This is a genomic window from Vibrio halioticoli NBRC 102217, from assembly GCF_000496695.1.
GTDB lineage: Bacteria > Pseudomonadota > Gammaproteobacteria > Enterobacterales > Vibrionaceae > Vibrio > Vibrio halioticoli.
The window spans coordinates 57,672-115,342 of sequence record NZ_BAUJ01000008.1; the positions used below are offsets into that span (position 1 = coordinate 57,672).

General features: G+C 41.3%; 49 protein-coding genes and 1 pseudogene (2 of these 50 cut by a window edge). 27 read left to right on the forward strand and 23 right to left on the reverse strand.

What is annotated here, in order from left to right; all coding sequences use genetic code 11:
* Both VHA01S_RS03850 and VHA01S_RS03855 read left to right on the forward strand, forming a co-directional pair.
* On the forward strand, positions 1-221 hold the 3' end of the coding sequence (locus tag VHA01S_RS03850) for an anaerobic sulfatase maturase (protein WP_023403037.1). It extends 1,138 nt beyond the left edge of the window; the window shows 221 of its 1,359 coding nt (coding positions 1,139-1,359); its start codon lies off the left edge, out of view; the stop codon is at positions 219-221.
* Positions 221-1,267 (forward strand): tetratricopeptide repeat protein, encoded by a 1,047-nt coding sequence (locus tag VHA01S_RS03855; RefSeq protein WP_023403038.1) that lies wholly within the window; start codon positions 221-223, stop codon positions 1,265-1,267. The genes VHA01S_RS03850 and VHA01S_RS03855 overlap by 1 nt, the downstream gene beginning before the upstream one ends.
* Here VHA01S_RS03855 and VHA01S_RS03860 read toward each other — a convergent pair.
* Positions 1,223-1,522, reverse strand: coding sequence for a hypothetical protein (locus VHA01S_RS03860; RefSeq protein ID WP_023403039.1), 300 nt, complete (start codon positions 1,520-1,522; stop codon positions 1,223-1,225). The genes VHA01S_RS03855 and VHA01S_RS03860 overlap by 45 nt on opposite strands.
* A 514-nt stretch (positions 1,523-2,036) precedes the next feature.
* Between VHA01S_RS03860 and VHA01S_RS03865 the strand changes: the two genes are divergently transcribed.
* Positions 2,037-2,603 (forward strand): Rv1289 family protein, encoded by a 567-nt coding sequence (locus tag VHA01S_RS03865; protein ID WP_023403040.1) that lies wholly within the window; start codon positions 2,037-2,039, stop codon positions 2,601-2,603.
* Between the two features lie 284 nt (positions 2,604-2,887).
* Here VHA01S_RS03865 and VHA01S_RS03870 read toward each other — a convergent pair whose 3' ends face one another.
* The 4 genes from VHA01S_RS03870 to VHA01S_RS03885 form a co-directional block, all read right to left on the reverse strand.
* Positions 2,888-3,187, reverse strand: a complete 300-nt coding sequence (locus tag VHA01S_RS03870; RefSeq protein WP_023403041.1) for a type II toxin-antitoxin system RelE/ParE family toxin — start codon at positions 3,185-3,187, stop codon at positions 2,888-2,890.
* 7 nt (positions 3,188-3,194) lie between these two features.
* Positions 3,195-3,437: a type II toxin-antitoxin system Phd/YefM family antitoxin gene (locus VHA01S_RS03875; protein WP_023403042.1), complete on the reverse strand. Its 243-nt coding sequence runs from the start codon at positions 3,435-3,437 to the stop codon at positions 3,195-3,197.
* A gap of 638 nt (positions 3,438-4,075) precedes the next feature.
* Positions 4,076-4,426, reverse strand: coding sequence for a DUF805 domain-containing protein (locus VHA01S_RS03880; protein WP_023403044.1), 351 nt, complete (start codon positions 4,424-4,426; stop codon positions 4,076-4,078).
* Positions 4,427-4,584: 158 nt separating this feature from the next.
* Positions 4,585-5,304: an SDR family oxidoreductase gene (locus VHA01S_RS03885; RefSeq protein ID WP_023403045.1), complete on the reverse strand. Its 720-nt coding sequence runs from the start codon at positions 5,302-5,304 to the stop codon at positions 4,585-4,587.
* A 267-nt stretch (positions 5,305-5,571) separates the two neighbouring features.
* Between VHA01S_RS03885 and VHA01S_RS18015 the strand changes: the two genes are divergently transcribed.
* The 4 genes from VHA01S_RS18015 (at position 5,572) to VHA01S_RS03910 (ending at position 10,112) form a co-directional block, all read left to right on the forward strand.
* Positions 5,572-5,904 (forward strand): methyltransferase family protein, encoded by a 333-nt coding sequence (locus VHA01S_RS18015; RefSeq protein WP_240432781.1) that lies wholly within the window; start codon positions 5,572-5,574, stop codon positions 5,902-5,904.
* Positions 5,905-5,907: 3 nt separating this feature from the next.
* Positions 5,908-6,810 carry a LysR substrate-binding domain-containing protein gene (locus VHA01S_RS03895; RefSeq protein ID WP_023403047.1) on the forward strand — a complete coding sequence of 301 codons (903 nt, stop codon included), beginning with the start codon at positions 5,908-5,910 and terminating at the stop codon, positions 6,808-6,810.
* Positions 6,811-6,836: 26 nt separating this feature from the next.
* Positions 6,837-7,391, forward strand: coding sequence for a hypothetical protein (locus tag VHA01S_RS03900; RefSeq protein ID WP_023403048.1), 555 nt, complete (start codon positions 6,837-6,839; stop codon positions 7,389-7,391).
* An 870-nt stretch (positions 7,392-8,261) separates the two neighbouring features.
* Complete coding sequence (locus VHA01S_RS03910; RefSeq protein ID WP_023403050.1) at positions 8,262-10,112, forward strand: M3 family metallopeptidase; 1,851 nt, start codon at positions 8,262-8,264, stop codon at positions 10,110-10,112.
* 149 nt (positions 10,113-10,261) lie between these two features.
* Here VHA01S_RS03910 and fruA read toward each other — a convergent pair whose 3' ends face one another.
* The 3 genes from fruA to fruB are packed head-to-tail and all read right to left on the reverse strand — an operon-like array spanning position 10,262 to position 14,097.
* Positions 10,262-11,992, reverse strand: coding sequence for a PTS fructose transporter subunit IIBC (fruA, locus tag VHA01S_RS03915; protein WP_023403051.1), 1,731 nt, complete (start codon positions 11,990-11,992; stop codon positions 10,262-10,264).
* A 10-nt stretch (positions 11,993-12,002) separates the two neighbouring features.
* Entirely contained in the window at positions 12,003-12,959 is a 957-nt protein-coding gene (pfkB, locus tag VHA01S_RS03920) for a 1-phosphofructokinase (protein WP_023403052.1), read from the reverse strand.
* A gap of 4 nt (positions 12,960-12,963) precedes the next feature.
* The gene (fruB, locus tag VHA01S_RS03925) at positions 12,964-14,097 is read right to left on the reverse strand and encodes a fused PTS fructose transporter subunit IIA/HPr protein (protein WP_023403053.1); all 1,134 of its coding nucleotides are present in this window, start codon (positions 14,095-14,097) and stop codon (positions 12,964-12,966) included.
* A gap of 374 nt (positions 14,098-14,471) precedes the next feature.
* On the opposite strand from fruB, the gene cra reads away from it, so the two are divergent.
* On the forward strand, positions 14,472-15,461 hold the full coding sequence (cra, locus tag VHA01S_RS03930) for a catabolite repressor/activator (protein WP_023403054.1): 990 nt from the start codon (positions 14,472-14,474) through the stop codon (positions 15,459-15,461).
* 4 nt (positions 15,462-15,465) lie between these two features.
* On the opposite strand, the gene VHA01S_RS03935 is transcribed toward cra, so the two are convergent.
* The 6 genes and pseudogenes from VHA01S_RS03935 to VHA01S_RS03960 form a co-directional block, all read right to left on the reverse strand.
* The gene (locus VHA01S_RS03935) at positions 15,466-16,419 is read right to left on the reverse strand and encodes a LysR family transcriptional regulator (protein WP_023403055.1); all 954 of its coding nucleotides are present in this window, start codon (positions 16,417-16,419) and stop codon (positions 15,466-15,468) included.
* 132 nt (positions 16,420-16,551) lie between these two features.
* Positions 16,552-17,454 carry a LysR family transcriptional regulator gene (locus tag VHA01S_RS03940; protein WP_023403056.1) on the reverse strand — a complete coding sequence of 301 codons (903 nt, stop codon included), beginning with the start codon at positions 17,452-17,454 and terminating at the stop codon, positions 16,552-16,554.
* A 217-nt stretch (positions 17,455-17,671) separates the two neighbouring features.
* Entirely contained in the window at positions 17,672-18,661 is a 990-nt protein-coding gene (locus VHA01S_RS03945) for a HEAT repeat domain-containing protein (protein WP_023403057.1), read from the reverse strand.
* Between the two features lie 317 nt (positions 18,662-18,978).
* Positions 18,979-19,922: pseudogene (locus VHA01S_RS03950) on the reverse strand (FAD:protein FMN transferase).
* A 56-nt stretch (positions 19,923-19,978) separates the two neighbouring features.
* Positions 19,979-22,996: a flavocytochrome c gene (gene ard / locus VHA01S_RS03955; protein WP_023403059.1), complete on the reverse strand. Its 3,018-nt coding sequence runs from the start codon at positions 22,994-22,996 to the stop codon at positions 19,979-19,981.
* Between the two features lie 338 nt (positions 22,997-23,334).
* A complete protein-coding gene (locus tag VHA01S_RS03960) occupies positions 23,335-24,489 on the reverse strand; it encodes a winged helix-turn-helix domain-containing protein (protein ID WP_023403060.1) in 1,155 nt (384 codons plus the stop codon).
* A 928-nt stretch (positions 24,490-25,417) separates the two neighbouring features.
* On the opposite strand from VHA01S_RS03960, the gene VHA01S_RS03965 reads away from it, so the two are divergent.
* From VHA01S_RS03965 to VHA01S_RS03980, 4 genes are all read left to right on the forward strand, one after another.
* The gene (locus tag VHA01S_RS03965; RefSeq protein ID WP_023403062.1) at positions 25,418-25,801 is read left to right on the forward strand and encodes a Rid family detoxifying hydrolase; all 384 of its coding nucleotides are present in this window, start codon (positions 25,418-25,420) and stop codon (positions 25,799-25,801) included.
* Between the two features lie 107 nt (positions 25,802-25,908).
* Positions 25,909-27,018 (forward strand): porin, encoded by a 1,110-nt coding sequence (locus tag VHA01S_RS03970; RefSeq protein ID WP_039970114.1) that lies wholly within the window; start codon positions 25,909-25,911, stop codon positions 27,016-27,018.
* Between the two features lie 27 nt (positions 27,019-27,045).
* Positions 27,046-27,903 carry a pyridoxal kinase PdxY gene (gene pdxY, locus VHA01S_RS03975; RefSeq protein ID WP_023403064.1) on the forward strand — a complete coding sequence of 286 codons (858 nt, stop codon included), beginning with the start codon at positions 27,046-27,048 and terminating at the stop codon, positions 27,901-27,903.
* A 316-nt stretch (positions 27,904-28,219) separates the two neighbouring features.
* On the forward strand, positions 28,220-28,777 hold the full coding sequence (locus VHA01S_RS03980; protein WP_023403065.1) for a sugar O-acetyltransferase: 558 nt from the start codon (positions 28,220-28,222) through the stop codon (positions 28,775-28,777).
* 102 nt (positions 28,778-28,879) lie between these two features.
* Here VHA01S_RS03980 and VHA01S_RS03985 read toward each other — a convergent pair whose 3' ends face one another.
* On the reverse strand, positions 28,880-29,626 hold the full coding sequence (locus VHA01S_RS03985; protein ID WP_023403066.1) for a pirin family protein: 747 nt from the start codon (positions 29,624-29,626) through the stop codon (positions 28,880-28,882).
* A gap of 33 nt (positions 29,627-29,659) precedes the next feature.
* Positions 29,660-30,106, reverse strand: coding sequence for a DoxX family protein (locus VHA01S_RS03990; RefSeq protein ID WP_023403067.1), 447 nt, complete (start codon positions 30,104-30,106; stop codon positions 29,660-29,662).
* 232 nt (positions 30,107-30,338) lie between these two features.
* Between VHA01S_RS03990 and VHA01S_RS03995 the strand changes: the two genes are divergently transcribed.
* Entirely contained in the window at positions 30,339-31,244 is a 906-nt protein-coding gene (locus VHA01S_RS03995) for a LysR family transcriptional regulator (RefSeq protein ID WP_023403068.1), read from the forward strand.
* Positions 31,245-31,418: 174 nt separating this feature from the next.
* Here VHA01S_RS03995 and VHA01S_RS04000 read toward each other — a convergent pair whose 3' ends face one another.
* Positions 31,419-32,681: a hypothetical protein gene (locus VHA01S_RS04000; protein ID WP_023403069.1), complete on the reverse strand. Its 1,263-nt coding sequence runs from the start codon at positions 32,679-32,681 to the stop codon at positions 31,419-31,421.
* A 793-nt stretch (positions 32,682-33,474) separates the two neighbouring features.
* Between VHA01S_RS04000 and VHA01S_RS04010 the strand changes: the two genes are divergently transcribed.
* From VHA01S_RS04010 to VHA01S_RS04020, 3 genes are read left to right on the forward strand one after another with little or no spacing between them, the layout of a single operon-like run.
* Positions 33,475-34,446, forward strand: coding sequence for an SDR family NAD(P)-dependent oxidoreductase (locus VHA01S_RS04010; protein ID WP_023403070.1), 972 nt, complete (start codon positions 33,475-33,477; stop codon positions 34,444-34,446).
* Positions 34,447-34,457: 11 nt separating this feature from the next.
* Entirely contained in the window at positions 34,458-35,309 is an 852-nt protein-coding gene (locus VHA01S_RS04015) for an SDR family oxidoreductase (RefSeq protein WP_023403071.1), read from the forward strand.
* 26 nt (positions 35,310-35,335) lie between these two features.
* Entirely contained in the window at positions 35,336-36,253 is a 918-nt protein-coding gene (locus VHA01S_RS04020; RefSeq protein ID WP_023403072.1) for a helix-turn-helix domain-containing protein, read from the forward strand.
* Positions 36,254-36,576: 323 nt separating this feature from the next.
* On the opposite strand, the gene VHA01S_RS04025 is transcribed toward VHA01S_RS04020, so the two are convergent.
* From VHA01S_RS04025 to VHA01S_RS04035, 3 genes are all read right to left on the reverse strand, one after another.
* The gene (locus VHA01S_RS04025) at positions 36,577-37,131 is read right to left on the reverse strand and encodes a hypothetical protein (protein WP_023403073.1); all 555 of its coding nucleotides are present in this window, start codon (positions 37,129-37,131) and stop codon (positions 36,577-36,579) included.
* Between the two features lie 78 nt (positions 37,132-37,209).
* Positions 37,210-37,413, reverse strand: a complete 204-nt coding sequence (locus VHA01S_RS04030; RefSeq protein WP_023403074.1) for a helix-turn-helix domain-containing protein — start codon at positions 37,411-37,413, stop codon at positions 37,210-37,212.
* Positions 37,414-37,424: 11 nt separating this feature from the next.
* Positions 37,425-37,967 carry a DUF2975 domain-containing protein gene (locus VHA01S_RS04035; protein ID WP_023403075.1) on the reverse strand — a complete coding sequence of 181 codons (543 nt, stop codon included), beginning with the start codon at positions 37,965-37,967 and terminating at the stop codon, positions 37,425-37,427.
* Positions 37,968-38,890: 923 nt separating this feature from the next.
* Here VHA01S_RS04035 and VHA01S_RS04040 point away from each other — a divergent pair.
* From VHA01S_RS04040 to VHA01S_RS04065, 6 genes are all read left to right on the forward strand, one after another.
* Positions 38,891-39,391: a hypothetical protein gene (locus VHA01S_RS04040; protein ID WP_023403076.1), complete on the forward strand. Its 501-nt coding sequence runs from the start codon at positions 38,891-38,893 to the stop codon at positions 39,389-39,391.
* 123 nt (positions 39,392-39,514) lie between these two features.
* The gene (locus VHA01S_RS04045) at positions 39,515-40,336 is read left to right on the forward strand and encodes a helix-turn-helix domain-containing protein (RefSeq protein ID WP_205530087.1); all 822 of its coding nucleotides are present in this window, start codon (positions 39,515-39,517) and stop codon (positions 40,334-40,336) included.
* Between the two features lie 139 nt (positions 40,337-40,475).
* Complete coding sequence (locus VHA01S_RS04050; protein WP_023403078.1) at positions 40,476-41,276, forward strand: SDR family NAD(P)-dependent oxidoreductase; 801 nt, start codon at positions 40,476-40,478, stop codon at positions 41,274-41,276.
* A 41-nt stretch (positions 41,277-41,317) separates the two neighbouring features.
* Positions 41,318-41,629: an EthD family reductase gene (locus VHA01S_RS04055; RefSeq protein ID WP_023403079.1), complete on the forward strand. Its 312-nt coding sequence runs from the start codon at positions 41,318-41,320 to the stop codon at positions 41,627-41,629.
* A gap of 122 nt (positions 41,630-41,751) precedes the next feature.
* Positions 41,752-42,396, forward strand: coding sequence for a DsbA family oxidoreductase (locus VHA01S_RS04060; protein WP_023403080.1), 645 nt, complete (start codon positions 41,752-41,754; stop codon positions 42,394-42,396).
* A 64-nt stretch (positions 42,397-42,460) separates the two neighbouring features.
* A complete protein-coding gene (locus VHA01S_RS04065) occupies positions 42,461-42,901 on the forward strand; it encodes a YiiD C-terminal domain-containing protein (protein WP_023403081.1) in 441 nt (146 codons plus the stop codon).
* Between the two features lie 231 nt (positions 42,902-43,132).
* Here VHA01S_RS04065 and VHA01S_RS04070 read toward each other — a convergent pair whose 3' ends face one another.
* Positions 43,133-44,041 (reverse strand): dienelactone hydrolase family protein, encoded by a 909-nt coding sequence (locus tag VHA01S_RS04070; protein WP_023403082.1) that lies wholly within the window; start codon positions 44,039-44,041, stop codon positions 43,133-43,135.
* Between the two features lie 336 nt (positions 44,042-44,377).
* Here VHA01S_RS04070 and VHA01S_RS04075 point away from each other — a divergent pair, with 336 nt between their 5' ends.
* From VHA01S_RS04075 to VHA01S_RS04085, 3 genes are all read left to right on the forward strand, one after another.
* The gene (locus VHA01S_RS04075; RefSeq protein ID WP_023403083.1) at positions 44,378-44,998 is read left to right on the forward strand and encodes a hypothetical protein; all 621 of its coding nucleotides are present in this window, start codon (positions 44,378-44,380) and stop codon (positions 44,996-44,998) included.
* Between the two features lie 256 nt (positions 44,999-45,254).
* Positions 45,255-45,998 carry a sulfite exporter TauE/SafE family protein gene (locus tag VHA01S_RS04080; protein WP_174375513.1) on the forward strand — a complete coding sequence of 248 codons (744 nt, stop codon included), beginning with the start codon at positions 45,255-45,257 and terminating at the stop codon, positions 45,996-45,998.
* 138 nt (positions 45,999-46,136) lie between these two features.
* Positions 46,137-47,432: a cytochrome-c peroxidase gene (locus tag VHA01S_RS04085; RefSeq protein ID WP_039970121.1), complete on the forward strand. Its 1,296-nt coding sequence runs from the start codon at positions 46,137-46,139 to the stop codon at positions 47,430-47,432.
* 107 nt (positions 47,433-47,539) lie between these two features.
* Here VHA01S_RS04085 and VHA01S_RS04090 read toward each other — a convergent pair whose 3' ends face one another.
* Positions 47,540-47,839: an isoamylase early set domain-containing protein gene (locus VHA01S_RS04090; protein WP_021713691.1), complete on the reverse strand. Its 300-nt coding sequence runs from the start codon at positions 47,837-47,839 to the stop codon at positions 47,540-47,542.
* 485 nt (positions 47,840-48,324) lie between these two features.
* Between VHA01S_RS04090 and VHA01S_RS04095 the strand changes: the two genes are divergently transcribed.
* A complete protein-coding gene (locus tag VHA01S_RS04095) occupies positions 48,325-49,746 on the forward strand; it encodes a DASS family sodium-coupled anion symporter (RefSeq protein ID WP_023403086.1) in 1,422 nt (473 codons plus the stop codon).
* Between the two features lie 101 nt (positions 49,747-49,847).
* On the opposite strand, the gene VHA01S_RS04100 is transcribed toward VHA01S_RS04095, so the two are convergent.
* Positions 49,848-50,075, reverse strand: a complete 228-nt coding sequence (locus VHA01S_RS04100) for a hypothetical protein (protein ID WP_023403087.1) — start codon at positions 50,073-50,075, stop codon at positions 49,848-49,850.
* 533 nt (positions 50,076-50,608) lie between these two features.
* Between VHA01S_RS04100 and VHA01S_RS04105 the strand changes: the two genes are divergently transcribed.
* A protein-coding gene (locus VHA01S_RS04105) for a retention module-containing protein (RefSeq protein WP_023403088.1) crosses the window boundary here: on the forward strand, positions 50,609-57,671 show its start. The gene runs 12,671 nt beyond the window's last position; the window shows 7,063 of its 19,734 coding nt (coding positions 1-7,063); the start codon lies at positions 50,609-50,611; its stop codon lies beyond the right edge, outside the window.

Sequence of the window (57,671 nt, forward strand, 5' to 3'; positions counted from 1 at the left end):
CACGTCAAGGTGAGCCCGGCCTTAACTATTTGTGCGCGGGCTGGCATAAGTTTTATAAGCATGCAGATCGCTCTTTAGCACATATATTGCGCGTGATGGGTTACCCAGTCGCGCACGGTAAATACAGTGATTCGGTAATGCGTCAGGCTATGGCACTGCAACAGCCAAGGCCGGTAAAGAACGACATGTTCAATAAAAACGTATTCGGGGCTAAGTTTTGATGAATCGTAATTATCTCAATATGGGTCAAATCGTTTTATTACTGACCCTGGCGCTGAGTTTCTCAGTCAATGCCCGTTTAAGTGCTGGTGGAGAAACAGCGGATACAAGCCATAACCCAAATAGCCATCCGTCAGCTGAGCAGCTTTCGTATATTGCGCAAGACAGAAATAACCCAATTGCAACACGCATTGATGCGCTACAACAACTGGCGCAGCATCCTAGCCAAAGTGCGCTTATTGCTGTGGCAAGAGGGCTCAAAGATCCCTCGTATGAAATAAGAGTGGCATCGGTGAGCGCAACAGAGCCTTATCAGTTTGCGCATCGCTGGAGATTATTAGCGCCACTGATGAACGATTTGGTAGTGGATGTACGAATGACCGTTGCGCACAATTTAGTGGTTGAATATAGCGAAATGAATGCGCTACAAAAACAGCAGTTTGCGAGCGTATTTGACGAATGGATAGCAAGGCTTGAGCAAGCCTCCGATGAAGAGTCGTTAATTAGCATGGCGCTAGCGTATGTGCATGTTGAGCGCTATTCACAGGCGAGGCAGGTTTATTTTCGGTTAAAAGATCAATCACAACACAACGTTGAAGCTTGGATTGGTATCGCAGAAACTTACCGTTTGGAGCACAATGATTTTCAGGCGTTAAATGTGTTGCAAGATGCCTTGAATGCCAATCCGCAACAGCCGCAATTGTATTACTCTAAAGCATTGACTTTAGTGCGTTTAGACAGAAAGCCACAAGCGGCGCAGGCAATGGAAAAGGCGGCAACACTGGCGAAAACCAATGCGAATTACTGGTATGTAAATGGCATTTTGCACGAAGTGTTTAACCCTATGGCTGCGCAACATTCACTGCAAAAGGCGTACAACATTTCGCGTAATCCACAACATTTGTATGCGGTGTGCGATTTAAAAATTAGACATGCTGATGTGGGTGCAAAACAGTGTGTGCTAGAGCTAAAAAGCCTAGCACCCGATGAAGTGACTAGTGCATTAATGCGTCGTATTGACCACGGGGATGACGTTATTACGCACTAAGGCGCGTTTTACGTTTTTACATAGCTTGCCAAAGCGTCGAATATCATCAAAGTTTGGCGGTGTACCATCTGAGATGTAGTGCTCCCAATACGAAAGCTCAGTATCCACTAGCTCCATTAATTTCTTTGGACAACCGACGCAGTTGGTTCCCGTACCGCAGACAAAAGTCTCATCTTCATAAAGAGGCAATTCGATTTTGGCTTGCTCTATAAGGTTATGCATTGCGGTGAGTCTATCGGGTTTACGTTCGGTCATTTCGCTGAGCCTTGAATTTTAGTCGGGGTATAATAATACAAATTAATCGAATGTATATAGTTCGTTTCATTATTAAGAAATGCCCAGATTAAAAGCAAACCGACTAGACAGTCGCTTTGGAAAGTGGCTGCTATGCAGAGGGATTTGTGATGATGAAGTTGATAACTTTTTGGGGTTTTTAGTAGTGTGTCTTTTGGTTTAGCAAGCTGTTGCCCCAAAGTTTGCTATCACAAGCTCACGGATAATTTATCTTTTGTAGTAATAGGAGCGCTGGAAGCATTTTTCTCTTTGCAAAATTCAAGACCTGACCCCATTGACACAAAATTCAAGACCTGACCCCATATGTTTCTGACCCCATTTTTTACGCGTTTTTATATAAAGACAGAATGCAAAATGTGAAGCCTATGCATTATATTTCAGTAACTTATGATAGATTGAGTGAAACTTAGGTAAGCAGGAAAACGAGCTGGCCTGTTATTCAGAATGATATGCAAACCTCATGCTCGGGAAGTATATGAATAAAACTAAAAAGCCTTCCGGTGTAAGTAGGCGACTATTGCAAGCGATTAAGCACTTGTCTTCGAATGATTATGAGGGAGCTTTGGTTAACCTGTTTCCCGCAATTGATCAGACGGCTAAAAGAAGACGACCTAAAGACGGCGTTGGTAAACGAGTAAAATCCTTTTTAGAGGATGAAGAGAAGCTCATTTCTATCGTTGCAACTGGAAACTGTTTTTCTAAGATTGTATGTGATGGAATTAGCGTTACAGACGCTTTGTACAAATTTGGTCGTACGTCAATTGTACATGAGGGAGAGCTAGATCCCCGAATACAGTTTAATTTGAATGGGGCTATCGAAATCGGCTCAAACAAATGGAACTTATCAATTGGTTATATTACAGGTATGTGTGTTGCAGTAATTGTATCGTATGAAAATCATGCAGAATCAATAGAAGAACAACTAGCGATCACGGTTTTTGGTAAACAGTTTCCGATAGAGTCTCTTTGGGGAAACTCTAGAGAACTTAAGAACCATATATGTAGAGAGTTTAGAGACAGCACGCTGTTTTTAGAAAATTAGTCTAACAAGTAAGCATAGATGTCATTAATTATCAGTAGGTTATGTTTTGCGTCTTTGACTTTAGTTAGAGCCAAGCATTCTTCTTTTGTTACGCCTTATGGCTAACTCGGTCGACTTTCTCTACACAGTGCGGCTTCGCTCAACATGTTGCTTAAATGGACAGAAAACAGTTGGCTTTTGCGCGATTCTCGCTGTTTTAGCCAATAATTTTCCCCCGCTTATCAATGTGTTAGTTTGCATGAATAAACCAACACCCCTGCTATAACTCTAGGGTGAACGTCGTGTTATTTCAGGTGATTCTGGGGTAGCTGTGATTGACCTAAGACAGCCACGACTAAGATAAAGTCATCTTCTTTGGTGAAATAAGCTGTGTGTTTTCCAATCGGGAAGTAAAAGCCATTTGGGTATATCTCGTCACAGCTTCTTCCTAAACTGGGGTTATCAGCTAGCATTTGAAACCCAGTTAGCAGAGTGTTTTTGTAGCTGATCCACTGTAATTCAGAAAAGTTTTCAACCGTGTAGTTTTTTACTTTGCGCAAGTGAGATTGCGCTAAGTTACTTAGCTTGTATTTGTTCTTTTGCATAAGTTAGTTACAGCGAATTCAGAAAGCTTTCGCCATCAACTGCGTTTCCATTGTTCAAGTCTTCTTTAGCTGATTTAAAGCAGTGTTTGAGGTACTCAACTTTCATGGCTTCTAGCTCTTCAAAGTCACGAATGGACATGACAACGACAGCATCTTTACTGTTTTTGCTGATTTTTATTGGCTCGCGTTGTGCGTTTAGAAGTAGCTCGCCGAAATTTCGTTTGGCATCATTCGCTGTTAATGTATGCATGGTCAGTTCCCATTTGAGTTTACAGTTAGATTATAATGTACCGCATCAAATGTGCAATTTAATTAAATCGTGCGATTTTTAAGGAGTGCAAGGTAACAAAACTGTACATTAGGGTTGAATGACAATGAGCTTCTTTGCACATAGCAGCAGTGTTAGGTGTTCTTGCCCAAGAATGTGCACTACCACAAGTTTCAATATCCATATACACGAGTGGCGTATTTGCTATTGTAGTCAGCAGTTTAGCTAGGTTGATACAGCAGAAATGAGGCTTTTATCCCTCAATAGACTCTAACTTCTTTGAAAACTGTCGCTACCCAACAAAAATTGCCTTCTGTCTTACTCAACTTATCAGTGGTTTGATAGAGTTATGAATCGATGTGCAAGGAGGGTTTGAGATGGGAACTATAATAGGATTGGTCATTTTAGCTGTGGTAGATTGGTATCTTGTTCGGAAAACAGGACTTCATATACCTCAACTAATTTCCAAAAAGTATGCCGAGTATTCGCGTGGCAAAGAACACCACAAATAAGATGGCATTGAATACGTTTAAAACTCGTCAAAGTATGACGGCCAAACTTCATCTTGTTCAACGACACTTATATAGAAACCTAGAATATAAGTGTCGGAATCTATTCAGTTAAATGACCGCTGAACCAAAACGGTTGTGTCCGTCACTGCCTTTAAAAAAGCCAAGATAAATCAACATCAATAGTGAACCAATTAAAGGCACTAGGTTGACCAGCACCCACCAACCTGTTTTATCAAGGTCGTGCAAGCGTCTTACTTGCGTTGCGATAGACCACCACAGCAATAAGATACTGATTACAAAAGTCACAAACGATGCGATTGGCGAGACACTGTCGGGACTCTGGTGAGATAAATTGCTATCAAGTGCGAGACGCATGCCTGCGCTTATCACAAAACAGATGACGAACATGAACCAATATGTTTTACGACTGGCGCGTCCTTGAAACGAGAGAATGCCCATAAATTGACCCCTTTTAGCGATAGAGTTGTAAATTTGATTCAATATAGCACATACCAAAGTGTGTCTAACTCGATGAAGCTAAAGAATTAGAAACACATTTTGATATGATACGTTGAGTTTAGGGGGATTCACTTCTTTGTCATCAAAAAATGATGAATTTATGGTTGTTGTTTGGTTGGCGCGAGTGCAATTTCTCTAATGCATACATTTTGCGGTTGTTGAAAGGCAAACAACACTGCGCGAGCCACGTCATCAGCGGCCAGTACGCCTCCCATATCTTCTTTCCATGCATCATAACCGTCTTTTATCTCTTGAGAAGAGGTATGAGAAAGCAATTCCGTTTCTACCGCGCCCGGTGCAATTGTGGTTACTCGTACATTGGCGGCAGCGACTTCTTCGCGAACATTTTCGGATATGGCGTGTACCGCAAATTTTGTGCCGCAATAAGCCGCATGGCTAGGAAACGTTTTTCTGCCTGCGATAGAACTTATATTAACGATAGTGCCACTGTTTCTTGAGATCATTGGCGCGAGTACCGCTTGCATGCCGTTGAGTAGCCCTAATACATTGACATCAAACATGCGTTTCCATTCTGCGGCATCTTGCGTATCAATGGATCCTAGTAACATAGTGCCAGCGTTATTGACCAAACCTTCAACTGGGCCAAATTGTTGCTCAGCTTTTTTAATGGCAGCGACAAAAGAATTGGGGTCGGTTACATCAACTTTTTCGCACAGTGTATTAGGAAGCTCTAGAGCTTTTAGTTTTTCAACGCGACGGGCTATCAGTAACAAAGGATGACCTTGTTCACTAAAGCGACGTGCGATGGCTTCACCTATACCTGAACTTGCACCGGTAATCACGATCAATTTTTTCATGCTGTTTCTCCTAAATTCATGTTGGTCGAATCTATTTCGATAGGAGAAGTTTAGCGGTGAACTTATTGTTGATATATATCCCTTTACTTAAAACACTGTTGCTATACTGCAACAATAAGGATTTGAAACGGAGAAAGTCGCTTGGACATTTCATTGCTGAACCATAAAATCCCACCGCCAGTTGTGCTATTGGTATGCGCCTTGTTGGCGGGATACATAGCGGACTTTTCTTTTACTGATAATCCGTGTGCATGGCTGATTGCTGTGATGTTGGTATTGATTAGCTTAAGATTGGCCTGGGTCTCTATCGATTCTTTTAAAAAAGAGAATACAACGGTGAATCCGCTACAACCCTCGAAAACACAGAATTTAGTCACACACGGCGTATATCGATATAGCCGCAATCCAATGTATTTATCCCTGGCAATATTGCTGGTGGCTTGGGCGTCTCTATTAGCATCGTGGACGGGCATATTCGGTTGTTTGATATTTGTTATGTACATTACTCAATTTCAAATTAAGCCGGAAGAGCGTGCGTTAATGCACAAATTTCCGCAATCTTATACTGCATACCTCAAACGTGTCAGAAGGTGGTTATAGTCTATGTTGAATAACATAAATTTATCGCTACTTCGCTCATTTGTGCTGATTGCACAGCTGGGGAATTTTACCCGAGCGGCAGAAGCGTTAAAGGTGTCTCGTTCGCATATTTCTCGTCAAATGACCGAGTTAGAATCGGAATTAGGCGTGACTTTATTGCTAAGAACCACGCGCACATTAAAGCTAACCAGCGCAGGAAAAACGTTATTTGAACAGTGTCAGCATGCGTTAGGACATATTGATCAGGCGTTGCTAGCTGCCATTGATGATGTGCACGAAATGAAAGGACACATAGCAATAAATTGTGTGGGTGGCGTACTTGGAGAAGAGATTCTCGTTCCCATGCTCAATGAGTTTATGCTTTTGTATCCTGAAGTAAGTGTCAGCTTAGACTTTAGCAGTCACCGCATAGATTTGATTGCAGATGAGTTTGATTTAGCGTTTCGTATGGGCTCATTACCAGACGCCAGTTTCGTAGCACGTAAACTGCTTGAAATAGAGATGGCGACTATCGCTAGCCCAAGCTATATCAAAAAATATGGCGCACTTGAAAGCCCCAAAGATCTTACCCAGCATCGCTGTTTAACGGGTTCGGTGAATCGTTGGCACTTGGTTAATAAATCCACGGGTAATAGTGTTGATGTTCAAGTTACTGGACATTTGCAATGTAAAAATGGACGAACTTTAGTGAACGCTGCGCTATGTGGTAACGGCATTATTCGAGTACCAGTGTTGTATTGTAAAAAAGAGCTTGAAGCGAATATGTTGTCACATGTGTTCTCTGATTGGCACATACCTAGCGTTGATTTTTCAATGATTTACCATAAAGACAAATTTAGACCTGAGCGTTTGATTAAGCTGATTGAATTTATTATCGATAAATTTGAACAGATGAGAAAGACATAAGCGAGGTTGATTTTTAAGGAAACGAAGTGAACAGTTATCAGATTTTGTACAAAAAAAAGATTATTTGGGCAGTCAATCTTGGCGGTAACAATGTTGTAGATCAGATAACCAGTTTAACCGAACAAGGGTATGAAATATTCAGTCGAGTAGTGCAGGCAAGTACTGAGAGTGATGCTATTCGTCAATTTAAAAAACTGCATAAACCGGCTAAAGACAGCCATGATGTGACAATAGGTAGTATCTTTTTCTTCAGAACCAACAAGTTACAAAGGCTTCCTTATCTGGCATATTCGATAGCCAGCTATATTGTTGCTTTAGTCAGCGTATTACTGCTGGCGATGGTCGCACACGAGAGTGATATGGATTATTCAATGATTTTGTTGATCCCTATTTTTCTGGGGCTGATATGGTTTATCAGTGCGCTATCTATTGCGAGATGGAAAAACTGCGGGCATAAAGTGTGGCAATATGTGGTCGTAGCGTTAATTGTTACTTTGCTTGATTTTTATTTTTTAGGCGTGATGAATGTATTACTGATGCTGTATTTATTCTTTAGGCCACAGTCAAAAAACATTAATTAAAGCTTAATATAAATGTCATAAAAATAAAGCGTCAGCTACTAAGAGTCTGACGCTTTATTTTTTGTGAGTAGTTCATTTATTTAACTTGGTGTAAAAATAGAAGAAAGGTGCGTATTAATAGCGTATGTGATACCTGTTTGAATAACTATTTAGATCAACTATTCTTTTCAATCGGTCGAGCTAAAACTTACCAATATTAGGCAAGTAAAGTCTTGTTGGACTTGAGAAGTCTAGTGAGTTGATCCGTTAAGTTCAATCGCTTTGATAGCGTGAGTCGTCCTGCATCGTACAGTCTTACTAGCACACTGTTATCTGTAAGCTCACATCGATTTTCATAGCGTATTTCTTCTAGAAAAGCGTCCATTTTATATGGAGATAAACAAAACCTTTCAATTTCACACTCTTGATCGCAGTTGTATATAACCACTTCCATACATGCTCTCCTAAGAGTAATTATTTTCGATGTGTTTATTATCCTTAAATATTATTTAATAAACTTGCTACTAAGTCACATAAAGAGTTTTGGCGTTGGTATGTGCGAGGTTGATCAACAAATCTACTTTCAAATTCTCTTTATCTGAGAAATAGGTCACTATTGTCAGTGTCCTAAATAAGGAGAAAACCTTATATTTATTGCCTTAAATAAAATATGTAACTCGTTAATAAATAGTTCGTTACATAGGTTTGTGATATGCGGTGCATATAGGTGTGGAGTGATTGTAATGTTTAACTTTGGTTATTGTTAAATTTGAAAAATAAGTAGCAGTAAAAGACATTACTCAATCCATTTCATTATTTGAGTCAAATGACTAGAATGATACTGTGAAGCAATATCAATTAGATTCGTTGCTAGAAAGCAAAAGGAAACCTATGAACCCGCAAAATTACCTCAACTCTTTAAATAGAGATTATCTGAATGTACATCGTCAAAAAGAAGACTTGTTTTGGACAACTTATATGGGGACGTCAAACGATCAGGCGGGTTCAGCTGCCGCTGAAACCAAGTGGAACCAGTTTCTAAGTGATCCTGAAAGATTGAGTCAAATTCAGCAACAGCTTGAGCAATTAAACCAATTAGACAGCAATGAAGAAACGCAGTTGGTGAAACAAGGTTTGCAAGGCTGGTTAGCGACTTTTAAGGCGCACGCTTTACCTACTGAAGAATCTCGTCAACTAAAAGCCGATTTAATTAAGTTTGAATCGGATCTGTTTGAGAAAAAACAAAACTACACTCAAGTGTTTATCGATGCTGATGGTAACGAACAACAAGGTTCATTGCCGGTATTGGCGGCAAACATTCGTACCAGTGATCATGAAGCAGTGCGTAAATCGTCTCACCAAGCATTGCTAGATGTGGAGCAATGGCTACTGCACAATGGATTTTTGGATCTAGTTAAGCTGCGCAATAAGTTTGCCCGCTCATTAGGCTTTAATAACTTCTTTGACTATTCCATTGTAAAAACAGAGCAAATGTCGACCGACGAGCTGTTTGCCATTTTAGACGACTTTGAACAGCGAACTCGTGACAGTAATTTACGCAGTTTGCAGGAGTTGGCGGCAGAAAAAGGTGATAGTGCCGTTGAAGCACATAACTTTGTGTTCTCTTTCTCTGGCGATGCAATGCGTGATTTGGATCAGTACGTGCCATTTTCACAATCGCTTCGTCGTTGGATTGAGTCGTTTGGTCGCCTTAACATCACCTATGCAAATGCGGAATTGACCTTAGATCTTTTGGATCGTAAAGGTAAATACCCTAATGGGTTCTGTCATGGTCCAATTCCATCATTTGTCGATGAAAATTCGCAATGGGTTGCGGCAAAAGTGAATTTCACGAGTAACGCTAAACCTGATCAAGTGGGCAGTGGCTATGACGGCATTAATACACTGTTCCACGAAGGTGGACATGCCGCGCATTTCTCGAATGTGAAAATGAACGCACCGTGTTTTGCGCAAGAGTTTGCGCCTACTTCAATGGCGTACGCTGAAACACAATCCATGTTTTGTGACAGCTTACTAGGGGACGGTGATTGGCTAAAACTGTACGCGCTTAACGAGAAGGGCGAAGCCATATCAGATGACGTGATTAAAGCGATGGTGGAAAGCAAACAGCCATTTCGCGCTTATGGTGAACGTAGCATCTTAGTAGTGCCGTATTTTGAGCGTGCTTTATACCAACTTTCTGAGCAAGACCTGACGCCTGAAAACGTGACTCGTCTTGCTCGTGAAACAGAGCAAAAGATCCAAGGTTTGGCCTGTAGCCCACGACCGCTAATGGCAATCCCGCACTTATTGTCGGATGAATCTGCTTGTGCCTACCAAGGGTATTTATTGGCGCACATGGCGGTTTATCAAACTCGCGCGTACTTTACTAAGAAGTTTGGTTTCCTTACCGATAACCCTGAAATTGGTCCGTTGCTAGAGCAGCACTACTGGCGTCAAGGTAATGCGGTCAATCATAATCAGACCATTGTTCAACTGACAGGTGAGGGCTTTAATGCCAAATATCTGGCGGATGAATGTAACTTAACGTCTGAGCAAGCGTGGGACAACGAACTACAAAAAATTGCCGGTTTAGCGGATCGTGAACGTGCAAGCGTACACGCTTTAGACGCTCGTATTAGTATTGTGGATGGTGATAAAGAATTGGCAAACAATGAGCTTAGCGATGAGCAAATGTGCCAAGATTTTGAACGCTATATCGTAGAGACCTACGGACGTTAATGACGTTGATAGGGCGTTATAGCTAACGCCCTCATTTATCCCAATCGTACTAAATAACTGATCACTTACTTAGTGTGATTGGTATTGCACAAAACAAGAAAAAAGGTCGGAATCACTTATGTGACTCCGACCTTTTGCTTTTTAGTGTATTACGCTTGCACTAATACGTTCTGGTCGCTTTTCTTCAAGAAAGCGTAAGTGAAGCCAGTCACCAGTGTACCTGCGGCAATTGCCACTAAGTACATCACCACTGGTGTAATTGCGTTTGGAATTAACAGTACGAATAAGCCGCCGTGTGGTGCCAGTAACTCTGCGCCAAACAACATACTTAGTGCGCCGGTAATTGCTCCGCCAATCATACATGATGGGATAACACGCATTGGATCTTTGGCTGCAAATGGAATCGCACCTTCTGAGATGAAGCACAAACCTAATACAAAAGAGGCTTTACCTGCTTCACGAGCACTGGATTCAAACTTGTTTTTCGCTAAGAACGTCGCCAGACCCATACCCAGTGCAGGTACCATACCTGCCGCCATAATTGCCGCCATTGGTGCGTATTGTTGTGATGCAAGTAGACCCACACCAAATGCATACGCTGCTTTGTTTACTGGACCGCCTAAGTCAAAGCACATCATTGCGCCAAGTAAAATACCTAGCATTACCGCATTACCTGCGCCCATAGTATTTAGGAAGTTCTCAAGGCCGCCCATCGTTGCTGCCACTGGGCTACCGACCACGTAAATCATCACTAAACCAGTAAACAGCGTCGCAACAAAAGGAATGATTAAGATGGGTTTAAGTGCTTCCATCGACTGTGGTAAAGAGAGTTTATCAGCGATAAATTTTGCGCTGTAACCGGCAATGAAACCGGCCGCAATGCCACCAAGGAAGCCTGCGCCTAGTGAGCTGGCTAACATGCCTCCTACTAAACCTGGAGCAAGTCCTGGACGGTCAGCGATGGAAAAGGCGATGTACCCCGCAAGCACTGGAATCATCAAGGCAAATGCTGAAGCGCCACCAATGGTCATTAATGAGGCAGCAAGCGTGCCTTCTTCTTTAAATGCTTCAATACCAAACACAAAGCTAAGCGCAATGATAAGTCCGCCTGCAACCACAACCGGTAGCATGTGCGATACACCAGTCATTAAGTGTTGATAAACGCCTTTGCTAGCAGTGTTGCTCTCATTAGAGGTTGCTGCGCCCGTTGCTTTATAGGTAGTTGCTTGGGCAAACGCATTTTCAATTTCTTGCTTGGTTTTCTTAAGCGCAGGGCCAGTTTTGGTGCGATACAGTAATTTGCCATCAAAACGATCCAGTGGCACATCAATATCAGCGGCAATAATCACTAAATCCGCGTCTTGGATCTCTTGGTCAGTCAATTGGTTTTTAGCACCAACTGAACCACGTGTTTCCACTTTTATTTGGTGGCCCTGACGAACCGCTTCTGATTCCAGAGCTTCAGCGGCCATAAAGGTATGCGCAACGCCAGTAGGGCAGGCGGTGATTGCCACAATCTTTTTACTCGCAGAAGCACTTGGCGCACTTGCCGTTGTTACATCGGCATTGGTTAAGGTAGTTGCATTGTGAATCGCTTTATTTAAGAACTCACTGGCATTGCTGACGGCATTGCCAATACTTCCTTGATAGACACTCTTTCCAACAAAGCGAGAGGTATCAATGAGGGTGTCTGTGGCGATGATAATGGTATCGGCGCCATCAATATCTTGTGGAGTTAACGTATAACCTTCAACCACTTTAGATTGGCATTCAATTTTCGCGCTGATCTGTAGGGATTGAGCGGCTTTTTCTAACAGTCCTGCAGCGATGATGCTGTTCGCAACTCCACTTGGGCAGGCGGTAATAATTGCAATATTCATAGGGAAGACCTTATTTAGTTATAATAGTGTGTCGTACATCAACTTGATTGATGACGCTGTGCAATTGTTCTTTACTGGGTATACCGACTCCAACTTGGGCGACGGCAAGAGCGGATAAACCTGTAGCAAACTGCAACAAGGGTTCTTTTTCCATGTTTTGCATATGGCCCCAACATAGGCCTGCAACTAATGTGTCACCAGCACCAACAGTGCTAACAACTTTCATTTTTGGTGGTTGGGAAAATAACCATTTCCCTTGTTTTAGCCACATTACGCCGTTTGCACCCATCGACACCACAATGTTATCGATGCCTTTATCGGCAAGCTCTAATGCGGCTTGTTGGCACTGCTCGGCGGTGCTTAATGAGCGGCCGACAAACTCAGCCAGTTCTTCATCGTTTGGTTTGATAAGCCAAGGCTTAGCGTCCAGTCCAGCACGCAGGGCATCGCGGCTGCTATCAAACAGGACTTTTTTGCCAAGCTGATGCAGCTTTTCAATCCACGAAGCGCAAAGCTGTGGTGAAATCCCGTTGGGTAGGCTACCTGCTATCACGAAATAGTCGTGGTCTTTGGCTAGCGCAAACAGGGTTTCTTCGAAGGCTTTGATGTCAGCTTCCGTAACTGTCACGCCAGGGAAGTTGATGTCACTGACTCTGCCATCTTCTTCAATCAGTTTGACATTAATGCGTGTTGCGCCATCGACTCGAATAAAGGCGTCTTTGGCTTTGATATCGTCAAATAGTTGGCTAAATAACTCTGGGTTATCCTTGCCTAAAAAACCCGTTACCGTGACTTCTGCGCCAAGCTCACTCAGCACTTTAGCGACGTTGACGCCTTTGCCTGCAGCGTGTAGCGAACCTTGTTTAACAAGGTTTACTAAGCCTAAATGTAGCCCCTTTACACTGCCTGTTAGATCTAACGCAGGGTTTAAGGTAACGGTGACCACTTTGTTGGTTGTCGAAGTCATGTTCTTATCCTTCACCAAGACCAGATTCTATGGCGATACCGATGGCCTTTAGCGCAGCTTCTGCATCAATACCATCAGCAGAAAACTGCAATTTGTGGCCATGTTTGACGCCCATCGCAATCACCTTCATCAGGCTCTTAGCGTTGACTGGTTTCGCTTCGCCGTCCAAGTTGCACACTTTGATGTCGGATTGGAATTTCTTCGCTTCAGCCACCAACATTGCGCCAGGTCTTGCGTGCAAACCGTGTGCATTATTGATAGTAAATTGCGCTTGAGCCGCCGCTTCGCTGGAATCCACTGCGTCACGGTCACTTGAAAACAGAGCAAGTAAGGCTTGTGGAGTGGATTGCAAAAGCTCGTTTTGTCTTTGTAAAGCAACGGTATTAATTAAGGTAGTGAGCATAGGTTGATGCGCCGCATTAGTGGCAGAAAACGCCACTAAACCTTTCACGGGTTGTCCTTGGTACTGGCAATGATTTGCGGTCGTCACAAATGACATCGCAGTGCGCTGGCAGCCTACATCACTGGACAACAACCATAGACCTTGACCTAGGTTGGTCGGCGTCTTAGTGACCAGTTCGGCGATGAACTCGTTGTTTACACAGTGTTGGTTTTTAAGTAGTCCACCAGCAACGGCGGCCAGTTGCAATACATCGTTAGCTGGGAAGTTAAGCTCGATAAGAGACTCATTGAAATCGGCATCAAATTGCACGTCACCATTAAGCAATCCCACAATCATTTGCGCCGTTTCTGCATTTTGCAGGGCACTTTCCACGCCATCAGATGAGAGAACTTTAGTTAACTGCTTTAAAATACCTAAATGTTCATCAGATTTAGCGGCAATGCCAATCGCTAAGTAAACCGTATTACCGTCACCCCATGGCACTCCGTCAGGAAAGTGATGCACTGCAACGCCGGTGCTTTTTACCAGCGAACGTGTCTCTACGGTACCGTGGGGGATAGCAATGCCATTACCCAAAAAGGTCGAGTTTTGCGATTCACGGTTGAGCATTCCTTGAACATAGCCAGACTCAACAAGTTGTTTGTCTGCTAGGCTCTTGGCAATGCTTTGAATCGCTGTTTTTTTATCAACTGCTTTTTGCTGCAATGTGATGTCTTGTGTCGTAATTGTGAGCATGTTCGCCTCTTCCTATTTGGTTTCACTCTCACTTAATTGTTGCTTTAAGTGGTCTGCTTAATCGATTCAGCAAATTGAGAAATAAAATGCCCTTTACTTCTAGGGCGTCTGCGTTTGTCTATTTTAAAAGCAGAGTTTTATCACTCAACGCTGTATGAACAATTCATTTTGTGGTCAATAAAGTCGTTGCTCAATTGCAGGACTAATGATTAATCGGCAATCTGTTTAACAACGAAATAGTGACCTTGGTCATCTATTTTTATCTGCTTAACCGTTTCAGCTTTAATAATTAACCGATTCAGCATATCATTCAAATAAAAGTAGCGATCAATCTAAATAATTATGATCTACTGCACAATTTACTAGGAATCGAGATGACCTTAGAAGAAATTGCCAAGCTGGCTGGCGTATCAAAAACCACAGCAAGCTACGTGATAAACGGTAAAGCGAAAAAATATCGCATTAGTGAGAAGACGCAGCGCAAAGTGATGGCAGTTGTGGACGAGCATCACTTTCAACCGGATCATGCGGCATCTTCTTTACGTGCGGGTAACAGTCGTTCGTTTGGCTTAATCATTCCGGATCTAGAGAACAGCAGTTACGCAAAATTGGCAAAATTGCTGGAACAAAATTCAAGAAAAGCCGGCTATCAGATCTTAATTGGTTGCTCTGATGATAACCCAGTGACTGAGCGTGCATTAGCTGAAGCTTTGTTGAGTCGTCGAATTGACGCGCTGTTTGTGGCAACCTCCATGCCTCAAGCTAATGAGTTTTATCAGGCGCTTTTGAACAAGGGCACGCCAGTAATCGCGATAGACCGTTTGTTAGATGATGAAGTGTTTAGCTGTGTGGTCAGTGAAGATTTTGAAGCTGCGCTACAACTTACTCAATCCATTATGCACGAACAAGTGAAAACCCTCGGCATTGTGGGTGCACTGCCAAATTTACCGGTATCACGACACCGCCAATCAGGCGTTGAAGCGGCCCTTAAAGGCAGTTCGGTATCAATCAGTTTTGCATACGGAGAGCACTTCTCAGCAAATGAAGGAAGATTATTAGCCCAGCAGTGGGTAGACAATGATTGCGTTCCTGACGCGATTATTTGCACCTCTTATACCTTGCTAGAAGGGGTGTTGGATGTGGTATTGCCAAACCCTGAATTGGTCAAGCGATTGAAAATCGCCACCTTTGGTGACAATAGGTTATTGGACTTTATCCCAATCAAAGTTAACGCCATGGCGCAGCGCTTTGAAGAAATAGCGGACAGTGCATTAGCGCTAGCGTTAAATGCCAGCGCAAAACGTTATGAACCGGGCGTTGAGTTGATTGAACGAGCCTTAAAAGTGCGCAACCAACCAAAGTAACCGATTATTCAATGGCAAAAGCCCTGTTTTGTAAGGTATCTATGATGAGCTGTTTTAGCCATTGATGAGCGGCGCTATTTAAGGTGCGTTTGTGTTCGATAAGATACACATTAATCGCCATCTTCGACTCATTTTTCAGCTCATAAACAGGCGCTAGACGCTGCTTAAAATTATCAACGCTGCGTAATGTATGCGTTGATATCAATAGCTTATCTGAGTCTTGCATGGCATCGACTAACGTATTGAGCTGACCACTTTTAAAGACCACATCTCGCTGTAATCCCTTGCTTTCTAAATACGTGTCGATGGGGTTGTGCTCGCCAAATACTGAACGGATGTCCAAGTTCAAATCAACAAATTGATACTTTAAGCAATCTTGCAACGTTACTTTTTCTTGCAAGGTTAGAGGGTGATCGAGCATGCCATAAAACACCGCATGGGTATGCCCAATAAGTTCGCTGGGAAATTCTTCGGTGTTGTTGGGTTTTTCAATGTGGATTGAAAAGTCGACCGCTTGCTCTTTAAGTAATGCAGTAGGATCAAGAGAGGCTGAATATTCCACCAGACTGGCGTTTGGCGCGTGCCGCATCAATTCTCTAATCAGTGGTACTGATAATTGTCGGCTCATTAGTGGCGGTAGCGAAAGCCTGAACGTTTGGTTACAGCTTTGCGGAGAAAACTGGGTGCTATCAATAAGAGAGTTGATGGAAAGCAGTATTTCATTGAGCGGCTCTTGCAACGACAGCGCTTTTTCTGTAGGTTGCAATCCGGCTGATTCACGATAAAAAAGTGGATCATCGAACAAGTCTCGTAACCGTTTTAAGGTTCGGCTCATTGCAGGTTGAGAGAGAAACAGCATCTCTGCCGCTCTAGAAACATTTTTCTCTTTTAATAGCACACTTAAAGAGACTAAAAGGTTTAAATCTAACCGTGATAACTGCTGCTCTAACGTCTTCATGATATCCACTTAAATCATAGTAATTAATCATATGGTAACGATCTATGAATATGACTATAGAAGTGTTTTTTGCAATTTGCCTAGTTAATTTCAGGTCAACGACAAAGCGTATTTATAAATAGAACCAAGCATTTACCATGTTTTCGATTGTTGAATAGACTCTTGTATAAGCGTAATAAACTGTTGATAGCGGCTAGGAAGGGGGCGATCTTTTTTCGAAATCAAATACAGGTCATCTTCGACATTAGTTTTGGCTTGGTGAACACAGAGATCGGGATAAAAAGGTGAAGAGTACACTGCGCTTAAAGGCAGAACGGTAAAACCAATCCCTTGCGCGACAGGGTATAAAATTTGGCTTAATTGATTGATATAAGTCACGCGCTTTATGGTCGGCAGTGACAGTTCACTCAGCTTTTCGCTGCCACATTCTTGTAAATACTGCGCTAAATATTGTTCAGCATCAGGGTGTTCAACAAGCCCTAACTCTTGCAATGCGTTGGCGTTGATTGGTGCTTGCGCATAGCTTTTCGGCAAAACCAAACATAAAACTTCAGTGCCAATTTTAGTCACTTCAAACTCAGCTTGGTTTGGTACTTGAGTCACAAGCCCAATCAAAGAATGACCTTGTTGAACATATTCACAAATTCGTTTGTTGGGCGCAGACTCAACACTGATACTAAGTTGATCGTATTGGGACTGCAGTGTGATGAACTTAGGATAAAGCCACTGCGCTAATGCACCTGAACAGGCCAGTTTGATACTACCGCTATACGGGTCATCGGTTTTTAATGTGGTGAGAAGATGTTGCTGTTGTTCAATTAATTGGCAAGCGTATTCATACACAGTATTGCCTTGTTCAGTCAACTCAAAGCTTTTGCCCTTTTTGATCAAAAGCGGCGCACCGCAAGCTTGCTCCAGTTTTTGAATATGCTGAGTCACCCCAGGTTGGGTCATAAACAGCGCCTCAGCTGTGCGGGTAAAATGATTCACTTCCACCAAGGTTTTAAAGGTTTTTAGCCAGCTATTGTTGAGCATGTTAATAACATTAAATAATGAATTTGTAGGTAAATCATAATTTAATGTTCAGTGGATGCAAGGTGAAATTTGCTCAGTACATGCAGTGACAAAGGGGAGAGGGTTGACATCGGTACAGTGCTGTAGCGGGTACAGAATAGAAAAAGCCAGCAATACATGCTGGCTCATAACTTAGAAATTACAATATCAATCAGTAGCGATATTTAGCTATTAGTAATTATTCTTCCGAAGAATAATTACCATATTTCTCAAGAAGTAATATGTTCCAACGTAATTCTTTCGGGATACGTTTTGGATCTTTTAATTTCGACTTTTTAGTCATTAATGTTTGATATAAAGAATCAACGTAAGATTTTGCTTCAGTATTATTTATATCTATCAAAGACTTAATTGCCATTGCTCGGTCTTGCCACATGTTACTGTCTTTATGAATATTAATTAGCATAGCAACGCTGCTTTCATCCTGCAGAGTACCTAATGCTGAAATAGCCGCTAATCGAATATATTCATGTTTATTTTGAGTATATTTTTTTAGCGCAGGGATAGCGGTTTTGTTGTTAGAAAAGCCTAACTCATAAACATCAAGATAGGTTGAGCCAATGGCTTGTGATTGATCGATATGCGCAACCAGTTCAGCGACTTTTTCATCTGGAAGTTTTCCGTGTAAGAAGTCTCTATTAATCTGCGCTGCAATGGTCTTGATTGATAGAGATAACGGTTCGCTATAGCAAGGCTCATTGAGTTCATTCATTGACCACACGGGTACTTTGGCACGTTTAACGAACGACTTATAACTGTGATGCTGATCGCCAGACACTACGTCAACCCTCGCAAAGGTAAGGGTTACCATAGGTGAAAACCCTGATACTCGATTAGAGATAACTTGGTAGTCTTTGAAGGTAACGGTATTCTTTGTTGATGCATCATCAACAGTGAAACCTCGAGCAGTTAATTCAGATTTGATACTTTCTTTAAACACATCAGCAGCATCTAATTCTTCTTTTCCGTCTTTAATTATGACTGGAATAGGCATCTCAGAAACTGAATATTCATGTTCTGGCTTAATGTCAGATTTGAACGTATAGTCAAAGTTATTGTCTGAGTTTATATATGCATTCGATGAATCGGCTGGTCTATTTACCTTTGTGACAATACTACAACCTGACAAAGCAAATAAAACAATAATTGCAACACATAATCTTTTCATGCATACCTCACTGCTAGCATAAATTTATTTAAATTGAACGTCATAGCTATCACAGTCATTAGACTGTTATTTCAATTACCGTGATTGTTATTAATAGTTCAACTTTAGGGCACGCGATTATATGGATTATTTTTAAACGATCTAGCACTGGAAACTTAAATTTTATCATCTATTGATGCACTGGATGTGAGCGTGTGCTAATTGTGTATCTAGGTGCGTATTTAATGGTTATAAGTACAAAATGTGTATCACAATTGGGAATAGTTATGGCAACACGACTCGTAGAGTTCGTTGCGGAAATTAATGTCTTGCAGTAGCTAGTTATTTGTAGGGTGCAGTTTTAGCATGTGTCCATCATCACTAACACCATCAGTGACCATAACCTTACCGTGTGTGGACACTAATACAGCCTCTATACCCGGTTGCTTAGAGCTGAATCAATGCAAGAGAGAAAGCCTGCGGTACTCCAAATTTCGCCATCTACAGAGAGATCCGAGATAATAGTGATGCTGGCTATGTTGGTATTGATGGGACGGCCGGTTTTAGCATCCAGTAGGTGATGGTATTGAATGCCGTTGTGTTTGAAGCTACGTTCGTTCACACCAGACGTTACCATTGATTGATTGTACAGTGGTACCACTCGGCAAATTTTGCCTCGCGGGCTTAGTGGATCTTGGATGCCAACATTCCATGCTTTGGGTGAATCTACCTCCGCATAGCCAATGGTCACGACGTTTCCTCCCAAGTTTATATAGCCGGATTTGACATTTTGACTGAGTAAATAGTGTTTGATGCAGTCTGCAAAATAGCCTTTGGCGATCGCTCCTAAATCAATTTGCATACCCTGTTTGGTTAAAAATACGCTTTGATATTCGTCATTAAATACAATGTGCTCAGGATCGACAATGTTGAGCTTGTCGTTAATCTCAGAGTCGCTGGGCAATTTGGCATCTTTAAAACCAATTCGCCATGTTTTTATCAGTGGGCCAATCGCAATATTAAACGGGTTGTTGCTATCAACACTGACAGTTTGTGCTTTTTTTAATAACTGGTATAGATCCGGTTTTACTCGAACGGGGCGTATACCGGCATTATGATTAACCCTCATCAATTCAGAATTAGGTTCATTGACGGTGAAACGCTCTGCGAAATCTTGCAGTTGCAGGTAACACTCTTTTAGCAATTGTTCGCCGTTTTGATGATGAATCATCAGGTCGATAAAAGTGCCCATCATTTGAAAACGAGTTTTGTAACTTGGCATTTTTTATCCCTACGTTTAAATAAAAAGAGGGAAGCTAAACGCTTCCCTGTTAATTATTAGCTTCGATTTGAAACATTGTCACCGGCAATACGGCCGTAAGTGAATATATCAATCAAGGCATTGCCACCTAAACGGTTCCCTGCGTGGATACCACCAGTGACCTCACCAGCAGCGTAAAGTCCTGGGATGGCTTCACCCTGTTTATCCAGTACGCGGGCATTGGTATCGATTTTGAGACCACCCATAGTATGGTGTACTGATGGTTTTCTTGGCGTAGCGTAGAACGGACCGTGTTCAACTTTTAGACCTAGTGCACCTTTATGGAACTCAGGGTCGCGTCCATCATCAACGTATGAATTGTAGCGGCGAATTGTGTCACACAGTTCATCTTGTGGAACGTTGATCTTTTGTGCTAGCTCCTCAATCGTGTCGGCTTTGATAATGATGCCTTCACTGATTTCACGCTCAATCGTTTCTGGTGATGTATTGGCTGCTGTTTTGCGAATCTCTTCGTCAGCAATCATATAAACCACGCCACCATTGTCGAAGAATGATTTAGATAACTTATCGCGGCTTTCACATTCGTTGACAAATCGCTTGCCTTGTTGGTTAACAAAAACAAAGTTTTCAGGTGGAACAATAAGACCGGTTAACAATGCGCCCGATTTAGGGTCACCAATAGGCATTAACTGGATATATTCCATGCCCACTAAAACAGCGCCGGCTTTTTCGCCAATCGCTAGACCATCGCCCACTAAAGCAGGTGAGTTAGTAGTTTTAATGTCATCAGCAATTTCGTCCCAGTAGTTGTTGTATTTTTGGAGCATTTTTGTGTTTGCGCCAAAGCCACCAGATGCCAGTACCACACCTTTATTAGTGGTGATCTTGTATTTAGTCCCGTTAGAGTGGGTAGCATTAATACCGGTTACTTGACCATTTTCGACGATCAGATCATCGGCACTGGTGTCGGTGATAATGCGTCCGCCTTTAGCGATAATGTGTTTTTGCAGTTTTTCGACAAACTCAACACCTTTTGGACGATTTGGTTTGTGCGCTCGGCGCCACAATGCACCCACAGCGATATCAACCATACTTCTGTTGAAGTCGATGCCTTTCTCTGTAAGCCAATCAATTGATTCCATAGCACGATTTGTCAGAGTATGTACCAAATCATACTGACCATAGACAGACTCACCATTTAAGTTGGTGCGTTTACCGCCAAGATAAGTTTGAATTAAATGTAGCTCTGTTGAATCAAATAGATAGTTTTTGCCACTGTCGAGATCAAGGAAGTAGTTCTCTAGCTGATCTTTTAATGCGCGGAAATCTGCTAAGTACTCTTGGTCAATTTCAGATTCAGGTGTATCGGCAATTTCTCTTAAATAATCCGCTTCGCCAGGAATCGCAGGGAATTGTTTTTGCCACTCTGCTTCTGCTGCATTTACCCAACCACCAGTTCGAACTGTGTTACCACCGATCGCTGGGAATTTTTCAAGGATAATAACGGATTGGTTGTTATCTAGTGCTGTCAGTGCAGCGCTTAAACCGGCACCACCGCCACCGACAACGACCACATCAACCGTCTCCTCGATAGTTTCAGTTGACCATTCAACCGCTTCACGAGCTTTGTAGCGCAGCGCTTCTGAGTTGCCGCCTGCCAAATCTACGGCATTGGATACACCGTCAATCACAGCTTGGCTACTTACGGTAGCGCCAGAGATAGCATCAATGTTTAGAGTTTGACCATCCAGTATTTGTTTAGGAATACGTTCGAACGCAGGATTAGCAATACCGTCAGATTCTTTTGATGAGTCAACAATGATATCAATAATTTTATCTTCAGAGAAATTCACTGTGACAGGAAGTTTGCCATTGTGACCATAGCCATACGCGGTGTATTTGCCGGGTTCAAACTTAATTTCGATGCTTTGCAGTTCTTTAATACGTTGATGTTTTAATGCTTCAGCGGCACTGTCGACAATCATGTAATCCATGATGTCCCACAATGGGGTTGGAATCATCAACTCTTGTTGCTGAGCAATATCGGCAAATTCAGCACAAACTTCATCATTCATTGCCTTCGTTGCCCATGTTGGTTCAACGAGAAAGCCTTTACCTACGCTGACTAAATCGTATCCTTGTTCAAGAGCGTCATCTGCATCTTTACGTTGAGCAATACCGCCAACACCAATAACAGGGATTTTAGCCACGTTTTCTGACTTCAACGCATGGAATTTGCTGATAAGTGGCTCTTTGTCTTCAGGGTTAACAATAGAGTTTCGTGTATAGCTACCCATAGAGAAATGGAAGTAATCAAGGCCACTTGTTGCCAGTTTATCCAGAAGATACATGGTTTCTTCAAATCGTATTCCAGGCTCTTCTAACTCTTCTGGTGAGAAGCGGTAACCGATGATGAAATCTGTTTTTTGATGCTCAGCAACCACTTGTTTTGCTTGAGCTAATACTGCCAGTGGGAATGCACTGCGCTTTTCAATATCGCCACCCCATTTATCGGTACGTCGATTTGAGTGAGGGGAGAAGAATTGCTGGATGAGGTACGTATTTGCACCGTGGATTTCAACGCCATCAAAGCCCGCTAAAATCGCACGATTCACGGCCTGACCAAAGTTATCGATCATTGCTTCAACTTGTTCAGCGGTCATTTCTAATGGCATTTCTGCATTATCACGCAATGCCGCAACAGGGCTCGCCGAGATAGGCTGATGACCACCGTTGAATTCGCCACTTGCCATGCGACCCGCATGATAAATTTGCAAGATAGCTTTAGATCCCTTGGCTTTAATTGCCGTGGCCAGTTTTTTAAGGCCTTCTATTTTGCTATCAGTATTGATGCCTAACGCGCCAGGGAAAGCTCGTCCGTAGTTTTCTACGAAAGCACTTTCAACAATAATGGCACTCGGATCACCAGAGCGTGAGGCATAGTAATCCACCATCTCTTGAGTAACGCCGCCATCAAAAAAGGCTGATTGAATGGTCATTGGAGCCATAACAATGCGGTTTTTAAGTGTGGTTTGAGACAGACCAAGCTGTATCTCATTGATTAACTTTGTCATTAGTTAATAGTCCTTGTATAGATTAATTCTTATATGAAATATTCCTCAATGAGCAAGCGGCTAAGTAAGGGATTTTTGATATAAGAAATACGTCATTCAGTGAATTTCACACAAAGATACTATGGATATTTTTCTTGGATAAATGATACTTTTGCATTGAAAGGATGCATGTAGCGCATATATGAGAGTATTTGTATGTTTGCAGCGCATTAATTAATAGCGGTACGAGAGTGACACTTTGCTCAAGTCAGGGCGGTCGAAGGGAGGTGAAAAACAGGCGTTTATTCTATTGATATGAGATCTCGGTAATTATTGAGTGGATTAATGAGATCTCATTACTACTTCAACCTATGAATTGGATAATTCATGCTGGGTTCTGCATCGTTGAAAGTAGCAAACTGGGTCAGTTCTTCGTTGAATGCTCGCATAAATTCATCATGTCTTTTTAGTGATGGTTCAATAAATAAATTGATGACGTTTAAGGTTGATGTTGCTTTGTTGATCTTGCAATCGACTCTTGCGACTAGGCGGCCATCCCACAGGACGGGAAGACAAAAGTAACCAAACTGCCTTTTTGTAGCAGGGGTGTAGCATTCAAGAGTATAAGCGAAATCAAACAGATGCTTGGTTCTTGTTCTTTGAATGACAAGGTTATCGAACGGTGAAAGGATCTTTGCCTGTTTGCGTTTTAATTTATTGTTTAATAACTCAAGAGATGAAGATGTCGTGAAATAGCGTTCATTTTTTACTAAAACCTCCACTATCACTCCTTCTTCTTTCAATTTAGCTAGGGCTTTGCTGACCTCTTTTTGTACTCCTTTTAGTAGATAGGTGATTTCTTTGAGTTGGCCAATACCATGAGCTTTAAGGAAGTTTAAAATCAAAAATCGGGCATGTTCATTGGATGTTGGTATCGAGGTGTCGACATGGGTAGGAAGCACTCTTTCGGTCAGATCGTACACCTTATGGAAATTTCTTCGCTCGGTGATCATGAGATCACCTTGCATATACAAGTTTTCTAACGCTTGTTTGGTTGGCTTACTTTCCCACCCTGTATGCTTATTGCAATTGGATTGAAAATCTTTTGCCATTAATGGTCCTTCATCTTTGATACGGGCAAGTACCTCTGACATTATTTTTGGGCTTTTCTTGAACCAATGCGTTTGTTTACCTGATTTTATGGCAATTTTGCGTGGTAACGTGAATCGATAATCTTTCATTGCAAGATAAGATGCAGCATGTGACCAATACTCGAAAACGATCTTTTCTTTGACCATTTGCTGTAAATGATCGAGTTGATAGTCGCTATTACGACTCCACAGGACATGGTGGTGGGCACGTTGTACAACCGATATGGTGTCTATCTGGATGTAGCTTAAACGCTCTGCAACTTGAACTGATTTGCGGTAGGCGTTACCAACTAGCGGTTGAGTCAGTAATCCCTGAGACAAAAGTGCTAATTTTTGGGCTTGATGCAGTGACAGTGTTTCCATTGGCCTCATTCACATATTAAAACGGTAAAGGAACGTCTTTAGGAGATTATAAGCAAATTATGAACAAAGAGGGGCAGTAGAAGTATTAGTGAGCATCTCTATTGGATACCAGAGGAGGGCCACAAGTACTGACCACGACGCAAATCGCTCATATTGCTTTTGACTCTCAACACAAAAAGCCAAAGATTGTTCGATGCCTAGATGGGTTAAGACATAGAGCTTTACGCATTGTTAAATGCTTACGTAAAAGGTGGGGTAGCGCTGCTGAAATTTTCTTAACCATAATGGGGGATGATGCTATTGCTGTTCTTTAGCTGATGATTGCCTGATGCGCCATATGCAACTGGATGTATTTATTATTCGAAGGCCATACTTTTATTAAATGCTTTTATTTTCTTAAGATAACTCTATCAATTCTCAGTTATTAGATATGGGATTAAGAGCCTTAAAAGTGCAAACGAGCAGGCTTTAAACACCCCATTTCACTTCAATTATTTATAATTAAACGCCTTATTTGAATTCATTTTTGTGATTGATGACAAGATTATCATCTATTGAGATAGATAATGGTCACATTTATAATTAGCGTCAATTTACTTAAGAATGGCTTTATGAAAATATAACGCCATCAGTCAATAAGCTATAGCTAACAATGGAATTAGATATGAATAAAAATCTAAAAAATCCAGACCAATTATGGTCAAGCTCTTTAGCTTGGTATACAAACGACTATAAAATTTCTATTCTTTCTGTATTTGCGCAATTCTAAGATTTCTTTCTTGGAAGTTGCATGAGTTCCTAGCACTCTGCTATCTACAATAACAAAAAAAGTATTAATTAATAATCATCAGGTTAATTTTATATAAAATTAATCAGTGATTGTTATTAATAGAACTTTTATTCTAAAAAAACAATTTGAGAAATAATAATGACTAAGATTCTAAACACTGAAAAAGCACCGTTGGCGATTGGCCCTTATGTACAAGGCGTTAACTTAGGTAACATGGTAATGACCTCAGGCCAGTTACCTATTAACCCAACAACAAAAACAATGCCAGAAGATGTTGCAGAGCAAACTCTACAGTCACTAAATAATGCGTTGGCAATTATTCAAGAGGCGGGTTTAACTGCGCAAAATATTGTGAAAACCACAGTATTTGTAAAAGACTTAAATGATTTCCCTGTAGTAAATAAAACTTACGGTGAATTCTTTGAGAAGCACGATGCTAATTTCCCTGCTCGCTCTTGCGTTGAAGTAGCTCGTCTACCTATGGATGCAAAAGTTGAGATCGAAGTAATAGCAACAAAATAAATATAATAAATTTACTTCCATTCTTTTATTAAAACGTGAATTTAAACATGGCAGGGCATATTAGTCTTTTTGTCATGTTTTTTAATCCCTACATTCTGGAAATTAAAATGAAAAAATATAATAAAATCCTTCTGCTTAGCGCGGGTCTAGTTATGTCTAGCCACGCAATGTCTGCCACTATTTATGAAGATGAAGTTAATAAAGTAGATGTGTCAGGTGCATTCTTAATGGATTACTGGCAACCAGTACACTTTCTAGACCATTATTTTAATACTAGCCGTACAACTCTAGGAATTGCTATTGAGCGTCAAATGGGTAATGGCTGGTCTGGTGACGTTAAATTGGAATGGGATACACTTCTTAATCCGCCATCAAATACTATTGGTGACACGGGTCATGACCAATTCCGTAACCGTTTAGGTTATGTCACCATCAACAACGAAGACTACGGTAGTTTGCGTATTGGTAAACAATACTCTGCTTACCATGATGTTGCTGGGTATATGGATAACTTAATCGTATTTGATCCGGATGCAACGCCACTATTTAGTGATGGTAAAGACGGCGGTTTCCTTGCGACTGCGCGTGGTGACAACCTTGTGGTATACCGTAAGAGCTTTAGTGGTTTGAATCTATCTGCACAATACGGTTTCAACAATGTATCTAACGTTGCAGGTACTCTTCAGCGTGATAGCAACATTGCGGTTGCGGCTAGCTATGACTTTGATTTTGGTCTAAGCGTCGGTGCTACCTACATGCAAAACAATATGGACGGTGCAGCTGTTGCGCTTAGTGGAGATGATGCGCAGCAATTAACGACTCTTGCGGCTAAGTATTCACATAAAGGTTTCCAAGTTTCAGCTGCGGTTACTGATGGTAAGAAAGCTCATGAAACAGACTTGTTAGGATATGGCTTCGATGGCACAGCCCCAACGGGTAAAGCAAATGAATATGCTGATGCACTAGGTTACGATCTTTATGCTCACTACTACTTCAGCATCGGCCTACGTCCTTATGTATACCTATCTCATGTAGATTTTGATGATAGTGATGTAAATATTGACGGAGAGCGTAGTATATATTCTTTAGGTTTGAGCTATCATGCAACTCCACAACTGATTATCTCTGGTGAAGTAAGAAATACCGAAGAAGATAATCTAGGTGCGGGTAAACAAGAGGATACGCTAACAGGTATCACTCTTATCTACGCATTCTAATAGCGGTTTAAGTAAGGTATAACAACAATGCAAGGCGTTCTTTCAATACAATCTCATGTTTCTTTTGGTCACGCTGGCAATAGCAGTGCGGTTTTCCCAATGCAGAGAATGGGATTAGAAGTTTGGCCGATTCATACGGTTCAATTTTCTAATCACACGCAGTATCCCCAAGGTTGGAAGGGGAGTGTATTTTCTGCTGATGACATTAGTGATGTCGTGCAAGGGCTGAGTAATATTGGAGCGTTAGAAAAATGCCGAGCAGTTGTGACTGGGTATCAGGGGAGTGCTGAACAGTGTAATGCTGTAGCCGATGCTGTTACCCAAACCAAGCTTGCGAATCCTGATGCACTTTACATCTGCGACCCAGTTATGGGTTCGCCAGAAAAAGGTTGTATTGTGGCATCAGGTGTCGCGGAACACTTGTTAACTCGCTTGATGCCAATGGCGGATGTGATCGTACCTAATCAGTTTGAGTTAGGGCAATTCGTTGGCATGGAAATCAACAGCTTGTCAGATGCAGTCAAAGCGTGTCAAAAAGCACTGACGATGGGACCAAAAATTGTATTGGTTAAACACATTTATTGTGTGTCTGATGACAAGTTTTCCATGATGTTAGCTTATGAAGGTCAATGCTATTTAGCACAGCGCCCTCAACTTGATTTTGAGCGAGCATTGGTTGGAGCAGGTGATTTGATTTCTTCTGTTTTCACTGCCGGCTTAGTCAAAGGCCGGCACCCAACAGCCGCATTTAAACATTGTAATGAAGCGGTTTATGGGGTGGTAAAACAGACCAAACAAGCCGACGAGTGGGAATTGCAAATCATTGCCGCTCAAGATGAGTTTATTACCCCAACAGAATCGTTTGATTTGATTGAGTGTGATTAATCTATGTTTCTGCAATGCTTCTACAAGAGTGGGGTATAACTCACCAATAACAGGCACAGTCGAATAGATCTTCAATAGTGTCAGTTTTAAGAAGTTATCAATGTCAGTCGTTGATAGCTTCTTTTTGTATCTAGATTCAACAATCCGCTATAGCGAGTCTGTGACCCCCCAATCCCACTGCATTTGCTGTTCTGGCATTGCACTCCCCATTTACTTAGAAAATACCTACCCTCATCAACTTTTGCGCTGCAAAGGGTATTGTTAGGTGTGCAATCACTGCCATAATAAATCTGGACATAATCAATCGAGAAATAAGATGACAGAATTTGCCAAGATGCTTGCGGGTGAAGAGTTTGATGGCGGCGCCGACGGTATTATTAAAATTCGTGAAAATGCATCGAGTTTATTGCAGGCCATTAATCAAAATACGGATGAAACTCAGCGTCACGAGTTGTTTCAACAACTGCTGGGCAGTATTGCAGATTCAAGTATTGTGCGCTCTCCATTTTACTGTGAGTTTGGCAAAACGATCTCTATTGGCGAAAAGACCTTTATCAACATGAACGTCACTATGTTAGATGGCGCAAAAATCACTATCGGTAATAATGTGTTGATTGGCCCCAATGCGCAGTTTTACTGTGCGAGTCACCATTTAAATTATCTTAAACGTCGCAACTGGGAAACCACCTGTGCTCCTATTACCATTGAAGACGATGTGTGGATTGGTGGCAACGTTGTGATTAGCCAAGGCGTAACCGTGGGAGCAGGCTCTGTGATTGCCGCCAATTCCGTGGTCAATACGGATGTGCCGCCAAATTCTCTGTATGGGGGAACGCCGGCAAAACTAATTCGGGTGATTGATGAGAGTGAATAGGGTTTGAACATATTAAGCTAAGCTTAGCCGTCAACGCTATTCCTAATACACTCTTGTACCTCGCATGGCATACTCAAACTAGCGATATTACCTAGGTAGTTTCTACAAGTTTTTTGGTTGCGCCATTTCAATAATGATGAAATGAGCGTGATCGTCTTTGAGAGTAAATTTGAGTTTTCCTGCTTGAGAAAGCTCTAATGTATCTTGCTCTTGCAAAGAGGGGTAACCTTCCACATGTACTGCACCTTCTATATTGCTGATGTAGGCTTGACGTCCCGCTTTCAGCTCAAATTCAACTTGCGTTTGCTTGTTGGTGATCTCAGAGACGTAAACATTTACGTCTGAGTTAATGTAAAGGGGCGAGGCATCTTTATTGTCGGGGTTTCCCACAATATGCAGGAGCTTATTTTCTCTATCTGCAAGTTCAAATTGGTGGTGATTGTATCGAACAGGGCCTGCGGTATTGTTGGGCGTCACCCAAATTTGTAGAAAACGAACCCACTCATTGTGTTTATTCAATTCAGAGTGCCAAACACCAGCGCCTGCGGAAATGGCTTGTACGTGACCACGCCCAATGATCTGTTCTTTTTTCGTCACACTATCCCAGTGAGTAAGTTGCCCATGAATAATATAACTTACGATCTCCATATCACGGTGTGGGTGACGCTCAAAACCGCTGTGTGGTTTTACATCGTCATCATTAAATACACGCAGAGCACCGAAATTCATGCGATTAGGATCGTAGTAGTTGGCAAACGAAAAGTGAAAATAGGTGTTCGCAGGGTGCTGATTGCTGCTAGGCATATAATATAAATCGGATTTTTTTGTTAGCGTGAAGTGAGTGTTCATGTTCAACTCCTTAAATTCGGTTTACTTGATCGATTATGAAAAACGGCGTTTAAGTTGATTGTCTAAAGCCAAGTTTCCTGCTCCACTCATCAACAATGAAACCGATGCAGCCAATAGCGCTAACCCAAATTCGTAACCGTTGTTGGCCAAGAACAAACCGTTTTCAAAATGAACACTAAAGATCGCCATTAACATAGTGAACGCTAATACTAACGCGGCAGGGCGTGTAAACAGACCGATTAAAATGGCAAGACCACCAAAAAATTCGGCGCTGCCGGCCAACAGTGCCATTAAAAAGCCTGGCTCTAAGCCGATCGAAGCCATCCATTGAGCGGTACCTTCCAATCCATAACCACCGAACATGCCAAATAACTTTTGTGCGCCATGAGCCATAAAGGTTAGCCCGATAGGTAAACGTAACGCCAACGTTGACCATGTTGCTCTTGAATCAAGTGTTTTGCGGATAAGGGATGCTGACATAATGTTCTCCTAAATATTTTTGTTTAAATGGTCGTTTTCTTGACCGATGGAGCTATTGTATTTAACGGATTGACGAATTAATAACGCAAAGAATTGCACTTAAACTTCAAAAAAATTGATGTTTAGCAATAAGGGTAACTGCGCTACATTGCTTTAAATTCAGGAGTAAATTAAAGTAATCATCGTTATTTGAGTTTAATTATTAAGTTTTAACATCAATGGAATCGAACATATGCATTCTCCCATTACCTTAGATGCACTGAGAGTACTTGATGCTATCGATAGGAAGAAAAGCTTTGCCGGTGCAGCAGAAGCTTTGTTTCGAGTTCCTTCTGCCATTTCGTATACCGTCAATAAGCTTGAAGAAGAGTTAGGTGTCACCCTTTACGATCGAAGTAAGCGAAAGGCTGAACTGACCGATATTGGCCGCATGATATTGGTTCAAGGGCGGCTCATCTTAACTGCGACGGAAACCCTGACGAACGCCGCTAGGCAGTCCGCTAGCGGTTGGGAAGTGGAGCTACGCATTGCTGTAGACAGTATGTTGAATTTTCATCCTCTTTATGAACTTATTGAAGCCTTTCAAAAGGAGCATCCTTGGATAGCGATTAAAGTTGTTGAAGAAGTCTTTGGGGGAACTTGGGATGCATTAACCACAGACCGTTGTGATTTGGTGATTGGTGCGCCCGGTTCAACCAATGATACATCTATAGCTACGTCACCTATTGGTACGTTAGAGTTAGTTTTTGCGGTGGCACAAAATCACGCCTTGTGTAATGAACCTCAGCCATTATCTCAACAAGTGATAAAAAATTATCCTGCGCTGGTGGTAGCAGACAGTTCAAGAACATTGCAAACACGTTCGGCAGGCTTACTCGATGGACAACCGCGCATTACAGTCCCCAGTATTTCCAAGAAGATAGAAGCACAACTGCAAGGCTTAGGGGTAGGGTATTTACCTGTACATCGCATCCAACAACAATTGCAACTAGGGCAATTGGTCGCATTAGAAGTACAACAGACTGATAAGCGGGAGGGGGATATCCATCTGGCTTGGAACAAAAATAATCAAGGCAAAGCGTTGGCTTGGTTTGTAGAAAAGATCCAACAATTTGAAAGCGGTCGTTTTTTGAGCTAGTGCTGGATGAGCATATCTAGCGCTAGCTCGTAATGACATGTATTGCTATCGAAGTGCGTTAGAGTGAACAATCAATCGCTCCGCTTTAGATAAGCTGCACTAGGCTATGTAAACTAGGTTAATCGAAGTTGGATAAATCTATAACGCTATAATCCTTTTTTAGGTATTATTATCTCAATGGTAAAGTTCTTGTTTTATCGCCTGTATAGAATCATTTTTCTTTTTAATATTTATTAATGACTTTATTTCGTTTAAGTCATATTTAAATTCTATATTACTTAAAGTGTAATTATAAACTACTTCACTAATAAAGTTTTTAATACAATCACTTTTCATTAATCTAGATATATTGATGATCAATTCAATTTTATCATTAGAATCACTATAGTGATTAAACTTACTATCAGTAATTAAAAGTTTACAAAGATCCACCGATGCATTATAGAATAACGAGTCACTTCTAGTTTCTAAAGTGTTCATAACGTATAGAAATAACTCGTTCATTAGGAAAAGTTCTTTTGCTTTCCTATTTTTTATAGAGTCTTTCTGATCAACTGAGAATTGTACTTCCATTGCGTCATATATATATGCAGAGAGGTACTCTAAGAACTTGTAACCATATAAATTATCACAACGTCCAAATCTATTTATATGAGCCAGAATTCTAATGATATTATCTATTCTGCTCTCTTTAAAAGTAGAGGAATACTCCTTATTAAAAAGACTTAATATTTCAAGCAACCATTTCTCCTGTAATTCAGAATATCTATACAGTTGAAAAAACTCATGTGAAATGTGTACTCCACCGCTATTTGAATTGTAATTAAAGGCATTGACGTTATAATTTTTCAACCAATATTTTTTCATGGTTTTGTTTTGTGCGTAAACAACTGATTTTGGTCCAAAAATCTCACCAAAAACCGCCCTTGATTCAGCGTTGTACTTATCGAAGTATGAAATTAAATTTGATGATATTCTTTTGTCAGTTCTCCAACCATTATTCATCTCAGTAATAATATCTGCTTCAAAGTTAGTTTTATCGTTACTATCGTAATAAATACCTAGCAACTCATCCATGTATATTTGTTTGTTCACTCTTGGGTTTTTAATTAATATATACGCGAAAAAATAATAAATCGCAAATGCTAAGCTCAACATCAAAATGATTAAGTTAATTACTCTAACAGAATAATTTGTCGTAAACATACTAAATAGAGAAATGATATTTATCAGTGCAAATATAACTAGTAAGTGATAAATCTTTACATTGAAAAATACTTTATATGACTTAATTAAGTACTGACCGTAATCTATACCAATAACAGATTTAGATTCCGCTAATGAGGTAAGGCCAATAATAGTCATGTTTATTGCAATAATTGCCAGCCACACACTTCCATCTGTAACTAACTCATGTATATCTATAAATAAATCCACTACTCATCCTTAAAATTCTTTCATCAACTTAATGATTCAAAGAAAAACACCCAGAGTAAAGAGCCTGCTTAAGTCCATAATACACTGATAGACTGTATTTTTTGTGTTTGCATTCAGCTTATATTGCATCATTCACTAGGAATCTCAACAGGTGTTAAACGGTAGTGTGAATCGAATTAGAAATTCGATAGAAATTAAAGAAAGTAATTTAGTGAAGCCACCTATCTTGCTAGTGCAAATCATAAAGCGATCGACGACATACCCAAACAGCCCTAATTCAGAGTCTACATTCGGCTAAGAGACGAGATGTTCACATGAAAGAACAGAGCTCCCACAATGACAGCCAAAGCCCCACCAAGCCAACTGTCACTTACCATAAATCCAACTTATACATTTCCCAAAAACAGGTGCCTAAACCGAGGGATCTATTTTGGGAAATGTGTAAGTTTCTTATTTCAGATCTCAGTATGATTTCGACATCGAATTGAGTAAAAGTGTCCAAAATTGAAATGTTGTACCCGATAGGCGCTAATGATGTTTTCATTTGACACAATGATGAAAACACTAAAATTCATTAATAACGGTAAGGCAATGAATTTTAAATATATTTTTGCCCTGTCATCGGTGCTTATGGCACTAATTAGCATCTCTATTTTGATATGGGGAAGTAATACAAAGCTTACCAATGTGGTGCTAGCTAATACCAACTCAAAAAATCTATTTCCGGAATGTTTAAATCTCACCCGATAAATTTGTATGACTGCTTTGCTTTTAATTAACTGAGATACCATATATGCCACTACTTAATGATAAAACCCGAATACTACTTAAGTTATTCGTTCCACAAAGAAGGACGCCTAACCCTCAGCATGCTATTCCCGAAGGAGATAAAAACCTTCAAGGAAAGACCATAGTGTTTACCGGTGGGACCGATGGCATCGGACGTGTTGCCGTTGAAATCTTGTGTTCAATGGGCGCAAACATTGTTCTGCTCGCTCGAAATAAGGCTAAGGCAGAGGCGGTGATTGAGTCGATTAAAGCTGCTCATACGCAAGGTTCGATAAACCTACAAATTTGTGATCTGGCCTCGATGGAAAGCGTGAAAGCGTGTACTGAGCGTATTCTTTCTGATTATCCAAAGATAGATATTCTGGTGAATAATGCGGGCATCAATATGACCAAGCCTGTTATTACTAACGACAACTTTGAAACAAACTGGGCAATTAACTACTTTGGCCCAAGATTACTTACTGAACTGCTTCTGGATCGCATTAAAACGTCAGCGCCGGCACGCATCGTAAACCTCACCACAAATACAGAGTTTATACCTGAAATCGATTTTGATGACATTCAGGCAAGAGCTAATTTTGATACCGACGAAAGCTACGTGGAATCAAAGCTTTCTATGAATATGTTTACTGTTGACTTAGCAAAGCAATTGCAAAGTTCAGGGGTAACCGCTAACTCGCTTTGCCCGGGCCATATCCGCTCTAACTTGCTCAGCCACCTTGAAGGCGCTGAAAAAGTCATGAGCCATGTCATGCACTGCATGGCTTCTCCAACCCTAGTCGGTGCAGATCGAATCGTAAGATTGGCAATCTCATCTGAATTTGATGACGTCACTGGCGTGTACGTTTGTGAGGACAAGCTGAAACCTCATCATCAAGAGACACAAAAACCTGAAAAACGAACGCAAGCACAACAGATGACGGCAAAAGCTCTTTCTAGTTGGTTACCCGTAAACGAAGCAAATATTGGACAATAAGGATTAACATCATGAACGATAAAACCGTACTGATTACTGGATGCAGCACTGGCTTTGGCAAGCTTACCGCGCGACTTTTTCAAAGCAAAGGGTGGAATGTCATCGCGACAATGCGTTCACCAGAAAAAGAAACCGATCTCGACAAGCTTGCTAACGTACTCGTGACAAGGCTTGATGTCACTGACCCACAAAGCATCACTGATGCTATTAATGTAGGCATGAAACAATTCGGCACCATTGATGCGTTAGTCAACAATGCGGGCATTTCTGGGATGGGCGTTTTTGAACAGTGGGATGATCAAGAGATCAACGCCATATTTAATACTAATGTTTATGGTCCGATGCGTGTTGCACAACAAGTATTACCAATAATGCGTAAACAAAAGGAAGGGGTGATCATCAATATCTCTTCTCTTGCTGGAATTTTAGGTTCACCTTACTCTTCTATTTATAGCGCGGCTAAATTTGCTATTGAGGGTTTAACTGAAGCCCTAGCTCTAGAATATGCCCCGTTCAATATCAAGACAAAAGTCATTGCTCCTGGAGCTTATGAGACCAACTTGTTTACCACGATCCCTCATCGTATTCTTGCTAACGGTGACCAACAAATTAGGGATTACAGTGATAAGATGCTTCAGAAGATGAATGCAACGATGGAGCAAATGCGTCAACAAGGTACGAGAGAATCCGATCCTCAAGAAGTCGCAGATAAAATCTATCTGTGTGTGACCGAAGATACCCCCGTGCATAACGTATCAGGAAGCGATGCTGAGGCAATCTTACAAATGAAGAAATCTATGCCTGAAGATCAATTGATGAAAGCCGTTTCTGACATGTTTGTACCAGAAGTACACACCGCCTAAATGTAAACGCAGTTGAGGAATAGCCAATGAATAGAGTGAACACTGTCAAATCAATCACCCAATTACATCGCTACTTAGAGATGCCTAGCCCATTGCACCCGTTGATCACGGTGATTCCTCAATCTGCATTTCAAGGTAAAGTGGAATCAGGTAACACCTACGCTTTTGAGTTGTATCAGATATCATTGAAACAGGGGATCGAGTGCACTTTGAACTATGGAAGAAGCACCTATGACTTTAATGATGGTTCAATGGTGTTTATTGCCCCCGGACAATCAGCGGTCGCTTCTGACATTGAGATAGATCCGAATGCTGCAGGTTGGACAATCGCGTTTCACCCTGATCTGATCTCTCGTTCAGGCCTTGGGAAGAAAATGGATCAGTACACCTTCTTCAATTATGAAAGTAACGAATCTCTGCATCTTTCCGCCAAAGAGATTGAACTTGCAACAGATATCGCCGAAAAAATAGAATCTGAGTATTCCCAAACCATCGACCGCCATACTCAATCATTACTACAATCCAACCTAGAACTCCTACTCAATTACTGTGTGCGATTCTACGATAGGCAGTTCTACGTTCGGACTGATATAAACCGTGATTACTTGGGGCGGTTTGAGGAATTATTAAACAACTATTACCTTAGTAATAAACCCTTAGAGAAAGGTATGCCAACCGTTCAATATTGCGGCCAGGAGTTAGGACTATCGCCTTATTATTTAAGTGACTTGCTAAAACGTGAAACAGGAAAGACCGCGCTGGAGTACATCCACCTTTTCCTTATTGAGAGAGCTAAATCGTTAATAGTTGAGGACAACCTGAGTATTACCCAAATTGCGTGTGACCTTGGTTTTGAATATCCACAACATTTTTCTAAGCTATTTAAATCCAAGACAGGAATGTCACCGCGAACCTTCAAGTCATCCTTAAAGATAAAGCACTAGCGCTTGAAGTAATAAAACAATGAAAGTCATCATCACGGGTGCAACAGGTATGGAACGGGGTCAGGTCTTGAATTTTGCACAGAGAAAATGTTTCCTGCGTACCGATCATTACAAATGATAGGTTATTGATGAGCTTGTGATAGCAAGTTTTGGGGCAAAACCTTGTTAGCCGATTTGCTGAATTAACTCACTTTTGAACAAGACCTTGTCAGTTATATTACTAAATTAGGATATAACGGATTAGCCGAGGTATTGGAAAGTAACGCCACGCTCTGCGGAAATTTAGGAGCGCTAGCGAGTGAATTTTCCGTAGCAGCGCCTTGTTAGTGCTTTTTATACTCACCAGTTCTAATCCTTCTGCTAATTTCACGCTTTACCGCACCAGTTGCGTAATCTTTGTCGCCACCACTTATCGAGGCAACAACAGTACGATTACAGTTCTCACAAATAAAATCGGTTTTGTTGACATCTGAGTAAAAACGGCAAGAACTATCGTCGTAAACTAAAGTTGCATCGCATATTGGACAAAAGCACCAGACATTAGATATTTGATTTCCAATCCAGGTCCAACGCCAATTAGCACCATGCATAAGGTCCTCAACATAGGATTTAAATTCTGGCTCTTCGGGCTCACCTTTAATAGCTAAATATATGTTTATTAAGCCAATTAGGGTGAGGATGGAAATTAGCAACCAAGCCCAGCCAGGAAGAGAATATGAATCAATCAGTGCTTCACTGCACCAAACTACACCCGACCAAGTCCATGATAGAAAACTAACAACATAATCTTTCAAAACTGGTACAGCTAAGAGTATTACTCCCGCAATTACAGAGGCTATGGTTGCATTTCTAATTGATATAAACGAATTCCCGCTCATATTTCCTCTAGAGCACTAACGCCGCAATTCAGCGGCGCGGCTTTTTGCGTCCGCTGAAATTGCATTGTTAGTTGATGGTTATTCATTGTACTGAAGGATATCACCGGGTTGGCACTTAAGGTGTTTACATATTGCATCCAACGTTGATATTCGAATAGCCTTAGCTTTACCTGTTTTTAATATGGATAAATTTTGTTCAGTAATTCCGATAAGTTTTGCAAGTTCAATTGACTTCATCTTACGCTTTGCCAGAACTACATCTAAATTGATAATTATAGGCATGTATACTCCAGCTAAACAGTCAAGTGTTGTTCTTCGGTTATAATGCGGCCTTCATCCATTACCCAAGCAATTACAAAAACAATCCCTGCGACAACAAGTGTTGTAATTTCTGGGGAGCTAAATCCGATACTAACAGTTCTTTGCCCAGGAGGGTTTCCCATCGAAAATAAGATACTCTTGGCAGATTCATAAAATATCGATAAGAAAACCCACAAAATGAGAGATTTTGAAGTTCTTTTGAAAATATTGACATGCTCAAAAGAAAATATCACGCCTTTCTGATAAAAGGAAAAGAGCTTTCTAATATTTATAAGTCCATAAATTAACGCAGAAAGAGGAAGCAAGCTGATTAAGAACCCTATTAAACGTAATCCAATTGACAAAGGACTTGGAATTAGTGGATTTGAGCCTACATTTACAGTGATTAATGTTTCTGGAAAATAATTTATAAAAGCCCAATAGATAACGTAATACAACGGCACGACAACAAGCAGTACAGAAAACATCAAATGGAAATTTCGACTGATCTTTTTAATTCTTTTTAAATTGTTCATGGTAACGCCTCCTGTTAATTATTTGAGGTCAATTCAATCACGAAGCTTATTGTTTGTCAATAATAAATTATCGTAATACGATAATTCGCAATCCATACAGTCGCGCATTTTATTTGGACAACTAACATTCTTAATAAAAGGCCTGCTCGTTTTTCTGCTTGCCTAATTTTCATTCAGGATACCATAAGCTATTGAAATATAATGCATATGCGTCACATTTTGCATTTACATAAAAACGAGTGTGCGTGTTATCTCTTTTTGACAATGCTCGTTATCTTAAATAAGAAAACGATAACCCCCTAATTATCAATGTCTTATGAAAGTTCTTACCGACAAAACGAGACTAAGCACTCGACAAAACAAGCCATTTTCATACATTGCAGTCAGATAAACCTAATAAACTGTACAAATAGTCAGGTCACAAGGTTGGCATAGCTATTCCTACACATTTATGGAACGGGGTCAGGTCTTGAATTTTGCACAAAGAATATGTTTCCTGCGTACCTATCATTACAAATGATAGGTCATCGATGAACTTGTGATAGCAAGCTTTGGGGAAAAGTGAGTTAGCACTAAACCCGTCAACAAACCTTTGGACAAAAGTGAGTTTGGCTTGTAGAGCGAAACTTACCCATCATAAAGTTTTTCATCTCCCAAACAGCAGAAAGGCATCACTTCAGGTGATGCCGCTCGTAAACGAAACCGGACAATAGCTTCCATCTCTGCTCTTCGGTATCAGATTCACTTTATGCAAAGTATTGTCAATCAAGATAAGCTCAATACATTATTTTCAATAACCTACAATCAATGACAAACTTAAGAGACATTGGACTAATCTGCCCAGTTTTTGACCTTATTTGACAAGTGCCAATGCACAACTTATTACTATTATCTCGTCCATCTAATCAATGATGGGAATAGTAATGAAAACAATATCAATCAATTCAAAAAATTTAGCCCGTGCAACTTTCGTATGGCTCGGGATATTTACCGTTTATGAAATTGTAGACAGCCTTATGTGGATGACACAGACTTCTACAATGTTTTTAGCTCACCCTGCATTAGGAAAATTTTCCGGTTATGATGCAGCTATGATGGGAGACGGTTCACTACAACGTTTACCAATAATTGTTGGCAAATGGATTGGTATGGCAAAGTTTTTTTTAACCGGAGCGCTACTTACCGTACTCATGTTTGGTAATAATAAAGCAAGAGGGTTTCTGTTTGCGTGGAATTTTATATGTCTGATGATTATGAGTGCCGCACTGTACCCAACACTTGATCATATTGCAGTGCAGTACCCCGAAGACTTCTCTAATGGTTTTTCAAAAATGTGGACACTTGAGACCTTGGTTGGTGTGTTTAGTGGTATTTTTTGCGTAGTTGCGATTGCTTCAGAAGTTCTTGCTCTGCAGGAAAAATAACAACATTAAAAATACCCATCATTACTTTAGTTATAAGATTAATATATTAGTCAGTAAGCCGAGTGAGTAGATATCTTTAATCTGCTTTATCCTTATCGTAGTGTTATGAACGGTGCCTTAAAAATGAAAACAATCAAATATAATGGACGTGTTGTTTTTCAAAAACAAGATATCCCCAGTTTCAAGCGTATGCCGCGTGTGTTTGTAGGTAGTGAAGCCTGTTTTGCGTTTGTTACGAATGGTAATTTTAACGTCAGGGAGCAGACAGAATCCGCGTCATTGAACAAAAACTGTGGAGTTCTGGCAAAATGCACCAACTACTTTTATGAAAATACAAGCTACCACAATGATGAAGGAGTAGGTGAAGCGATTGGCATCTTGCTTTACCCTGAAATATTTCAGTCACTGTTTAACTTTGATATTAGTCAGTCAAACTACAGGGTTAATTATAATATTATGCAGGTTGAAGTGGATAGATTGCTTGAGCACTATCGCGACAGCATTAACATATTGCTAGACTCTCCAGAGTTGGCTGATGATTTACTTATCGAGAGTAAGCTACGTGAATTTGTCATTCTTATGGCGAAAAGAACCAATGCCCCGTCTGAGCTCGATTTTCTTGCTTCCATGTTTAAACCTAATTTTGCTAAATTTGAAGATATTATCCAAAGTAATCTGTATGCGGATCTGAGTGTGAATGAGTTGGCGGCATTATGTCATATGAGTGTTTCTACCTTTAAACGTAAGTTTAAAGAGGTGTATTCAGAACCACCAATGAAATACATTACCAAATTAAAAATCAACAAAGCTAAGGTGTTACTGAAAGATAATAACTTACGTATCTCTGACATCGTTTTTGAAACGGGTTTCGAATCGATTTCCACCTTTAACCGTACCTTCAAAGGACAAACCGGTCTGTCTCCTTCTGAATTTCGTTTAGCCTGACACCATACACCTATTCCTTCCGGACCGATTGGCTCGTTTGACCTAATCTGAGCAATATTTGAACTTTTCTGAAGAGCCTACCTTCTCCAATTTCCATATAGTTACCCCATCAGCTAAACACAGATAAAGGTAACGAATTATGGGTATCAGCTTTAAAGAAAAATATGGCGATTGGGCTCTTATCACAGGTGCAACGTCTGGCATCGGTGCTGAAATGGCCAGCCAGATTGCAGCAAAGGGATTAAATATTGTTTTGGTTGCTCGTCGAGAAAAAGAACTTGAAGAGCACGCAGCATTGCTTGCGGATCGTTATGGAATTAAAACAATGATTGTTTCAGCAGATTTAGCTACTACTGAAGGGGTTGAAAAAGTTAAGCAGGTGAAGCAAGAAATAGGTTTGTTGGTACTCGCAGCAGGTGTTGAAATAAATGGTTCATTTGCTAAGACATCGTTAGCTAAAGAATTACAGATGGTGCAGCTTAATGTTACCTCGGTATTGCAACTGACTCACCACTTTACACCCGCTATGGTGGAAAGAAAACGCGGTGGCATTCTAATGGTTTCAAGCCTTTCTGGTCATATGGTTTCTCCATATTTTTCAAATTATGCAGGTACCAAAGCCTATGTTCTACAACTAGGTGCTTCTCTTCATGGCGAGCTTAAACCCAAGGGTATTGATGTAACCGTTCTTTCTCCGGGGCTAACAAGCACACCGATGACTGCGGACAATGGTATTGACTGGTCTAAGTTGCCAATGGTTGCAAAAGATCCTGCGGAAGTAGCCGAAATTGCGATCAACGGTTTAGGTAAAAAAGCGGTTGTAGTTCCCGGCAAACGCAATCGAATGACCGCGATTTTTTCTGGAATAATTCCCCACCAAAAGCAGGCCACAATGGGTGAATCAATGATTGGCAAAGCAATGCCCAAGAACAAAATGTAAACCCAATAACTTAAAACTTAACTTAAAGAAAAGGTATAACAATGATTAAAGCATACGTACTGTACCCAAATAAAGATGATGTTATTTTTGATTTTGATTACTACTGCAACAAACATGTTCCTATGATCGGCGAGCTTTTGGGAGAGGCCGTAAAAGGGGCAACTGTCGATGAAGGGATTGCCAATGTTGTACCCGGAGAAACTGCACCATATGTGGCAATCAGTACTATTTCATTTGATTCTATAGAGTCATTTCAAACAGCTTTTGGTCCAAATGCAGATAAGATAAAAGCCGATGTTCCAAATTTCACTAATACCGCCCCGACAATCCAGCTTTGCGAGCAAAAAATATAGAACCGCCAGTTTTCAACTGGTGAAATAAGCTGGATACAAATAGCCAATAAATTTGGGTTCTGCTTAATGTTATTTTATAAAATAAATCAAAGGCTAACATCATGGGATGTATTAGGAAAAATATGAGTAAGAAAATCAAATTAGATATAGTGTCAGATGTAGTTTGCCCTTGGTGCATTATCGGTTATAAGCGTTTAGATGCCGCCATAAAAGAGCTTGGTATGGAAGATAACATTGAGATTGAGTGGCAACCGTTTCAGCTAAATCCAGATATACCGCCTGAAGGTGAAGACTTACGTGCCCACCTCAAAAGAAAGTACGGCACCACATTAGAAGACAGTATTCGTTTCAGAAAAGAGATGACAGAGCTTGGAGAAGACGTTGGATTTAAGTTCGATTACTTTGACGGACTAAAAGCGGTAAATACGCTTGATGCTCATATTCTTCTCGAATACGCAAAAAGTGTGGGTAAGCAAACCGAGCTTAAAAATCGATTATTTGCTTCGTTTTATAGCGAGCAAAAAGATATTTCTAACAAAAGCATTCTCAGGCAAGAACTGCAAAGTGTGGGTCTCAATGTAGAAGAAGCAATGAAAAGTCTAGATGACGATAATATACGAAATCATGTCCGATCGCAGGAACAAGAATGGAAACAAACGGGTATATCAGGAGTTCCAACGATTGTATTCAATCGTGAGAGTGCTATATCTGGAGCCCAATCAGTGGATACGTATAAGCAAGTATTAACTGAATTAGCTAAGGCGTAATTTCTGCCTCCCACTCAATCGAACTTTTACACTATTTTGGCACACTGAAAAGGTAACGGTCTATATGAAAAATAGAGAGTTTGAAGCCTACCTTCATCATCATATACCAGTATCAAAATCTCTGGGTATCGGGGTGAATACTTGTAGCGTCAAAATTATCGAGCTTACAGCACCATTGAAAATAAACATCAACCACATGAATACGGTGTTTGGTGGCAGCTTATCTGTTGTCGGTATTCTAGCTGGTTGGTCTTTAGTTTATGCCCAGTTGGAGGGTGAAAAGCATCAAATTGTTATTCAAGAAAATAACATTCGATACCTGAAACCCGCCAATGGTGATGTTCGTGTTGTATGTAAATATGACAACCATACAATGTGGTCTCGGTTTCATCGTGCGTTTCAACGTAAAGGCATAGGACGTGTTCAAATAGCCTGCAACCTATTTTGTGCTGATGAGTTGGTTGCTACTTTTGAGGGTGTATATGTCGTTTTTAATAAAGAGTAATTAGGCCCGATTTCAAATGAAAATTGCTGGCTGGACACTCCGTTTTCGCATGGAAATCGGAGTTTCCTACCATGGCTTCAATGCTACTAACCATGAAGAAAAGTACGGTGATTTCAGTAGAGTGAATTGCCACTGGATAATTACGTTAACACCGAATGGGGCAAAGACGTGTTACGCAAACTAGTAATAACACGCCTTTGAACCCAGTTAACTTCGTCTCAGTTGCCCCCTTTACGAAAGCTGCTTAGTAAAGAACTCAAGTGTGCGAGACCAGGCTAACTCCGCTTCTTCTTTAGCATATCGGCCGGTTGAATCGTTGTGGAAGCCGTGGTTTACGCCTTCGTAGATGTAAGCGGTGTATTCTGCGTTAATCTTTTTGAGCTCGGCTTCATAGTCGGGCCAAGTTGCATTTACGCGTTTGTCGATGCCGGCAAATTGGATAAGCAGTGGTCCTTTTACATTCTTTCTTAAATCAGGTGCGGCAGGTGTGCCGTAAAAAGGGACGCCTGCATCTAGCTGATCTGGCATTACGGCCGCTAACATATTGACGATATAGCCGCCAAAGCAAAATCCGACTGCGCCTAGTTTTCCGCTGCTTTTGTCATGAGTTTTCAAAAAGTTGGCAGCTGCAATAAAGTCTTCTTCAATTCGCTCTTTCGAGAGCGATTTTTGCATCACTCGGCCTTCATCGTCATTGCCCGGATACCCGCCAAGGGAATAAAGCGCATCGGGTGCAAACGCGATAAAACCTGCAGCAGCAAGTCGTCTGGCAACGTCTTTAATATATGGATTTAAGCCTCTATTTTCATGGATAACCAATACAACAGGTAATTTGCCTTCGATCTCTTTTGGTACCACTAAGTAGCCTTGTCCTTCGCCATGACCTTTAGGGGATGGGAACTTCTCGTAGGTGGCTTTGATGGAAGGGTCATTAAAAGAGACTTGTTCGGCTTTGGCGTAATTGGGAATCAGCGCCGAAGTTAATGTTGTCATGGTTAAGCCAATGACGGCCAGTCCAGATAAGCGAGCCATAAATTCTCTGCGGTCAATGAGGCCGTGTGCATATTCGTCATACCAATCAAATGCTTCTTGAGGAATTGTTCTAGTTTCTGTTGATTGAGATTCGGGATTTTGATTCATAACTTTTCCTTGTTGTGAGTTGTTAGGCTAAGTAACTATAGTAGAAATTTGAACGATCGCTCAACAATATTTAAAATATTTGTGACAACAAAGCACCATATTTTGATGACATTAAAATATAAGTAAGGCACTGCGCTTGTGAGTACTTCTGTTTCTTGCTGAGTGTATTGGATAGAAGTGCACACAACATCCGCTGTATTGTTACAAATCATATACTTGTGATCTGTTTGCTTCTCGCGACTGTCGACTTAGGTAAAATGGTTAAACGTCATTAAATTTGTTCGTAACCACACCACTGGAATGTGTAAATGTTAAGCAAATGGAGCTTGATTAACTATGAAAATGATCTTTGTCGATGCTGAAAATGTTGGATTGAAAGAACTGGGAAAATTAACGGCTTCAATCGTGGATAAGGTATTTGTTTTTTCTAAATCTGATTCCGTTAAATTGATGTGTGAAAAGTCGCTGTATTTATTTTTAAATGATTATCCTAGCGGGCAAAATCAAGCGGATTTCTATATTATTGCGTATTTGTCTAGGGTGTTGTCAGCTTTGGATAAACGACAATTAGGTTCGACTCATTTTGAGCTATACAGTAATGACGAAAGCTTGATATCGGCATTTGAATTTCAATGTGATCAGTTGGGCTCAGCATGTAAAAGCATTCGCACCAGAGAGCAAACTGTGGTTCCTATTCTTAAACCGCAGCCACTGAAGTCTAAGTTATCAAAGCCCACTTCAACTATACCGAATCCACCCAAGATCAACTCATCAAAGCCTCATTCGCCTGAAGAAAAGATGCTCAAAGCATTAACCTCTCCCCGTACTTTAGATCCAAGTTTGCAGAAGCAATTAAACTTATCTCAATCTGATTTTACTAAAGTGATCAATGCACTACGATCCACGCAAAAAATTAAACGCACAGAAGAATCGAAGAAAAAATGGGTACGATGTTAGCGTTCATCACCCCTTTAACTTGAGAATTAAAGATAACGTAATACTTTTTATTACAAATAAGCACGCGCAGTCACCGAGCTTATGCGTACACTTTACTTAGTGGACAGACTGCGTACTAATTGCCTTTCTATACTCCATTTTTATCGTTGTATATGTCGTTTTATGACGTACTCATCATTGATAGCGCTATAGTGTTATGGCTCATAGGTTATAAAAGGGAATTTAAGTGGGAATTTTGGAATTTGTTTTGCTGTTTATGGCAGGTGTTGTGGGCGGCGTGATGAACTCTATTGCCGGTGGGGGCAGTTTTGTCACTTTTCCTGCGTTAATGCTCAGTGGTGTGCCGCCGATCATGGCAAACGCCAGTAACACCTTGGCATCTGCTGCGGGCTATCTCAGCGGTGCTTATGCCTTTAAAGAAGACATTAAAAAAGATCGCGCCAATTTACCTAAGATAGTAGTGCTAAGTATTATCGGTGGAGGGCTAGGGGCTTGGTCGCTGATGCGTGTCGAAGAGCACACCTTTTTAAAAGTGATCCCTTGGTTATTATTGTTTGCCACTGTGCTGTTTATTATTGGGCCTCAATTTAATCGGTTTTTGCAGACGTTATCCGGTAGATATAAACATGCTTCTAAGGTGGGGCAAGTTTCGATTTGGTTCGGGTTATTATTTATAGCCACCTATGGTGGATTTTTTAATGCTGGGCTTGGCATTATTTCTTTAAGTTTTTTGGTGATCGCAGGCTACCGAGACATTAATACGATGAATGGGGTTAAGTTGTTGATCTCGTGTGGTGTCTCTTTAACTGCAATTGTCGTTTTTATGCTGCAAGGTGCGATTGATTGGCCGGCGACTATGGTGGTGTTAGTGGGTACCATGGTGGGTGGATATTATGCGGCGCATATATCAAGACGTTTACCGCAGATATGGGTTAAAAACATTGTGGTGGTGATCAGCGTGTCTATTACTTGCTATTTTTTCTACAGTACCTATTTGTAAACAAAGGTATAAGCCAACACATAAACATGCTGGATTTTAATTAGGTTTATCATTATCGAAGCTCATCATCGAAGGTTTTCATTTGAGTATGCTAGACTGGCATATGAATTAATGAATTAATGGATTAAGATATTGTTAATGATGCCAACAATCAGTACTAAAAATACGTTAGTTACCTTACTTGCGACGCTATGCTTAACTGCGTGTAATAGTGACGGTGGAAGTGACAGCGGTAGTAGCGGAGAAGCTGCCGATCCAGAAGTCCCAACAAGCCCTGAAACTACTCCTGAAACCAGCCCATCATCAGTACTTAACTTACCTGAGACTCATTTTAATTACTCCAATATTGAGCTTCCTGAACATTATTTGGTGAACTATTTTCCAGCGGGCTTTCAGTTTCAGCGCGCTGCAATCGATATGGATAATCAGCCCGATCACAATTTAACTACAGATGCGGGAGCCACGTTAGGCAGAGTGTTGTTTTACGACATAAAACTGTCGGCTAATGGAACCGTTTCGTGTGCTTCATGCCACATTCAAGAAAATGGTTTCTCCGATCCAAAAGTACTAAGTGTCGGTTTTGATGGCGGTGAAACCAGAAGACATTCTATGGGGTTAACCAATGCCACATTTTACTATTCAGGTAAATTCTTCTGGGATGAAAGGGCGGATTCATTAGAAGAACAAGCATTGATGCCTTTTCAAGATCCTGTAGAAATGGGGTTAGTGTTAGCTGAGTTAGAAGAGATTGTCGGAAATCAGGATTATTATCCTGAATTATTTGAAGATGCCTTTGGCGATGCGACGATTTCAAGTGACAGAATATCACGAGCATTAGCTCAGTTTATCAGGAGCATGATCAGTACTACGGCAAAGTATGATCTTGCAAGGCAAGATGTAAGCTCACCAATAAGAGATTTTCCTCAATTTACCGAGCAAGAAAATTTAGGCAAATCGTTATTTTTCTTACCGCAAGAGACTCGAAATGGTGACATGGTCAATTGCGCTGGATGTCATATATCCGAAGCCTTTGTTGGCGTTGTTCCACTCGAAAATGAGGAATTAGCAACAACTATTGCCACAAATAATGGGCTTGATCTGGTATCAACTGATGATTTAGGTGTTGCTGAAACAACTCAACTAAGAAAGGATGAAGGTAAATTTAAAGTGCCTTCTTTGCGTAATATTTCAGTTAGAGCGCCCTATATGCATGATGGTCGGTTTGCAAATCTGGATGAAGTGATTGAACACTACAGTACTGGTATTCAAAAGCATGAGAATTTATTGAGCCCACTTTTAGGCAGTGATGATGAGCCTATTCGATTTGATTTTACAGATGAAGAGAAACTGGCATTAATTGCATTTCTCGATACGCTGACCGATCAAAGCATGTTAAGTGATGTAAAATACAGTAATCCTTTCGTAGAACAATAAAATTGGCAAGTAACAGGTTTGCTAATTTTCACGGTTAATGGGTATAGGGTAAAACAAAAGGCTTAGTCGTAGACTAAGCCTTTATAGTGTCTGGTTAGCAACAACAATTATGCTTCAGCGGTACAAAGCATGCTGTTATCTGTACCGCAGTCGTTCGGTACGTAAGCATCAGCTTTAGGGTCGTTTTCCCAAATTTCACCGTCAATCAAGTAGCGAAATTGGAACTGTTCATTTTTTGGAAAACGAGTTTTAAAGTTGAACGCTTTTTTTGCTTTGCTGTATTTCATGGCAACTGGTTGCCAATCCGTAAAATCGCCCGCAATGGCAATAGATTGTTCTGCAGATTTTGGCCACTCAAACGTGACTTCAACTTCATCCTTAGTCTTGAAAAATCGTTTTTTCAGCACGGTAGGTATTCCTTATAAATGTAAAATAAATGCTTCTCCAATTTTCAGTGATTAAAATATGAACTTCAAGTTATTTTGTATTTTTATAAGTTGATTTTAACAATCTGTAACGTAAGTGGGTAATTTGTGACTAGCATTGTTGTTTAATCACATTTGAGTAGCCTGAATTGGATAAGCTATGTGCTGGTGATCATAAACCGACGTCAAAGTTTATTTGGGTATAATTGCTTGATTTTTCACCATTATAAATCCTTTGGTTTGTTGGGGTTTTTCAAGTGGAATTTACACTTTAGAGTGAAATTTAAGTATGCAACTATGCTTCTTAGTTTTTACTCTAAAACATTTACCTATGGTTTATAGTTGCAATGTTTTTCTAACAGAGTTTGTGCCGGATTATCTTTGGCACTTGCGAGAAACATGTAATTCAAAGGCGACAGGATTATCTTGTGCCTTCATCCGTAGACCAGGTAAATAACGGTAATACTATGACCCGAATAAAAGAATTAATCCCATTAATAATAATCGCAATAGTCGCTTTGATTTTATGGCATGTGCAACCACCAAGTGGGTTGAATGTGACGGCGTATCATACGGCGATCATCTTTATTGCAACGATTGCAGGTATCATTAGTAACGTATTACCAACAGGCGCTACCGCGTTAATAGGGCTCACTGCATTTATTCTGTGCGATCCAACCGGTGCTGGTTCTTCTAAAGGCGCATTGACGATTGCTTTACGAGATTTTAATCATCCTTTAATTTGGCTTATCGTTATTGCCACTTTATTGGCGAAAGCATTTGCGACTACAGGTTTAGGCGAGCGTATAGCGTTACTATTGCTAAGCAAGTTTGGTCAGTCGACTCTACGTGTAGCGTATTGCCTTGGCGTTGCTGATTTCTTAATTGCACCGGGTACACCCTCAAACACAGCGCGCGCCAGTATTATGGCTCCGATTGCCGATTCTTTGGCAAAAGTCATTGATAAAGACGACAAGAAACTAGGACAATTTCTGATTTCATCATCGTCTGCGATGAATGATGCATCTGCGGTTGGTTTCAGCACTGGTTTTGCAGGTAATGCGGCTTTAGTTGGTATTGCTTTGAGCGTGGCGGGTGTGACTTTAGATTTTGCAACTTGGTCTGAGTATCTATTGGTTCCAGCGTTAGCATTATTGATCTGCATTCCTTTTGTTCTATACAAAACCATTTCTCCTAAAACAAAAGAGACGCCAAAAGCGCCTGAGTTTGCCAAACAAGAATTGGCGAAACTGAAAGGCACAACCGCGCCAGAATGGATTTTGTTAGGCACCTTTGTCGCTATGATCATTATGTGGGTGACAAAACCATTTGGTATGTACACTACAGTAGCTGCGTTTATTGGTTTATCAGTATTAATCATCACCAATGTGCTTAGCTGGAATGATGTTAAAAATAACTCTGCAGCTTGGGATACGTTCTTCTGGTTTGCCACGCTAATGGGTATGGCGAACAATTTGAAAGGTACTGGATTTTCTACTTGGGTAGGGCACAGCGTTGCTCATGCATTGAAAACGGGTATGGTCGGTGCATCGCCAACACTATTTTTAATGGCTATGATGGCTCTTTATCTGATTAGTGCGTATTTATTTGCGTCTGGTACAGCAAAAGTGATGGCACTGGGTCCGGTAGTCATTGGCGCATTGATGACTCTGGGTGTTTCGCCAATCATTGCAGTGTTAGCTGTAGCGGGTATTACTAACGTAGGGTGTAACCTATCTACCTATTCTCACGCTCGTAATCCAATCATGATGGGCTATGGTTACCACACTAGTGCCGAGTGGATGAAAATTGGTTTAGTTATTGCTATCAGTTCTGCTGTCGTATTCATGGCAACAGGTATGGCTTGGTGGTCAATTTTAGGTCTGTAGAGGCTTGATTAATCGGAAGTTGTTATATCCGATACGTTAAAAACATAAAACGCCAGTGGGGGAATCACTGGCGTTTAGTTTAAGTAGTAGAACATTCACTATTACTCATATTCACAATTACATTGATAAGTCGCTCGCCAAACTAAGTTTCGCGAATGCTGCATGGTATTTAAAAGTTCTTTTCCTGTGATCTGTGGGATCGCAAGCAACACTCTAAAATCTAGTCCAGAATCATCAGCCTGATAGGCGCGAACATGAGTGAATGTTGTACGCTCATTTTTCTTAAGCATGGCACTATTAATGCAGATGCCGAATGAGTCTTTATTCATGCTAAAAACCTCCTTTTATGAAGCCGCAGTCATATTACTCCTTACTACTTTCTAGGTATAGCTGTTAGTGACTAATTTTTGAGCTCGATCAAATCTTAATTTTAATATAATCATCTCATATATCAGTTCATAAGCATGGTAAATAATATTTACCCCACCTATATTAGTAAAACATCAGAATTTTATATCGTGAGTATATATTTTGATTCTACAAAATTATGAGTAAGAGATTTCTTAAGCATAAAATATTCAATTACATTTATGACACATTCTTTAGTTGATTTCGTACAAAATCCCAGTGCTTTTTATTCATGTTATGAGTGAAAATACCCCTGTTGCGCATTTATATGCGAGGGTGCGGGTCGCTAAAATGATTTAAATACAAAAATGTTAACTAAATGTTCAATAAAGGGTTTTATATTATTTTTTGATTGTTAAAATGTGATGTAAGTGAAGTGCTATAACAACACAGTTGTATTGTGGAGTACTGCCTCGATGATGGATTATTCAGGCAGAAGACAAGGATGTAGGTTATGAAAGAGCAAATACTGATCACGGATGTATCTGTTATAGAAGCATTGGGCAATTCGGTTGTCATCAACGCATCTAGCCCGGCAAAACAAATTCAAAAAGGCGACAGGCTCCAAAAAGGGGATGTGTTGTTGATAGGTGAAGATGCCAAAGTCATGGTGCAATATGGCGCTAAGGCCGAAATCTTCAATCAAAACTGCGCAGTATGTGTGGCTAGCGTAGGCCCAGAACAATCATCAGTTCTCGCATCATCAGATTTACGCTCATCTCTCGAGTTACAAGATCACCCCTCTCAATATAACGAGCAAGATATTGCTGCGGTTCAAGAAGCGATCTCTCGTGGAGAAGATCCGGCTGAGATACTGGATACTTTGGCAGCAGGACATAACGTCGATGCACAAAATTCTGCAAACGGCGGTTTTGTTAGTGTCGATATGGATCACGTTGAAACTCGACCAGAAACACTATTTGAAACCGATGGCGTATTAATTGAGGTTGAAGATGTAGAAGACGATGGTTTAACTATCAATTTTGCCGATGGTGGTGGTGAGATTAATACTGCTCTTGCTGAGGGGTCGTTAACGGCTGCTACGTATCCGCAAACGACAGTAGGTAGTGTCGTTGTCGAACAAGCTACCTTTGCCTTAGATCCGGATACATTTACCGTAGTTCCCGTTGATGTAGACGCGGTACTGGCAGAGCTAAATGCTCATATTACCTCAGGCGGTGAGGCGGTGAGTTTTGTCTACGATGAGGGGCTAAATGCGCTGGTAGGTACGCTTAATGGGTTAGAAGTGATCTCTTTTACCATTGCTGAAACCGTACTCGATAGTGGTATCGAGTTAAGCGTGACGACCTTAGTTTCACAGCCTATCGACCATCTAGATGTGAACGGTCAGTATGTCTCTATTGCCAATGATCAGCTCAGTGTAAACTTTGCCATTACCGGTGAAGATATCAGTGGCTTTGAACTTATCGACCCGGTGCAGTTTAGTGTAGTGGTATCCGATGGAGACAACGCCCTTATCGATGCGGTTGTTTCAGATGAAGTAGAATCTAACGGGGCCAGTGTTAACGTTATTTCTGGTGAGTTGTATCAGCTGGGAAGTGATGGCTTAGATAGCGTGGTGTTTGATGCACAGAGTTTGGCCTTATTTGATGGATTGCTGTCGAATAATTCACAAACTCAAGTACAGCTCAGTGACGATGGTACTACCTTGACGGTGGTATTGCGTGACGACCCATCGAGTAAAGTGTTTGAAATTACGTTAGATCGTAACGGCGGTTATTCGTTAGAAGCTTTTCAAGCCATAGAACAAAACAGCCTAGAAACCTTAAGCGTTGCTCTGCCTGTCACAGTGACCGACAACGATGGTGACATTAGCAAAGGCTTTTTAACTTTAGGTTTAACCGACGGTAATGACTTAACCATCAATAGCGTGATTGCGCCAACCGCTAATGAGGACGAAATCGGAATCACTTCGCCATCTTCTTCCGGTGACATTGGTCTTATTCAAGGCAGTGATGATGTTGAGTCCATTATTATTGCACCTTCAGTACTGCTTGATAGTGCATGGAACCAATTAACGTCCAATGGCGAAGCAACAGGCTTGCGCCTTGAAGAATCCACAGTTCAACAAAACGGCGTTGGGGATTTAGTTAAAGATAAGCTGGTGGTGTATCTAGAAAGCGATCCGACCAGCGTGGTTTTAGAAGTTATCGTCAATGTAGACGGCACCTATCAAGTCTATCTAAAACAAGCCCTAGACCAAGATAGCCAAAACCTGACTTCTCTTGATGTCCCTGTGATAGCTGTTGATACCGATGGTGATAGCAAACAAGAAACCATCTCTTTGGAGATTGCCGATGGCAGCGATCCAACCGGTCAAGATAGTTTGCTTGATTACATTGAAATCGAAGACGAATTTAGCACCTCTCGTGAGATTGTTTTCACTCAAGGCAGTGACAAAATTGCCGATATTTCTTTTGAAGCGAGTGTGGTGGATGACGCCACGTGGCAAGGTATCGTCAGTAACGGTGAGCAAACCTCAGTAACGTTTGTGGATAATAAAACCATTCAAGTCAATACCGTAAATGGCGATCCAGTCTTGCTGGTCACTATTGATAATACGGGTAAATATACGCTGACTCAGTATCGCGCTATTGAGCAAGATACGGATGTATTAAATCTGATTATTCCTACCACCGCCACTGATACCGATGGCGATTCAGTGACTCAAAACATCACTATTACCGTGCGTGATAACATCAGTCCAACAGGTGACCCAAGCGAGGTGAGTTACACCGAAACGGGCAGTGTTGGGCAAGCCAATCAAGGTCAAATTGATTTTTCGGTGTTTAGTGATGCCATCGAAACGGTGCAATTTTTACCCTCAAGCATTGTGGCGCCAATTTGGGCCGATCTGACTTCTAATGGCGAAGAGACCAGCGTTAGTTTGTCCAGTGACGGCACAGTATTAACCGTATCAACCGCCACTCAAGACGTGCTTATTGTCAGCATTGGCGTTGACGGCAGTTACAGTATTGTGCAAAACGCAGGGCTTGATCACCCAAGTGCTGGCGCTCTATCTGATAATTTATTAGTGTTACCTATCAATGTATTAGCCACTGATTATGATGGTGATACTGCCTCAAACGTGGTTTCGATTAACATCACCGATGGCGCCGATCCACAGGCTGCTAACAGTAGCATTCAATATATCGAACTTGGCGAAATAGTGAGAACCGTTTCGGCTCAAGTAGTGATTACTAAGGGTTCGGATGCCATAGATACTGTGGTGATTGACCCTGAAATCATTAACGACCCTAACTGGTTAGGTATTACTAGCGGTGATTTGGATACCGAGCTTCGCGTCGATGGAAATGCGTTGACCGTTTATTATCTCGATGCTGGCAACAATGAAGTGCAAGTGCTCAACGTGAGTATTGCTCTAGACGGCACTTATACTGTGGTGCAGTCCAAACCGATAGACCAAGATCCGACGACCGATTCTATCTTGCTCGACATTCCTGTGCTCGTCACGGATACCGACCAAGATACTGCCAATGCCAATATCGCCTTAACCATCATAGATGGTGCTCCGCCAGTGGTGAGCGATAAAACCATCGCCTTCACTGAAAAAGCCACGGAACAAAGTTTTTACGATCAATTTTTAATTGTGGTGGCTGATGACCCGATTGAGACTGTGGTATTTAATGTTGATGCGTTAAACGCCGATCCTATTTGGGATGGTTTAGTGAGTAATGATTTACCACTGAGTTTTTCTTTAAGCAACAATGACACTTTACTGACACTGTATGTTACCGGCGATACCAGCAATAAAGTGCTTGAAGTTGAACTGGAAGATCTGGCGGGCAACTTTAGAGTCACACAATTTCAAGCCTTAGATCATAGCGTGTTAGAGACTTTGCTATTGGATCTAAGAGTGGACGTATTTGATACCGATGCGTTAGACAGCGAACCGCAAATTGCCAATATTAGCATCGAGATCACCGATGGTGACAATGCCACTGTCACGCCGAGCACTGCGCCATTGATCACCGAAACAGGTCAAGAGATCACTGTCTCGGGCACAGTAAATGTGCAGCAGGGAAGTGACGATGTATTTAGTGTGGTGTTTGATAAAACCAGCATTGAAAACGATACCGATTGGACAGGGCTGTTAAGCAACAATAGCAGTCTAGAGGTCAGTGTTACTGGCAATAATCTGGTTGTGTATGTGTCAGGTGACAGCAGTAATTTAGTACTGGAAGCCACCATCAATGCAGATGGTAGTTACACTGTCACTCAATATCAGGCGTTGGAACATAATGGCACTGATTCTATCTCATTAACCTTGCCTGTGATTGTCACCGATACCGATAATGATTCAGTCTTTACCGACATCTCATTGCAAATAGAGGACGGGGACGACCCTGTTATCGTCAATGCGAATGTTGAGTTGTTTGATGACGCGACTGATACGCCAACCGCTGCGACAGGAAATGTCGGCTTAGCGGTTGGCAGTGACGTCATAGAATCGATGAACGTTACCTTAACCGATGCTGAATTGGCAGCATGGTCCAATATTGAAAGCAACGGTCAAGCAACCACGTTAGAGGTGGCATCGGGGCAATTATTGTTGACCTTAGATGACGGTACCGAGGTATTAAAGCTGGAAATTGGTTTGGATGGGCAGTATTCAGTTACGCAATTTTTGCCGATAGACCAACCTGCTTCCAACCAAAACCTATTGTCGGTGACGGTAACCGCAACTGATGCGGATCAAGATGATGATAGCTCTGTGATTAGCATTACTATCAATGATGGTGTTGATCCAACTTCAACGGCTAGCGTGAGTACGCCACTGGATGAAAATGACATCAATGACCCCGATCAGATGGCCAAAACAGGCAATATTGGCCTGACCGATGGTGTGGACGATTTTGCCAGTGTGGTGTTTAACGCCAGTGTGGAACAAGATGCCACTTGGCTTGCGCTTCGCAGTGACAATCAAGCCACAGAAGTCAAACTCAGTGATGACGGCACAACGCTGATTGTACATCTGCAAGGGGATGAAACGGCAATTGTGCTGACCACCACTATTAACTTTGATGGTAGCTATAGCATTCAACAATTGCGCGCATTAGAGCAAGACGTTGACAGCAATGTGAATGATTTAACTCTGCAAGTTGATGCGACCGATACCGATGGCGACGTGACTTCAACGACCATATCGGTTCCCGTCACCGATGGCGCAGATCCGAGCATTGTCAATGACAGCATCACTGTGGAAGAAGACCAAATTGGCGACCCTGATATTCAACCCCAACCTGGGGATCTTGGTTTAGTCAAAGGGACGGATTTAGTTGAATCAGTCGTGATTGATGATTCGGTATTGACCAACTTGGACTGGACATCCATTACCAGTAATGGCAATGGTGTTACCTTAGAACTGTCATCGACAAATCAGCTGAATGTGGATGACACCTTGCTTATTAGCCGCACCGATAACGACGCTCCGGTACTAAAAATCATCGTCAACATTGATGGCACATACAGCATTGAATTGTTTGAGCCTATAGATCAATTAAGCGGTGATTCTGTTACTTTGTCGCTGCCTGTTTCGGCAAACGACGCCGATGGTGATAGCTCGCAAGCAAATATTATTGTGACTGTGAATGACGGCGCGGATCCTAGTGGCGTGGACAGCACAGTCAATTTGCAAGAAACCACAGGCGTTGTTAGCGAAGGCAACCAAATCGTCTTTAGCGCAGGCAGTGAAGATATTGCCGATATCTCTTTTGATCCTGACGTGGTTTTAGATTCAGTGTGGAACGGGTTACAAACCAACGGCGAAGGGGTGACGGTTACATTAACGGACAGCAAAACTCTAGTTGTATCTTCGACATCTGGGGCTGAAGTATTAAAAGTAGTGATTGATAACGAGGGTAATTACCTTGTCACTCAATCTAAGCCAATTGAACAAGACTCAACGACCGATCTGACCAAGCTCATACTGCCCGTTATCGCCAGTGACTCTGAAGGAGATTCTGGTACGGCAAACATTACTATTAATATTACGGATAATATTGCACCTTCCGCGCCGCTAAGCCCAATCGCCTACATTGAAACCGGTGAAAGTGGCCAAACTAATACCGGAAATATCTTGTTTACCCCTGGCAGTGATGCTGTAGAAACCTTAGTCATTGATGACAGCGTTGAAAGTGATGCTATATGGGGCGCATTGACCAGCAATGGCGTAGCCACCGACTTAACTTTGGATGCAACGGGTAAAGTTCTAACGTTATCTACCTCAAGTGGCGTGGATGTTCTAGTGCTGACACTTGCCGATGATGGCAGTTATTCCTTAGTGCAAAACGCCGCTCTTGATCAGTTTGCTGCCAGTGATATGAGTGAACTGTTAGTGCCTGTGATTGCCACCGATTACGACCAAGATTCAAACTCGGCAAATATCAGTATTAAGATCACCGATGGCGACGATGCCACTGTCGAGGCCAGCAGTATTTCATTGGATGAAGATGGGGTTGCCATTAATACGGCAACCGATACTGGTAGCATTAATTTGCAAAAAGGCAGTGATGCCATTAAATCGGTCGAGTTTACTCTTAGCGACGCGCAACAAACGGCGTGGGAATCATTAACTAGCAATGGGCAAGACACGCAACTTGTTATCACTAGCAATGGTTTGACCGTACAACTGACCGATGGTACGCCTGTATTAACTTTAACTATCGATATTTCAGGCTCTTATACGGTCACTCAACTGCAAGCGCTAGACCAAACGGCAGATGTAAATGCATTGCAAGTGGGCGTTGCCGTTACCGATACTGACTTAGATGTGGTCGCGACCACTATTGATATCACCATCAATGATGGCGATGAATTTGCGCTCTCTGTTGATGAAGCGCTGTGGAATGAAGACAGCATTGGTGATGCACTGGTGCTGCCAATTACGGGCAGTTTGGGTTACCAAGGCAGTGACGCAATTTCGAGCGTGGTATTGGAACTCTCACCTGAGCAACTTAGCGCGTGGCAAAGTATTACCAGCAATGGTGAAGCAACCGTTTTAACCATTACTGATACAGGCATTACTGTGACCACCTTGGGCGGTGATGATGTGTTGGTGATTTCGGTCGATACAGACGGCACCTATACGCTTAATCAGTTAGCCGCCATTGACCAAGATGAAAACGACGCACTCAATCCCGATACCTTAGTGTTAGATGTGGGGGTTGCGGTTACCGATACCGATGGTGATGTCACGCGCGCACCGATTTCTTTCTCCATTAGTGATGGTACTGACCCCGTCATCGTAAATGATATTGCCGATCTGTTGGAAAATGATATTGGTGATGTGACCAAGCAGCCATTTGCCGGCGATTTATCATTAGATGCAGGCAGTGATGCTGTGGTCAGTATTGCGATTAACGAAGATGTGGTTGCACTAGATAGCCCTTGGCAAGACCTCACCAGTAACGGCCTTGCTACCAATGTTGCTTTATCATCCACCCATCAAAGCGGCATCAACGACACTTTAACCG

Excerpts from the sequence above, each read along its gene's own strand:
- VHA01S_RS03855 (WP_023403038.1), top strand. The coding sequence starts at position 221 with ATGAATCGTAATTATCTCAATATGGGTCAAATCGTTTTATTACTGACC.
- VHA01S_RS03860 (WP_023403039.1), bottom strand. The coding sequence starts at position 1,522 with ATGACCGAACGTAAACCCGATAGACTCACCGCAATGCATAACCTTATA.
- VHA01S_RS03865 (WP_023403040.1), top strand. The coding sequence starts at position 2,037 with ATGAATAAAACTAAAAAGCCTTCCGGTGTAAGTAGGCGACTATTGCAA.
- VHA01S_RS03870 (WP_023403041.1), bottom strand. The coding sequence starts at position 3,187 with ATGCAAAAGAACAAATACAAGCTAAGTAACTTAGCGCAATCTCACTTG.
- VHA01S_RS03875 (WP_023403042.1), bottom strand. The coding sequence starts at position 3,437 with ATGCATACATTAACAGCGAATGATGCCAAACGAAATTTCGGCGAGCTA.
- VHA01S_RS03880 (WP_023403044.1), bottom strand. The coding sequence starts at position 4,426 with ATGGGCATTCTCTCGTTTCAAGGACGCGCCAGTCGTAAAACATATTGG.
- VHA01S_RS03885 (WP_023403045.1), bottom strand. The coding sequence starts at position 5,304 with ATGAAAAAATTGATCGTGATTACCGGTGCAAGTTCAGGTATAGGTGAA.
- VHA01S_RS18015 (WP_240432781.1), top strand. The coding sequence starts at position 5,572 with ATGTTGGTATTGATTAGCTTAAGATTGGCCTGGGTCTCTATCGATTCT.
- VHA01S_RS03895 (WP_023403047.1), top strand. The coding sequence starts at position 5,908 with ATGTTGAATAACATAAATTTATCGCTACTTCGCTCATTTGTGCTGATT.
- VHA01S_RS03910 (WP_023403050.1), top strand. The coding sequence starts at position 8,262 with ATGAACCCGCAAAATTACCTCAACTCTTTAAATAGAGATTATCTGAAT.
- fruA (WP_023403051.1), bottom strand. The coding sequence starts at position 11,992 with ATGAATATTGCAATTATTACCGCCTGCCCAAGTGGAGTTGCGAACAGC.
- pfkB (WP_023403052.1), bottom strand. The coding sequence starts at position 12,959 with ATGACTTCGACAACCAACAAAGTGGTCACCGTTACCTTAAACCCTGCG.
- fruB (WP_023403053.1), bottom strand. The coding sequence starts at position 14,097 with ATGCTCACAATTACGACACAAGACATCACATTGCAGCAAAAAGCAGTT.
- cra (WP_023403054.1), top strand. The coding sequence starts at position 14,472 with ATGACCTTAGAAGAAATTGCCAAGCTGGCTGGCGTATCAAAAACCACA.
- VHA01S_RS03935 (WP_023403055.1), bottom strand. The coding sequence starts at position 16,419 with ATGAAGACGTTAGAGCAGCAGTTATCACGGTTAGATTTAAACCTTTTA.
- VHA01S_RS03940 (WP_023403056.1), bottom strand. The coding sequence starts at position 17,454 with ATGCTCAACAATAGCTGGCTAAAAACCTTTAAAACCTTGGTGGAAGTG.
- VHA01S_RS03945 (WP_023403057.1), bottom strand. The coding sequence starts at position 18,661 with ATGAAAAGATTATGTGTTGCAATTATTGTTTTATTTGCTTTGTCAGGT.
- ard (WP_023403059.1), bottom strand. The coding sequence starts at position 22,996 with ATGACAAAGTTAATCAATGAGATACAGCTTGGTCTGTCTCAAACCACA.
- VHA01S_RS03960 (WP_023403060.1), bottom strand. The coding sequence starts at position 24,489 with ATGGAAACACTGTCACTGCATCAAGCCCAAAAATTAGCACTTTTGTCT.
- VHA01S_RS03965 (WP_023403062.1), top strand. The coding sequence starts at position 25,418 with ATGACTAAGATTCTAAACACTGAAAAAGCACCGTTGGCGATTGGCCCT.
- VHA01S_RS03970 (WP_039970114.1), top strand. The coding sequence starts at position 25,909 with ATGAAAAAATATAATAAAATCCTTCTGCTTAGCGCGGGTCTAGTTATG.
- pdxY (WP_023403064.1), top strand. The coding sequence starts at position 27,046 with ATGCAAGGCGTTCTTTCAATACAATCTCATGTTTCTTTTGGTCACGCT.
- VHA01S_RS03980 (WP_023403065.1), top strand. The coding sequence starts at position 28,220 with ATGACAGAATTTGCCAAGATGCTTGCGGGTGAAGAGTTTGATGGCGGC.
- VHA01S_RS03985 (WP_023403066.1), bottom strand. The coding sequence starts at position 29,626 with ATGAACACTCACTTCACGCTAACAAAAAAATCCGATTTATATTATATG.
- VHA01S_RS03990 (WP_023403067.1), bottom strand. The coding sequence starts at position 30,106 with ATGTCAGCATCCCTTATCCGCAAAACACTTGATTCAAGAGCAACATGG.
- VHA01S_RS03995 (WP_023403068.1), top strand. The coding sequence starts at position 30,339 with ATGCATTCTCCCATTACCTTAGATGCACTGAGAGTACTTGATGCTATC.
- VHA01S_RS04010 (WP_023403070.1), top strand. The coding sequence starts at position 33,475 with ATGCCACTACTTAATGATAAAACCCGAATACTACTTAAGTTATTCGTT.
- VHA01S_RS04015 (WP_023403071.1), top strand. The coding sequence starts at position 34,458 with ATGAACGATAAAACCGTACTGATTACTGGATGCAGCACTGGCTTTGGC.
- VHA01S_RS04020 (WP_023403072.1), top strand. The coding sequence starts at position 35,336 with ATGAATAGAGTGAACACTGTCAAATCAATCACCCAATTACATCGCTAC.
- VHA01S_RS04025 (WP_023403073.1), bottom strand. The coding sequence starts at position 37,131 with ATGAGCGGGAATTCGTTTATATCAATTAGAAATGCAACCATAGCCTCT.
- VHA01S_RS04030 (WP_023403074.1), bottom strand. The coding sequence starts at position 37,413 with ATGCCTATAATTATCAATTTAGATGTAGTTCTGGCAAAGCGTAAGATG.
- VHA01S_RS04035 (WP_023403075.1), bottom strand. The coding sequence starts at position 37,967 with ATGAACAATTTAAAAAGAATTAAAAAGATCAGTCGAAATTTCCATTTG.
- VHA01S_RS04040 (WP_023403076.1), top strand. The coding sequence starts at position 38,891 with ATGAAAACAATATCAATCAATTCAAAAAATTTAGCCCGTGCAACTTTC.
- VHA01S_RS04045 (WP_205530087.1), top strand. The coding sequence starts at position 39,515 with ATGAAAACAATCAAATATAATGGACGTGTTGTTTTTCAAAAACAAGAT.
- VHA01S_RS04050 (WP_023403078.1), top strand. The coding sequence starts at position 40,476 with ATGGGTATCAGCTTTAAAGAAAAATATGGCGATTGGGCTCTTATCACA.
- VHA01S_RS04055 (WP_023403079.1), top strand. The coding sequence starts at position 41,318 with ATGATTAAAGCATACGTACTGTACCCAAATAAAGATGATGTTATTTTT.
- VHA01S_RS04060 (WP_023403080.1), top strand. The coding sequence starts at position 41,752 with ATGAGTAAGAAAATCAAATTAGATATAGTGTCAGATGTAGTTTGCCCT.
- VHA01S_RS04065 (WP_023403081.1), top strand. The coding sequence starts at position 42,461 with ATGAAAAATAGAGAGTTTGAAGCCTACCTTCATCATCATATACCAGTA.
- VHA01S_RS04070 (WP_023403082.1), bottom strand. The coding sequence starts at position 44,041 with ATGAATCAAAATCCCGAATCTCAATCAACAGAAACTAGAACAATTCCT.
- VHA01S_RS04075 (WP_023403083.1), top strand. The coding sequence starts at position 44,378 with ATGAAAATGATCTTTGTCGATGCTGAAAATGTTGGATTGAAAGAACTG.
- VHA01S_RS04080 (WP_174375513.1), top strand. The coding sequence starts at position 45,255 with ATGGCAGGTGTTGTGGGCGGCGTGATGAACTCTATTGCCGGTGGGGGC.
- VHA01S_RS04085 (WP_039970121.1), top strand. The coding sequence starts at position 46,137 with ATGATGCCAACAATCAGTACTAAAAATACGTTAGTTACCTTACTTGCG.
- VHA01S_RS04095 (WP_023403086.1), top strand. The coding sequence starts at position 48,325 with ATGACCCGAATAAAAGAATTAATCCCATTAATAATAATCGCAATAGTC.
- VHA01S_RS04100 (WP_023403087.1), bottom strand. The coding sequence starts at position 50,075 with ATGAATAAAGACTCATTCGGCATCTGCATTAATAGTGCCATGCTTAAG.